This is a genomic window from Stutzerimonas sp. C6.4V (genome assembly GCF_058536345.1).
This window is the reverse complement of record NZ_JBZUBM010000001.1, coordinates 762,970-820,088: the sequence shown is the minus strand read 5'-3', so window position 1 is coordinate 820,088 and position 57,119 is coordinate 762,970. Positions and strand designations below refer to the sequence as shown.

The 57,119-nt window shown below is 58.9% G+C and carries 51 protein-coding genes, 2 tRNA genes and 5 pseudogenes (1 of these 58 running past the window's edge); 26 read left to right on the top strand and 32 right to left on the bottom strand.

All coding sequences use genetic code 11. From position 1 onward, the window contains the following. Positions 1-388 precede the first annotated feature (388 nt). The 7 genes and pseudogenes from AC4LFW_RS03925 (at position 389) to AC4LFW_RS03895 (ending at position 3,308) form a co-directional block, all read left to right on the top strand. A complete protein-coding gene (locus tag AC4LFW_RS03925; RefSeq protein WP_491817920.1) occupies positions 389-1,066 on the top strand; it encodes an ankyrin repeat domain-containing protein in 678 nt (225 codons plus the stop codon). A gap of 189 nt (positions 1,067-1,255) precedes the next feature. Beyond that, a pseudogene (locus AC4LFW_RS03920) lies at positions 1,256-1,414 on the top strand (Ig-like domain-containing protein); the annotation flags it as partial. Then, the gene (locus AC4LFW_RS03915) at positions 1,407-1,916 is read left to right on the top strand and encodes a calcium-binding protein (protein ID WP_491817919.1); all 510 of its coding nucleotides are present in this window, start codon (positions 1,407-1,409) and stop codon (positions 1,914-1,916) included. The pseudogene AC4LFW_RS03920 and the gene AC4LFW_RS03915, both read left to right, overlap by 8 nt. Then, positions 1,897-2,124, top strand: a pseudogene (locus AC4LFW_RS03910) (integrase); the annotation flags it as partial. The gene AC4LFW_RS03915 and the pseudogene AC4LFW_RS03910, both read left to right, overlap by 20 nt. A 104-nt stretch (positions 2,125-2,228) precedes the next feature. Then, positions 2,229-2,822, top strand: coding sequence for a hypothetical protein (locus tag AC4LFW_RS03905; RefSeq protein WP_491817918.1), 594 nt, complete (start codon positions 2,229-2,231; stop codon positions 2,820-2,822). 58 nt (positions 2,823-2,880) lie between these two features. After that, positions 2,881-3,108, top strand: a complete 228-nt coding sequence (locus AC4LFW_RS03900) for an AlpA family phage regulatory protein (RefSeq protein WP_491817917.1) — start codon at positions 2,881-2,883, stop codon at positions 3,106-3,108. 2 nt (positions 3,109-3,110) lie between these two features. After that, complete coding sequence (locus AC4LFW_RS03895) at positions 3,111-3,308, top strand: hypothetical protein (protein WP_491817916.1); 198 nt, start codon at positions 3,111-3,113, stop codon at positions 3,306-3,308. A 607-nt stretch (positions 3,309-3,915) separates the two neighbouring features. Here the strand turns inward: AC4LFW_RS03895 and AC4LFW_RS03890 are convergent. The 7 genes and pseudogenes from AC4LFW_RS03890 to AC4LFW_RS03860 all read right to left on the bottom strand — a co-directional run. Beyond that, a pseudogene (locus tag AC4LFW_RS03890) lies at positions 3,916-4,416 on the bottom strand (M48 family metallopeptidase); the annotation flags it as partial. 215 nt (positions 4,417-4,631) lie between these two features. Further along, a complete protein-coding gene (locus tag AC4LFW_RS03885; protein WP_491817915.1) occupies positions 4,632-5,999 on the bottom strand; it encodes a type I restriction enzyme subunit R domain-containing protein in 1,368 nt (455 codons plus the stop codon). A gap of 85 nt (positions 6,000-6,084) precedes the next feature. Then, positions 6,085-7,785 (bottom strand): annotated as a pseudogene (locus AC4LFW_RS03880) (type I restriction endonuclease subunit R); the annotation flags it as partial. A 19-nt stretch (positions 7,786-7,804) separates the two neighbouring features. Continuing rightward, positions 7,805-9,778, bottom strand: coding sequence for a DUF262 domain-containing protein (locus tag AC4LFW_RS03875; RefSeq protein WP_491817914.1), 1,974 nt, complete (start codon positions 9,776-9,778; stop codon positions 7,805-7,807). After that, complete coding sequence (locus AC4LFW_RS03870; RefSeq protein WP_491817913.1) at positions 9,771-11,186, bottom strand: DUF262 domain-containing protein; 1,416 nt, start codon at positions 11,184-11,186, stop codon at positions 9,771-9,773. Before AC4LFW_RS03870 ends, AC4LFW_RS03875 begins: the two co-directional genes overlap by 8 nt. Then, complete coding sequence (locus tag AC4LFW_RS03865; RefSeq protein ID WP_491817912.1) at positions 11,183-12,424, bottom strand: restriction endonuclease subunit S; 1,242 nt, start codon at positions 12,422-12,424, stop codon at positions 11,183-11,185. Before AC4LFW_RS03865 ends, AC4LFW_RS03870 begins: the two co-directional genes overlap by 4 nt. Continuing rightward, positions 12,415-14,898, bottom strand: coding sequence for a type I restriction-modification system subunit M (locus AC4LFW_RS03860; RefSeq protein ID WP_491817911.1), 2,484 nt, complete (start codon positions 14,896-14,898; stop codon positions 12,415-12,417). The genes AC4LFW_RS03865 and AC4LFW_RS03860 overlap by 10 nt, the downstream gene beginning before the upstream one ends. A gap of 256 nt (positions 14,899-15,154) precedes the next feature. Between AC4LFW_RS03860 and AC4LFW_RS03855 the strand changes: the two genes are divergently transcribed. The 11 genes and pseudogenes from AC4LFW_RS03855 to AC4LFW_RS03805 all read left to right on the top strand — a co-directional run. Beyond that, complete coding sequence (locus AC4LFW_RS03855; RefSeq protein WP_491817910.1) at positions 15,155-16,057, top strand: ADP-ribosylglycohydrolase family protein; 903 nt, start codon at positions 15,155-15,157, stop codon at positions 16,055-16,057. Between the two features lie 301 nt (positions 16,058-16,358). Beyond that, positions 16,359-18,074, top strand: a complete 1,716-nt coding sequence (locus AC4LFW_RS03850) for a sensor histidine kinase (RefSeq protein WP_491817909.1) — start codon at positions 16,359-16,361, stop codon at positions 18,072-18,074. A gap of 11 nt (positions 18,075-18,085) precedes the next feature. Beyond that, complete coding sequence (locus AC4LFW_RS03845; protein WP_491817908.1) at positions 18,086-19,456, top strand: sigma-54-dependent transcriptional regulator; 1,371 nt, start codon at positions 18,086-18,088, stop codon at positions 19,454-19,456. A gap of 222 nt (positions 19,457-19,678) precedes the next feature. Next, positions 19,679-21,022 (top strand): ABC transporter substrate-binding protein, encoded by a 1,344-nt coding sequence (locus tag AC4LFW_RS03840; RefSeq protein WP_491817907.1) that lies wholly within the window; start codon positions 19,679-19,681, stop codon positions 21,020-21,022. Positions 21,023-21,039: 17 nt separating this feature from the next. After that, positions 21,040-22,362, top strand: a complete 1,323-nt coding sequence (locus AC4LFW_RS03835; protein ID WP_491817906.1) for an ABC transporter substrate-binding protein — start codon at positions 21,040-21,042, stop codon at positions 22,360-22,362. A gap of 72 nt (positions 22,363-22,434) precedes the next feature. Further along, on the top strand, positions 22,435-23,334 hold the full coding sequence (locus AC4LFW_RS03830; RefSeq protein ID WP_491817905.1) for a branched-chain amino acid ABC transporter permease: 900 nt from the start codon (positions 22,435-22,437) through the stop codon (positions 23,332-23,334). Next, a complete protein-coding gene (locus AC4LFW_RS03825) occupies positions 23,334-24,278 on the top strand; it encodes a branched-chain amino acid ABC transporter permease (protein WP_491817904.1) in 945 nt (314 codons plus the stop codon). Before AC4LFW_RS03830 ends, AC4LFW_RS03825 begins: the two co-directional genes overlap by 1 nt. After that, on the top strand, positions 24,275-25,045 hold the full coding sequence (locus AC4LFW_RS03820) for an ABC transporter ATP-binding protein (protein WP_491817903.1): 771 nt from the start codon (positions 24,275-24,277) through the stop codon (positions 25,043-25,045). The genes AC4LFW_RS03825 and AC4LFW_RS03820 overlap by 4 nt, the downstream gene beginning before the upstream one ends. Further along, on the top strand, positions 25,042-25,689 hold the full coding sequence (locus AC4LFW_RS03815) for an ABC transporter ATP-binding protein (protein WP_256055930.1): 648 nt from the start codon (positions 25,042-25,044) through the stop codon (positions 25,687-25,689). Before AC4LFW_RS03820 ends, AC4LFW_RS03815 begins: the two co-directional genes overlap by 4 nt. A 9-nt stretch (positions 25,690-25,698) precedes the next feature. Then, entirely contained in the window at positions 25,699-26,868 is a 1,170-nt protein-coding gene (locus tag AC4LFW_RS03810) for an iron-containing alcohol dehydrogenase (protein WP_491817902.1), read from the top strand. Between the two features lie 798 nt (positions 26,869-27,666). After that, positions 27,667-28,107, top strand: a pseudogene (locus AC4LFW_RS03805) (IS3 family transposase); the annotation flags it as partial. 212 nt (positions 28,108-28,319) lie between these two features. Here AC4LFW_RS03805 and AC4LFW_RS03800 read toward each other — a convergent pair. From AC4LFW_RS03800 to dapA, 4 genes are all read right to left on the bottom strand, one after another. Beyond that, positions 28,320-28,409: transfer RNA gene (locus AC4LFW_RS03800), tRNA-Ser, on the bottom strand. 128 nt (positions 28,410-28,537) lie between these two features. Next, positions 28,538-29,407: a phosphoribosylaminoimidazolesuccinocarboxamide synthase gene (locus AC4LFW_RS03795; RefSeq protein ID WP_491817901.1), complete on the bottom strand. Its 870-nt coding sequence runs from the start codon at positions 29,405-29,407 to the stop codon at positions 28,538-28,540. Positions 29,408-29,539: 132 nt separating this feature from the next. Beyond that, the gene (bamC, locus tag AC4LFW_RS03790) at positions 29,540-30,640 is read right to left on the bottom strand and encodes an NlpB/DapX family lipoprotein (RefSeq protein WP_491817900.1); all 1,101 of its coding nucleotides are present in this window, start codon (positions 30,638-30,640) and stop codon (positions 29,540-29,542) included. A gap of 44 nt (positions 30,641-30,684) precedes the next feature. Then, positions 30,685-31,563, bottom strand: coding sequence for a 4-hydroxy-tetrahydrodipicolinate synthase (gene dapA, locus AC4LFW_RS03785; protein ID WP_491817899.1), 879 nt, complete (start codon positions 31,561-31,563; stop codon positions 30,685-30,687). Between the two features lie 221 nt (positions 31,564-31,784). Here dapA and AC4LFW_RS03780 point away from each other — a divergent pair, with 221 nt between their 5' ends. Together AC4LFW_RS03780 and AC4LFW_RS03775 are read left to right on the top strand one after the other, a co-directional pair. Beyond that, a complete protein-coding gene (locus AC4LFW_RS03780) occupies positions 31,785-32,345 on the top strand; it encodes a glycine cleavage system transcriptional repressor (RefSeq protein ID WP_491817898.1) in 561 nt (186 codons plus the stop codon). Between the two features lie 15 nt (positions 32,346-32,360). Continuing rightward, positions 32,361-32,831, top strand: a complete 471-nt coding sequence (locus AC4LFW_RS03775) for a peroxiredoxin (RefSeq protein ID WP_491817897.1) — start codon at positions 32,361-32,363, stop codon at positions 32,829-32,831. 75 nt (positions 32,832-32,906) lie between these two features. On the opposite strand, the gene AC4LFW_RS03770 is transcribed toward AC4LFW_RS03775, so the two are convergent. Next, on the bottom strand, positions 32,907-33,986 hold the full coding sequence (locus AC4LFW_RS03770) for an AI-2E family transporter (RefSeq protein WP_491817896.1): 1,080 nt from the start codon (positions 33,984-33,986) through the stop codon (positions 32,907-32,909). A 19-nt stretch (positions 33,987-34,005) separates the two neighbouring features. Continuing rightward, positions 34,006-34,263, bottom strand: coding sequence for a sulfurtransferase TusA family protein (locus tag AC4LFW_RS03765; protein ID WP_491817895.1), 258 nt, complete (start codon positions 34,261-34,263; stop codon positions 34,006-34,008). 107 nt (positions 34,264-34,370) lie between these two features. On the opposite strand from AC4LFW_RS03765, the gene AC4LFW_RS03760 reads away from it, so the two are divergent. Further along, positions 34,371-35,801 (top strand): M48 family metalloprotease, encoded by a 1,431-nt coding sequence (locus tag AC4LFW_RS03760; protein WP_491817894.1) that lies wholly within the window; start codon positions 34,371-34,373, stop codon positions 35,799-35,801. 63 nt (positions 35,802-35,864) lie between these two features. On the opposite strand, the gene nadA is transcribed toward AC4LFW_RS03760, so the two are convergent. From nadA to aspS, 17 genes are all read right to left on the bottom strand, one after another. Then, entirely contained in the window at positions 35,865-36,923 is a 1,059-nt protein-coding gene (gene nadA, locus AC4LFW_RS03755; protein WP_491817893.1) for a quinolinate synthase NadA, read from the bottom strand. A 232-nt stretch (positions 36,924-37,155) separates the two neighbouring features. Continuing rightward, the gene (scpC, locus tag AC4LFW_RS03750; RefSeq protein WP_491817892.1) at positions 37,156-38,652 is read right to left on the bottom strand and encodes a succinyl-CoA:acetate CoA-transferase ScpC; all 1,497 of its coding nucleotides are present in this window, start codon (positions 38,650-38,652) and stop codon (positions 37,156-37,158) included. Between the two features lie 196 nt (positions 38,653-38,848). Continuing rightward, positions 38,849-38,924 (bottom strand) — tRNA-Lys (locus tag AC4LFW_RS03745). Positions 38,925-38,978: 54 nt separating this feature from the next. Continuing rightward, positions 38,979-39,653: a 7-cyano-7-deazaguanine synthase QueC gene (queC, locus tag AC4LFW_RS03740; RefSeq protein WP_491817891.1), complete on the bottom strand. Its 675-nt coding sequence runs from the start codon at positions 39,651-39,653 to the stop codon at positions 38,979-38,981. 53 nt (positions 39,654-39,706) lie between these two features. Beyond that, on the bottom strand, positions 39,707-40,354 hold the full coding sequence (gene queE, locus AC4LFW_RS03735; protein WP_491817890.1) for a 7-carboxy-7-deazaguanine synthase QueE: 648 nt from the start codon (positions 40,352-40,354) through the stop codon (positions 39,707-39,709). Positions 40,355-40,472: 118 nt separating this feature from the next. Beyond that, positions 40,473-41,297 (bottom strand): tol-pal system protein YbgF, encoded by an 825-nt coding sequence (gene ybgF / locus AC4LFW_RS03730; protein ID WP_491817889.1) that lies wholly within the window; start codon positions 41,295-41,297, stop codon positions 40,473-40,475. 6 nt (positions 41,298-41,303) lie between these two features. Then, a complete protein-coding gene (pal, locus tag AC4LFW_RS03725) occupies positions 41,304-41,810 on the bottom strand; it encodes a peptidoglycan-associated lipoprotein Pal (RefSeq protein WP_491817888.1) in 507 nt (168 codons plus the stop codon). Between the two features lie 48 nt (positions 41,811-41,858). Further along, positions 41,859-43,160 carry a Tol-Pal system beta propeller repeat protein TolB gene (tolB, locus tag AC4LFW_RS03720; protein WP_491817887.1) on the bottom strand — a complete coding sequence of 434 codons (1,302 nt, stop codon included), beginning with the start codon at positions 43,158-43,160 and terminating at the stop codon, positions 41,859-41,861. After that, positions 43,157-44,209 carry a cell envelope integrity protein TolA gene (tolA, locus tag AC4LFW_RS03715; protein WP_491817886.1) on the bottom strand — a complete coding sequence of 351 codons (1,053 nt, stop codon included), beginning with the start codon at positions 44,207-44,209 and terminating at the stop codon, positions 43,157-43,159. The genes tolB and tolA overlap by 4 nt, the downstream gene beginning before the upstream one ends. After that, a complete protein-coding gene (tolR, locus tag AC4LFW_RS03710) occupies positions 44,209-44,661 on the bottom strand; it encodes a protein TolR (RefSeq protein WP_491817885.1) in 453 nt (150 codons plus the stop codon). Before tolR ends, tolA begins: the two co-directional genes overlap by 1 nt. Before the next feature lie 12 nt (positions 44,662-44,673). Next, on the bottom strand, positions 44,674-45,366 hold the full coding sequence (gene tolQ, locus AC4LFW_RS03705; protein ID WP_491817884.1) for a protein TolQ: 693 nt from the start codon (positions 45,364-45,366) through the stop codon (positions 44,674-44,676). Between the two features lie 2 nt (positions 45,367-45,368). Continuing rightward, the gene (gene ybgC, locus AC4LFW_RS03700) at positions 45,369-45,812 is read right to left on the bottom strand and encodes a tol-pal system-associated acyl-CoA thioesterase (protein WP_491817883.1); all 444 of its coding nucleotides are present in this window, start codon (positions 45,810-45,812) and stop codon (positions 45,369-45,371) included. 51 nt (positions 45,813-45,863) lie between these two features. Continuing rightward, entirely contained in the window at positions 45,864-46,916 is a 1,053-nt protein-coding gene (gene ruvB, locus AC4LFW_RS03695; RefSeq protein ID WP_491817882.1) for a Holliday junction branch migration DNA helicase RuvB, read from the bottom strand. Then, positions 46,913-47,521: a Holliday junction branch migration protein RuvA gene (gene ruvA / locus AC4LFW_RS03690; RefSeq protein ID WP_491820119.1), complete on the bottom strand. Its 609-nt coding sequence runs from the start codon at positions 47,519-47,521 to the stop codon at positions 46,913-46,915. Before ruvA ends, ruvB begins: the two co-directional genes overlap by 4 nt. Positions 47,522-47,607: 86 nt before the next feature. After that, positions 47,608-48,132 (bottom strand): crossover junction endodeoxyribonuclease RuvC, encoded by a 525-nt coding sequence (gene ruvC, locus AC4LFW_RS03685; protein WP_491817881.1) that lies wholly within the window; start codon positions 48,130-48,132, stop codon positions 47,608-47,610. A gap of 149 nt (positions 48,133-48,281) precedes the next feature. Then, the gene (locus tag AC4LFW_RS03680) at positions 48,282-49,028 is read right to left on the bottom strand and encodes a YebC/PmpR family DNA-binding transcriptional regulator (RefSeq protein ID WP_491817880.1); all 747 of its coding nucleotides are present in this window, start codon (positions 49,026-49,028) and stop codon (positions 48,282-48,284) included. A gap of 75 nt (positions 49,029-49,103) precedes the next feature. Continuing rightward, positions 49,104-50,879 (bottom strand): aspartate--tRNA ligase, encoded by a 1,776-nt coding sequence (gene aspS, locus AC4LFW_RS03675; RefSeq protein ID WP_491817879.1) that lies wholly within the window; start codon positions 50,877-50,879, stop codon positions 49,104-49,106. 360 nt (positions 50,880-51,239) lie between these two features. On the opposite strand from aspS, the gene AC4LFW_RS03670 reads away from it, so the two are divergent. Both AC4LFW_RS03670 and AC4LFW_RS03665 read left to right on the top strand, forming a co-directional pair. Then, positions 51,240-51,710 (top strand): Dps family protein, encoded by a 471-nt coding sequence (locus AC4LFW_RS03670; RefSeq protein WP_491817878.1) that lies wholly within the window; start codon positions 51,240-51,242, stop codon positions 51,708-51,710. Between the two features lie 243 nt (positions 51,711-51,953). Further along, on the top strand, positions 51,954-52,589 hold the full coding sequence (locus AC4LFW_RS03665) for a cold-shock protein (RefSeq protein WP_491817877.1): 636 nt from the start codon (positions 51,954-51,956) through the stop codon (positions 52,587-52,589). Positions 52,590-52,639: 50 nt separating this feature from the next. Here the strand turns inward: AC4LFW_RS03665 and AC4LFW_RS03660 are convergent, their stop codons facing one another. After that, positions 52,640-52,849, bottom strand: coding sequence for a SlyX family protein (locus AC4LFW_RS03660; RefSeq protein ID WP_491817876.1), 210 nt, complete (start codon positions 52,847-52,849; stop codon positions 52,640-52,642). 4 nt (positions 52,850-52,853) lie between these two features. Then, on the bottom strand, positions 52,854-53,276 hold the full coding sequence (locus AC4LFW_RS03655) for an HIT family protein (protein WP_491817875.1): 423 nt from the start codon (positions 53,274-53,276) through the stop codon (positions 52,854-52,856). Positions 53,277-53,724: 448 nt separating this feature from the next. Between AC4LFW_RS03655 and AC4LFW_RS03650 the strand changes: the two genes are divergently transcribed. The 3 genes from AC4LFW_RS03650 to AC4LFW_RS03640 form a co-directional block, all read left to right on the top strand. Further along, entirely contained in the window at positions 53,725-54,981 is a 1,257-nt protein-coding gene (locus tag AC4LFW_RS03650) for an OprD family porin (RefSeq protein ID WP_491817874.1), read from the top strand. A gap of 160 nt (positions 54,982-55,141) precedes the next feature. Next, complete coding sequence (locus AC4LFW_RS03645; RefSeq protein ID WP_491817873.1) at positions 55,142-56,857, top strand: proline--tRNA ligase; 1,716 nt, start codon at positions 55,142-55,144, stop codon at positions 56,855-56,857. 8 nt (positions 56,858-56,865) lie between these two features. Continuing rightward, positions 56,866-57,119: the beginning of a hypothetical protein gene (locus AC4LFW_RS03640; RefSeq protein ID WP_491817872.1), read on the top strand. It continues 694 nt past the right edge of the window; the window shows 254 of its 948 coding nt (coding positions 1-254); its start codon is at positions 56,866-56,868; its stop codon lies off the right edge, out of view.

Here is a 57,119-nt window from a genome sequence, read left to right as displayed (position 1 = left end):
TATACATGGGGCTTTTGCGTCCGAGGTGAGTCCTCCGCGATGATTAAGGGCAGCCTTCGCAACAGTGCCAGCCCTGCGCTGAGGTTGAGGAATGGCACTCTACTCTGGCCAGACGCTGCCCAGGAGGCGTAAAAGCACGCCCCAATGACCGGTCGGAGGTACAACAACTCCTGACCTGAACCTCAAGGTGTCGAGCATATGACCGCTGCGAGCGACGCAAACGGAAACCTTTAGAAAACGCATCATAAATTGACGGAAAAGGTCATCCAGGCTATTAGTGGCCACCTGCCAGCAGCGACGCCTTATTGGTGCGTCTCAAGCAGATCAAGCAACGTTTTGAACATATGCGGTCGTGTATGGCCCGCTTTGACTAGGGAGAAACATCCGATTGATCGATCATCCCGCTTTACAAGATCTGCTCAAGGTCGTCTTGGCGCCTACTATGTACTGCATGGAAGACATGCAGGTTCATGGCATGGGAAATTGGCATGCATCTGTCCTACTAGATATACCTGACCACCTCAGCGAATTGGCGATCGAGACGCTGAATGACAGGGATTTTGGGCATCACACCGCTTTAGAAGTTGCTTATCGACTGAATCGCCCAATATTGATTGATCGATTAAAAGCATTAGGGGCGCAAGGAGACGCCGGAATTGCAAATGATCGTGGTGTAGGCTGCCTGATCGGGAACGAAAAATACGTACATCTGCCCGCAAAGCAGGGCAAGATCAAGACTCTGGAAAAGCGTTATCTCGAAGGCGCGTGCCTTAATTCCCGCGACTTACAGGGGAACACACCCATCCATTGGATAGCAGCAAATGGACATTTAAAGGCGGCCAAGAACTTCACAGAAAAACATTTCAGGCTTTCCGTTGACCTCGACGCCAAAAATCACGATGGCAACACCCCCCGTAATTTAGCAGTGCTTGCAGGCCATGAAGAAATAGCTAACCAGTTCCTTATCTGGGAGATCGAAGATTATATAACGGGGGCAAGGATACGCCACAAAATTAGCGCTGGACTAAAAGATATTTTACCCCTGCAGAAGCAAAGTAAAGACTGAATAGGAGGACCCCATGCCGGCCAACAAACACAAGCATATCAAGACCATCATCTCCTGAACCCACCAAATCGGTCTGCACCGGATAACTCATTGACTAGCAAGCTTAAAGCTCAGTACTGCTTTTCCTTACTGCCACACGGACCAGCGTAGTGTCAGTTCGGACAAGGGGCGTCTGTAGTCACGGAAGTTGATACCGAGACCGGAGAGGAGGTGGTGGTTTACACTGCAAGCGGCGCTGTATTCGACCTGCTCTCAGACGATGGAACAACCACCGACAGTTTCAGCTATACCGCTCGCGACTCGGCTGGGGCTACCTCCACGGCGACCGTCACCATGACCCATGTCTGAAATCAAGGACAGCAACACGATTGTCGGCACCGTCCGTCCGGACGCAGGGTATACGGCGCTGCGTGGTACAGCTGGGGACGAAGCGCTTGAGGGACTCAATGGCGATGAAGTTTTATACGGAGAAGGTGGCGCAGACAGGCTTATCGGCGGCAACGGCAACGACCTTCTTTTTGAGAGAGATAGCATTGACCACCTATTTGGAGATCGAGGCAACGACACCCCCCATGGCGAAGCGGGTAACGACTTGTTGAGGGGAGGTCTAGGCGAAGACATCTTCGTGTTCGGTAGTGGAAGTGGCACCGACCAGACACTCGACTTTCAGATGGGCTCGGACTTGATCAGACTCACAGATGGAGTCACGGGCAGCGCTGGCGGCACCATTGACCTCGACGGCGATGGCGATGGCGATGGCGAGGTGGATACCGCGGTGCTCTCATTCGGTGGCTGGGACAGTGTCCAGTTAGTCGGCGTCACCCAAGCTCCGCCATGGTTTCCGGTCTAGTTTCCGCGAGTGGGCAAACGAGCGGACGCATTACCCGCGGGAAGTCTGCGAGTTGGCGCTAGCGCACTACGAGCGTGACCAGACCGAAGCCGCTTATTCCCGATCCGACTTTCTAGAAAAGCGCCGAGCTTTGATGGCCGAATGGGCGCTTTTCATCGCCAACCCTTCAGCCACGAGCATTATCCAAGCTGATTTCAAGCGCGCCTGATTTTGTTGAATGATCGGATCCGGCGAAAGCGACTCGTAGCACCTCAATTTTTAAATTCTTACACCATAGATAACGAGATCGTTGAGCGAGCCAAGGAGAAAATTATGGGAGAACTAGGGGCGATTCAGGAAGCTGGCTCCGGAGCCCTAGATCAAGAAACGGAGCGACTGGCGAAGCAGCTGTTAAATGTGCACACGCCTGAACAGCTTGCAGTCAAAGTCGCACAACACCTGATTTCTCTGAAAGTACTCAAGGACTACCACCCTGCAGGGAAGCAGCTCGGAGAGCCTCGCTTAGGCTTTAAGCGAACACGGAGCAATACGTATCGGCTGACCGAGGCTGACCTACAGCGAATCATTGAGTCGGCGCTGACAGACTTCGGGATTAAAGTCGTCAACATTGCGTTAGGCGATAAAGGGAAATTTTTGTCAAAGAAAGCTAACGACGTTCGACACGAAGACAACCGAGTCGTAACCGCGAGAGCGATGGTCGATTGGGATGCTTGGCAAGGATCCCAAAACGGTAGAAAGATAGCCTCTCGCTTCGCCGCAGATAGATGCGATGAATATGGAGTTGATGAAGCCGTAGTACGTCGGTGGATACGGAAGCACGAAGCGAAAAAGAAAGCCAAACACCCCGACGCTCCTAAAAATAGTTTTGGACCCTCCGCGGACGAATCTAGGAACACGCTATCCTGATGTATTGAATGCGTAGCGACATCCACTACGCGCCATTGAGCGCAAAGGAGGTATGGCTATGCCTGCCGTCGCTACTACTGTTCAAACTAGTCGTTTCACGCGCGCTGAGCGCCGCATCTATCGCCTGCGCCAAGTTATGGACGCCACGGGCTTTGGTCGCGCCTGGATCTATCAATTGATGGCCGAGGGGAAATTCCCTAAAGCCATTCGCATTGGGAAACGTGCTGTCGGCTGGGACGGGACCCTCGTGGATCAATGGGTCGTAGATCGTCTGGAAGGTCGTTAACCATGACCACACCGAGTCGCTCCGAAACGCTAGGCAAGGATCTTCGTACTTTCAGCCACCGTCCGGATGACATCAAACTGAACCTTCCGGAAGCGGAGGTACTGAGCGACCACTGCTATCCACTAGGGGAGGCTGAAAAGCAGCAGACTGATCGCGCTGTAGCACAATTGCTGGGACGCAACCCCCCAAGTCAGCTGTAAATGCCACTATGGCCAAGAAGCAGAGACTGCCATTTGATAGTCAGGGCGGCGTTGTAGCCATTCAGCGCCGCCTTCTTAGCTCCAGAAACTACCTAGCCCTGACTCCGCAAGCCAAAGTCTTGATTACGCTGCTTCAACGGCATTGGTCGCCGAATGGACCAGTCGCCTTTGGAGTCAGGCAAGCAGAGCAAGAGATACCTTGCTCAAGGGCATTGGCAATGCGCTCGTTTAACGAACTAGTCGAAGCGGGGTTTATCGAGATGATCGACGAGTCGTTATTTTGCAGTCGGACGCAGTCCAAATCGCGCACGTGGCGGCTGACGTGGATGCCTTGTTGGAGAAACAGGGCACCTAGCAATGATTGGGAAAAGAAGTCGCCTTAACATTTCCACCGGTTTAAAAACGATACTTCCATCGTTGCCACAAGTATCGAATATGAACCATAGACGGGATTGGCGGGTGCTACAGGTAGCGTTTTTGATACCTGTGGGAGGCTTTTTTTGGCCCTCACAGGTATCGTTTTTAAACCACTCCTACATTTACCACCCACAAGCGCTACTTTGGACTGATCCGCTCTTGTGCTAGCCATGATTCTGAAGCAGCACACTCACTCCTTCCAGACCTCCGCCGACAGCGGCAAGTCATTCAACTCTGCGCGGGCCTCCCGCCAAGTTGGGTAATGATGGCTAAGGATAGAGACGAAGCGTTCCCCGTGGTTTGGCTCGATCAAGTGCACCATCTCGTGGACGATAACGTACTCAACTAGATCTTTTGGCTTCTTCACCAATTCAGTATTCAGTCGGATGTTGCCCGCCTGGTAATTACAACTTCCCCATTTGGTTTTCATCCGCTGGAGGAAGTATCGGGCAACCGTTACTCCTAGCTTGCGTTCCCATTTCTCAATTAGGGCCGGAACCACCTGATGCATCTGGCGCTTCTGCCATTCGTGCATAACCTCCGCACGCGTTTGTGCATCGCTGCCAGGGCGTACTATCAGCTTGATGCGCTTGTGGTCCTGGACTACTGAAGGCTTGGCATCATGATAAGAAACTTCCAACAAATAGCGCCGCCCCCACACACAATGGCTTTCTCGCCCCACGAACTGGCGCGGCGTCTCACGGGCTTAGTCCTCTAGCTTTCGCTGCTGGTCGCGAATCCATCCGAGCTTAGAGATAGCGTAGGCACGAGCAACCTCCAACCGCGTGCTGGTAGGTGCTGCTAGCGTCACCCGCCCCTCCGGTGGGTGAACGCTTAGATGGACGTTCTTGATGTTCTTACGCGACACCGATATGGAGATGTCACCTAGCTCGATAGTCTCGATCATCAGTAACCCGGCTGATTCTTGATAATTTCGAAGATTGCGACAGTCGCATCCCGATCACGACTGAGGAGAGGGAACAACGCGTTCAAAACTTGCTTTTCACGAGCATCATCGCCCCTCCAAGATGCAGGTGCGTTATGTCGTATGGCCTCATCAATCTCTAACGCTAGCCGTACTTTCTCATCTTCGTCCTGCGGACACTCGAAGCTAGTGGTAGCAATGCTGTCGAGGTTGTTGAACAGGACTATAGCTTCTGGGTGGCCGACGAGCGCCTCGGGCGAGCTTTTCGATCCGTTCTGCGCAAGTTGCTTAACAAGCGCCTCAGCTTTGCGCAGGAACTCCTCATAGGCCGCCGCATCATCACGGCTCTGCCTGATCAGATCCTCCAGCAGCTTCGACATTCCTTCGTAGAACCGTGGATCCGTAAGCTGATCGCGAATGATAGTCTTGCGAACGTTGTTGATAATGCCTTCAGCGATTGCATCCTTAGAGAGCTTGCCCTTGGAGTTCAGCTTCTTGGCAATCGCATCGTGAACGCCGGTTTGAATGATCAGTTCAACCAACGAGAAATTATCGACCGTACTCATCGAGTCAGCGTAATCGGCCTGGATATAAGTATTGAGCAGATGCCGCATATCCGCTTCGAATGGCTTGATATCAAGCTCTTCACCAGAATGCTTTTTGATAGCCTCACGCAAGTCCGCATAAAACTGCATTTCTGCCTGCAACCGTTCTGCTTCTGCCGCAGAGTAACCCGCCTCAGCCAGGTTCTGCGCCAACTCGGCAAACGCTCGCACAAATGAAGCCACTGCTTTGTAGAAGGAGATCCGCAGCGCTTCAGTCTCGTCCAGCCCATTGGCATCAGCAGCCATGCCACAGAAGTAGTGGATAAACTGCTCAACCTCGCGCGGCGGTACCACTGGAGCACACAGATAACTCAATGCTTCACGGGCCGCATCCAGTTGCTTCTTGCCCTCAACCAGCCAGTCCTTCAACTCAACGTTATTGCTGCCACCGTTGCCCGCATCGATGTCCAGCTCGTCGGAGGTGTAGACCGAAATGGCATCCTGCACGTCACCGAACAGCTCTTTGAAGTCGACGATGTAACCAAAATCCTTGTCATCACCGTCGAGTCGGTTGGTCCGGCAAATGGCCTGGAACAGGTTGTGATCATGCAGTTCGTTGTCCAGGTAGATATATGAACAACTCGGCGCATCGAAACCGGTAAGCAGCTTGCTCACCACGATGAGCAGTTTCAGGTTGGCAGGTTCCTCGATGAAGCGACGCTTGGTTTCTTCTTCGTAAGCCGTAGTGGTCTGGCCTTGCTTCAGCACGTACTGCGTGTAGGTATCGAATTTTGTAACGCTCATCACTCTGCGCCGGCGCACGGGAGATGGCGTTATGGTTTGGCTCATACGATGTCACGATGCCGCAGTAAGGGCCGAACGAGGTGGTTTGAAACAAGCGGAAGTAATGGCAGGCATCGTAAATGCTCGCCGCCACCAGAATGGCCGTACGTCGGTCGTTGTTTAGCCGTGGCTTTAGGCTGAAGTCCTCAATGATGCTGGCGATGATGCGCTGCTTGCGCTCGCCTGCACTCATCAATGCTTCCATCGTGGCCCAGCGCTTACGCAAAATCGACTTCTGGTAGTTGTTCAACCCCTTAGTTTTCTGCTCGAACCAAGCGTCGATAGCCTTTTGCGACGTCAAACGCTGCGGCACATCACGCGCCTCATACTTCAGATCCAGCACCACCTTGTCCGCCACAGCCTCATGGAATTTGTAGGTGTGGATATAGGTGCCGAACACATCGCGCGTGGTCTGCTTGTCTTTGCGCAGCAAGGGTGTGCCGGTAAAGCCAATGAACAGGGCATTAGCCAGCCACTGCTTCATTTGCCGGTTCATGTCACCACCCTGGGTGCGGTGACATTCATCCACGAACACATAAAAGCTACCGCGCATTGGCGGCGGCGGCACGCTTAGATCGGGCTCGAACTTGTGGAGCAGCGCGCACAGCAACCGTGGCGTAGTAGCAGACAACTTCTGCACGAGATCAGCACGAGAGGTGATTCGTGGCGAAGGTGAGTCGTTGCCGATGACTCCCGCGTTGCGCATAACCCCGGAAATTTGTTTATCCAACTCATCACGATCCGTGATCACCAGGATGCGCGCATCCGGGTCATGCTCCAGCAACCATTTGGCGATCAACACCATCAAGATGCTCTTGCCACTGCCCTGGGTGTGCCAAATCACCCCACCTTCTTTCCTACGAACCCTCTCTTGCGCGGCCTTCACTGCGGCGTACTGATGAGGGCGCGGGACCTTCTTGATACCCGCGTCAAAGATGATGAAATTGCGGATCAGATCGAGCAGACGGGACTTCTCGCACATTTGCGCCAGCGGGCCATCGAACAGATACCCCGACTTAACGGCCTCTGCACCGGCCAATGCTTGATAGTGAGCAGGCATCTCACGCTGAGTATTCAACTCAACAGGCTCAAGTTTAAACGCGGCAGCCTTCCACTCGACAAAAAACTCGGCGCGAGTGGTGGCAGTGCCATAGCGCAGGCCCTGTGAGTCGCTCCCAGCAAACACCATCTGCACCGTACTGAAGAAACCCAGGTTAAAGATTTCCTCCTGGTTGGTGATCAGTTGGTTGATGCCGTCGGCTACGTCAACCGAGCTACGCTTCAGCTCAATCACGCCGATAGCGATACCATTCAGGTAAATGACCAAGTCAGGACGGCGCTCATGACCGCCGCGCAAGGTCACTTCCTCGGCGATGGCGAAATCATTAGCGTCAGGGTTTTCCCAATCAACCAAATGCACTGTCTCGTGGGCTTGGCCAACAGCCACCTGCACCGGCACGCCGTATCGCAGCAACTGATAGGTACGCAAGTTGGCCTGATACAGCGTGATGCCCGTGGCATCCGCTGCAGCCATTAACCGTTGCAGTGCCGCCGATATTTGCGCATCGGAGTAGCCGCGCTGTTTCAGGTTGGCCTGCAGCAGCTCAGTTTCAATGTTGCGGTTTTGCCCGCGCTTGCTCCACTCGCCTAGGTAGTCGTAGCCGAGGCAATCAGGCCGTGTTTTGTCCGTAAACAGGGCCACAACACGATTCTGGGTGCGGCGTTCGGAGCGAGGTTGTTGAGTCATCAGGTGCATCCTGCAGGGTTTACTCGGTCTCGTGTTTGCCGGCGAGGCTCTTCAGCAGCACGTCCATCATTTGCTGGTAATGCTCACGTATGGCCTGAGCATCCCAGGGTTCGGCCTTCATCATCAGGTGCTGCTTAATACTGTCGATGCTGTTGCTCTGATAAAACTCTTTCTTTGCCGTCGGCATGAAATTGCTGAGACGAGAGTTCTTGTCATGGCTGATCAGGCATAGGTTGCCAAACGAGTTCAGAACCTCGGCATCGAGCGGAGCATGCCCCGGCAATGGATGCTGCGGGTAGTAGTGCTCCACCGAACTACGGAAGGTGAACTCGTAAAGCTTCACCTTTTCATCACCCTGATGCTCAAGCCACAGCAGGTAATCCAGGAAGTTGAACACCAGGTTGTTTTCGATATTGCCGAAGCTCAAGCGCGGTTCCAGCGTCTCTGCCGTTACGCCTTCGCGACGGGCCTGACAGATACACTTGTTCCCGTAAACCATCGCAAAGTATTCCAAGCCGGCCTCGGGAGCCAGAAAACGGTCAAAAACAAAGGCCTTCGCGACTGACTCCATATGCTGCAGATAGGCCCGAGCCTCAACCTGCTCAGCGTGAAAGAGGTAATACAGCGCCGCATTCAGCCAATGCTTGTAAACCAACGTTGGCGTGGATACATGGAACGCTGAAAGCAGCATCAAAATGCGACGGTTGATGCCTTCGCTGCCCTCTTCTTCGCCGAAGCTATTCACATAGCTGCCGCGACCTACTCGGCTGCGCTCACCGCCCTCGTTCCATTTGAAGCGTTTAAGGCTCCAACCATCGGCACCCTTGATGGACTCGCGCTTGATCACGTACTGGTCAAACAGGTACTTACAGCGCAGCAGGCTGAAGATAAAACGCTTCACCGCAGCAGCCGGGTCTGACTGTTTCAGAACATGGGTGTCAAACGTATCAAGCAGCCGTTTGTCATCCAGTGGGATATCCGCTTGCGTATCCACACGCAGCACATGCAGCAAAAAGTTGGGGAAGTTAATCACCGTGTTAAACCGCTCGGGCGCATCTTCACCACTATCGGGCTTTTCCGCGCTAACCGGGGGTCCGTCAATGATGTCCATGAGGGACAACGAAGCACCCTCCTTGTAGGCCACCTCTTGCGTACGGTGCAGCGCAGCGGTCAGCTCATTAAAGTCCGCTGGCTCGAACCGCCCCCAATCCTTTTCACCAAAAATGCTGCCGCGCTGGCCGGGCGTGAAGCCCATCTGCACATAGCGCTCCATATTCGCGCAGGCTTCCCATACGGTGTGCAAGCAGTTCTGGCTCTGATGGCAACCCTGCAGCTTCTCCATCATCCGCGCCTTGAGCACCTCGTGCTTTTCCAGCTGCTCACCGCGGTTGTTCATGATTTCAAAGTAATGGTTCAAGTCCGTATCCGCCGGCACCTTCACCCGCATGATCTGCACATAACGAAACAGGAAATCCGCAAACTGCTGCGCTGAAACCCCATTCTCTTTGAGCTTCTGCGGCAAGACCTTCTGGATCAGCCGATAGCCATTGAGGATGCCGGTATTGATCTGCTTTTCAGCCAGCATCTCGGCAGGGTCATCTTTGAAGCGACCCTCGAAGATGGCCGCAAAGGTGGCGCGCGAATGCTCGCGGCTATCGAAGTGGATACTCAGATTTGAATACCAGTCGAGGTCGGCAGCCTGGGTGTTCTTCAGATAGGACGTCAGCAACGACAGCGTTGTCAGTCGCTGCTGACCATCAATTGTCTCAAATACCGGCGTTTTAGTGTCTGGTCGCTCATACACCACCAGACTGCCAATGTAGTAGTTACGCGCTTTATCGCCGGACTTCGGCAGGTAGTCGATAACGTCCTGAATCAGCTGGGTGATCTCACCCTCTTCCCAGGCGTAATTGCGCTGATACATCGGGATAACGTACTCAACATTCCCGCTGAGCAGCCGCTGGATGGAAAGCTGGATGATCGCCTCACTCATAGTATTTCATCTCCCTGAATAGCGCCTCGATCTCCCCAGTCTTGGTGGACTTCTTACCACTGGCGACCGGCAGGCTGCAGTTGATAAAGTCCGCTGGGCGAGTGGCATCCTTGATCAGCCTGAACAGATTGTTCGCCAGCACGTGGTTATCCATGCTGGCCAGCTGCACGACCTGCATTTGCAGGCGCAGGCTGTAGGCCCAGATGAAAGTCTTCTCAATGGCCCGGGACAGCTCCGCTTGGCCAAACTTGTCGATGTAGTAGATCAACAGGCAATCGAACATCGCCCGTACGTAGGAATCGCCCGTGCGGGTTCTAGCCGGATAGTTGTTGAGAACATCCATGATTTTTTTCGCATAGCCATCCAGGCCTGCGGCCCCCACCAGTTCATGCCCATTCCAGGACTCTGCGCTGATCCGCGCCACCTTGCCCTGGTAATGGCTTACCAGCTCGAAAAAGCGCCGGCCATTGATGATTATCTGGTCCAGGTGGAAGGGAAAACCCATCTCACGCGAGTCGATCTTACGCTCGTATTGCCCGTTATATTGGTCAACAAAATGGTGGGCGATGCGCAGCTGCTCCACATAGGGGTAGCTGGCCACCGTATCGATATTCACGCCTTTGAATAGGTCGCTGTCGTCCTTGCTGAAGTAACGGGCCGACACCCCTTTTGACCAATTGCGGATGCGGTACAGGTACTGCGAGAACAGCGTGGCCAGCTCCTTGGTATCACTGCTCTCCCAACGGGCCACCGTAGCCGCCTTCAACGGCTCATCACACGGGCTGAACTCACGCAGGTGGTAGGCCTTGAGCAGATCATGGGGCTCCAGATCGCGGCCCCGCGCATTCTGCGAGTCGAAGAACTGGAAGGCCTCGGACACATCCGTCAACGCCACCGCTACGACCTGGCACTTGTTCAGGAAGAAGTCGATATGCGCCTCGGTAAAGTCCGCACGGGAGACGATGCGGGCCACCTCAAGGTAATTGCTGTGGATGTTCTTTTGCGAGATCTCGCTGGTAAAGCTGGGGTTGACCATCACCCGCCCAAGCTCGTCTAACTGGTCTTGCAAGTCTTTACGCTTAAGCTTGTCTTCCTTCTTGCTCGTACGCTCAATGAGTGCACGGGCCGCCAGCAGCAGGCTGATGGTGCGCTGCTGCCCATCGACGATGTTCTTTTTCTCACCCTCCCGGTGAAACACGATGGTGCCCAGGCGGTAAGCCGACTTGTCCTTGTGGATGGCGATATCAGAGAACAACTGGTTGATATGCTTGCCGGCCCATTTGTACGGGCGCTGGTACTGGGGAATTTCCAGCGCCGGGTCCATGAGCAAGTCATACACGCTGATAATCGTGCTGGAGAGTTCGGTGGCCTGCTGCGCTTGTTTTGCATCCATGCCCAAGTCGGTCATACCAAGCGCGTCCTTCCGGTGAGCAGTTCTTGCATCATGCCTTGCTTAAGGGCGCGGGTTTTGGCTAGACGCTTTTCAAGCACTGCCAGTTCGGCGGCCATATCGGACAACACAGCAGTTATGGCGACTTGTTCTGTTAGGGGAGGCAACGAAAAACTAAACTTCTTCATCTCCGAACCATAAAGGTGATAAACCGTAGAACCGGTAACAAGTCGAAGAACCTGGCTCTCCTCTCGGCGAATGATGTAACTCAAGAAGGGCCCGAATACTCGCTGCTTATCAGAGCGAATCACAAGAATGTCTCCGCCAAGGATGACGCCATCAATTGTGACGCAGCTTGCTTTTGCCAAACCTCTGGGTGTGACATCCGAAGTGGGCATTAACACGTCGTTTGCAACAGACCGGAAAGAATCACCCACACCATTGGTACGGCTAAATATTTCGCCAATAGTCTCTGGATACCTAGTGAACAGCTCACCGTAGTGAACGCAAAGATCTCTACCGTCAGGAACAAGCGCGCTCTTCGGTAGACCTGTTCCCTTAAGAAAGGTCGCCACTTCTCCCAATTGCATCACTTCCCACTCGCCATCGAAACCGGGTAGACGGTTTTGGCCGGTGAGGAGTTGTTGCATAGCGGCATGCTTGAGGTCGCGCTTCTTGGCGAGAAGCCGCTCCAACGCATCCAGTAGAGCATCCACATCACTCAATACCGTCGCGATGGCGCGCTGCTCGGGGAGAGGAGGAACTGGATAAAGGAACTCGACGGCATCGCTGATATTGAACTGCTTCTGCGCCGTACCGTACTGCACATGCTCAACTTGTTTACGCCCGTGTCGCGAGTTCATCATGCTGCACAGCCAGCGCGAGTCGAATGACGGATGCCTCCGAACGATCATCATTGATGCACAATTGCATCCATCTAGCTCAGGAGGAATCACTGCAGTGATGCCTGGCTCACCAACTCGCACGGTTACAAGATCACCAGCTACCAAACGCGACACAGACAGCAACTCATTGCTTGCTTTCGTGATGCGGTTCGATTTCGTTGAGTCGATGGCATTTTCCGAAATATTTGACCCAACGAGGAGCGGCACGGAGCCAGCTTTATCAAAGTACGTGGAGGGGTTGATAACTAAGCCCACACTTTGGCTCGGCGATATGCGCTTGAGAGGTTTCACCTCCCACTCTTCAGGAAAAACCCCCACCTCCGTCAGCTTATAGCCCGGCTTCACTGCCATACCGCCCCCATCTTTTTCAGATGTTCGTCCACGCGACTGGCCAGGGTGGCGACGTCATCAGCAAGCTGCGGCAATGGCGTGGCATAACGCTCGCTCAGCTCACGAATACGCCCGGTCAGGGTTTGCGATACACGATCCAGCTCGCCCTGTACAGCAATGGCCAGAGTGGCCAGCCACTTATCGTCCACCACCAGGGTTTTGATTTCGGCTTCGCTCAGCTGCGGGTATTTCGTGTGAATCTTGTTATCGAGGTCTTCCTCGGCTTTTTTCAGTTTGGCTTTAAGCGTGCTTTGCTGGTCGAGCAGCTTTGCGTATTCAGCCAGTACCCTGAGTTCTTCTTCATAGTCTGGGTCGTTATCAATCTCACGTTGGCGAGCCTTGATGGCTTTGGTGGTGACTTTCTGCTTGTCGCCCTCGCCTTCGATCACTTCGCTGAGGGAGCCATCCTCACCGCTGTGCTCTTCGAGCAGCTCGCTCAGGCTTTGCTCAATGCTGGCCAACTCCGTTTCCAGCTCTTCAATGGCGCTGCGCTCAGCGCTGAAGTAGCGGGCAACCAGCAGCTCGACCGGGATCAGGTCAGATTTAAAGCGGCGCTTGCCCTGGCTGTAGTCGTGTTTTTCCGCCCAGACCAGCTTGTTGTTCTTGTCCTTCACCTTGTGGATCTCACGCACAGTAGCGCCTGCCTTCCAACCATCGGAGCTGATCAGATAGCAGTCGTCCTGCATGGTCTCGGCCCAGTAGTCCATCAGGTGCTGGTAGATGTCGTAATGGTCGAGCAAGGGTGCTTTGGCAAAGGCGCTGAGCAGTTCCTCGGAGAGCTTGAGGATCAACTCCTTGGGATGGCTGCTGGGCGCATCCGCAGCAAAGCCTTTGAGTTGCGGCGTGCTGCTGGCCAGCCACTGGTTGAACAGCGTATCCACACCCGCCTTAAACGCAGTGAACTGCGGGTGGCCGAAAATCACCGGCTTCACGTCGCGGCTGACCAGCTCGAAATAACCGGAATGGCTGGCGGGTTTGAACAAGGCCGCACGCAGGGCAGGCATCACCTGCCAGTAGCTATCAAAAGCGTCGATGTCACGCTCGGGGATGCCGCCGCGCAAGTGGCCGTCGATATCCTGAATATCCTCCGGCTCGGTGCTATCGATATAGCGCGGCAGGTTGAGATTGAAGTCGTTCTTCGGGTCGCTGATTTCGTCAAACGAGACCATACGGGCGTAGCGTGGAACCTCGGCCATTCGCTTAAAAGTATCGACGATTCTGTGGACATCCTGGTCGCGCAGGCGATTCTTCGGGCCGTCCTTCAGGAATCCTTTGGATGCATCGATCATGAATATGCCTTTGCGAGCGCTGGCATTTTCCTTATCGAGCACCAGAATGCAGGCGGGGATTCCTGTTCCGAAAAACAGGTTAGCCGGCAGCCCGATGATCGCTTTGAGGTAGCCCGAGCGCACCAGCTTTTCACGTATAGCCGCCTCGGCATTGCCGCGAAACAACACGCCGTGCGGCAGGATGCAGGCCCCCTTGCCGGTGCTTTTAAGCGAACGGATGATATGCAGCAGAAACGCGTAGTCACCCTGTTTGGCTGGTGGGGCGCCCCAGGCAAAGCGCTGATAGGGATCATTAGCTGGCGATAGGCCGACGCTCCACGTTTTAACCGAGAATGGCGGATTCGCCACCACGTAGTCGTATGTACGCAGCTGCTCGTCATCCTTGAACTTGGGATTGGACAACGTGTTGCCCTGCAGGATGTTGGCGGTAGGAAAGTCGTGCAGGATCATGTTCATGCGGGCGAGACCGGCAGTGGTCACGTCCATCTCCTGCCCTTCCAGGGTGATGTGCTTGCCAGCCTGGTCGGCCACTTTCAGCAGAAGCGATCCCGACCCGCAAGTCGGGTCATAAACGGTAGTCGACGCTAAGGCATTGGCCGGGCTGATGCCTATGACCTGCGCGATGATCCGGCTGACCTCGGATGGCGTGTAGAACTGACCCTTACTCTTACCACTCTGCGTAGCGAAGTGGCGCATGAGGTATTCGTAGGCGTCACCGAGTATGTCGTCGTTGTCAGCGCGGTTCTTTGAGAAATCCAGTTCTGGCTTCTCGAAGATCGCCACAAGGTTGGTCAGCCTTTCCACCATATCCTTCCCCTCACCCAACTTGTTGGGGTCGTTGAAGTCAGGAAAGTCGCTGCGAGCAAGCCGAGCGTTCGCGTCGATCAAAGGCTGGATGATCTGAGTATTTATCTTCTCGCCAATGTTGGGCTTACCCTTGAGGACGACCATGTCCTTGAAGCTGGCACCAAATGGGATGGTCACAGGCGGAGCGAAATCGTTCGAGTTTCCGTATTTGTCGGAAATGTACTTAATGAACAGCATGAACAGGACGTAGTCCTTGTACTGGCTGGCATCCATCCCCCCGCGTAGCTCGTCACACGAGGCCCAGAGGGAGGAATATAGGTCGGATTTCTTGATAGCCACGAACAACCCCAAAACATGACGCGAATAAGTGAGTACGCAGGCGCTGCCTTTCGCTCTGCCATTATGGAGAGTGCTTGAGCGCCTGCAGGGATGAGTGATTGCAGCATTTCGCGAACATCAGCTTGCTTCACCTGCCGCTTAACCCGCGAACATTATCCACTTCGGCCTCATTGAGCCAGCATGTCAGACGCCCCCAGACGCTTTGACCAAACGATGCGAGTGGCGAAATGAGCACAACCCTAGGAGAACGCAGCATATGGATCTAGACATCGACCGTTTTGAGGGTTGCCTGCTAGGACTCGCCTGCGGTGATGCGGTGGGCGCCACAGTGGAATTCATGCCGCGGGGAAGATTTGAACCTGTCACCGGAATGACCGGGGGTGGGAAATTCCGGCTTAACAAAGGGGAGTGGACAGACGACACGGCTATGGCGCTGTGCCTAGCTGACAGCCTGATCGAATGCGATGGTTTCGATGCGCTTGACCAAATGCAACACTATTGGCGCTGGGCTAATGAAGGCCACAACTCGTGCCGTACTCACGCATTCGGTATCGGCAAGACAATTGCCGCCGCCCTTGTTCGGTTTCAAAGAACAGGCGAACCCCACAGCGGCGCGACCGACTCGGCGTCCTCCGGCAACGGATCGCTGATGCGCCTAGCACCTATCCCGATGTATTTCGCCCGCCGGCCCAAAGACGCTATTGATTTCGCAACGCTGAGCTCAAGCACTACGCATGCCTCCGCAGAGTGCTTGGCGTGCTGCCGGTACTTCGCCCTGGTATTACTCAGGGCGCTCGCTGGTGAGCAGGACAAGACAAGCCTATTCCCAGACGAAGTCGACTTCGAGATGCCCGACTCCACGGCGCGGATCATAGACCAGCGATTCAAAAACTTAACCGCAGACGAAATCGTTGGATCGGGCTATGTGGTGGAAAGTCTGGAAGCTGCCCTGTGGTGCTTTTGGCACACCGATTCATTCGAAGCGGCAATCCTGGCCGCAGCCAACCTAGGCGATGACGCAGACACTACCGCAGCGATCTGCGGTCAACTGGCGGGCGCCTATTACGGTAGTAGCGAAATTCCCGAAGACTGGACTGGCAGCCTGTACCGCCAAGAGGACATCCGCAAAATAGCGAGGCAGCTAGCAGGCCAAGCATAAGAGCGGTTAGTACAGGTTGGTGCGCAACGATAAAAACTTCGATTTCCGTGCGTACCAGCTTGCGTACCGTGCATTTGCGCACCAGCGGCGGGTTAACTCGCGCGAGTTCCTAGCGTTAGCGACCCTCAGGTGGTTCGTATATCCAAGGCCGAACCGATAGCACTAGGAGCGGGAGCTTAGAGTGTCCGATTTAGCACCGAAATGTTTATCGAACAGTGTCCCGGCGAAAAACGGGCAATGGACACTGTCCCAGTTTGCTCCCTATGCTGGCGTGTCTTAATCGTGACAACGCAAACAGGCAATGCCCATCGTCATGCACTTAATAAGGCTGTCCGGGCCGCAGCTGAGTCTGGTTGCGCGCTACATGTTGCTGTCGATCGTAGTGACGATCTTCGGGCTGATCGCCTTGGGCGTTCTCTACGAGCGCTTCGCCAACACTCTGCTCGACCGCCTCACTGGCGAGCGCCTGAATGCTCAGGTCACCGCGACGGCCAGCCGGTTGTCCTCGTTTCTCGACAACCGCTTCTATCAGCTGTCGGCCCTATCCAATCACCCGGCCATGCCGGAATTTGTTCGCCAGGACTGGTATGGCGCGGCGGACGCCGATGCGCTGCTGCGCCTGGAGGCCGACCTGCCCGATCTCTACGGCGTGCTGTTCTTCGACCAGCAGGATCGCCTGATTCGCGTGGTAGCCGGCCAGGCGGCATCCGGGCCGCCCTACTGGTCTGGCGAGGACTGGTCGCTCGACGGCCTACCCGTCACCCAAGTCGACAACGTGGAAATCATCGGCCCCGCCTTGCCCCGCGACGGTCGTTCTGGTTGGCTGATCGCTCGTCAGCGTATCCGCGATGCCGGCCAGGGCGGCGATGCCAGCATTGCCCTGCACCTGCGCCTGGCGTCGCTCACCGAACTGCTCGGTGGCGCCGGAGTCGCCGGTGTGATCGAGCCGCTGTTGCGGGTGCCGGGTGGCGTTTTGCTGGATGCCACCGCGCGGCCGGCCATCGCCTCGGGTCGACTGATCGAGGGGCCGGAGATCCTGCCGGGTTGGAACATCGTGCTGAGCGTTCAGCCCGGCGCGCTGCTCGAGCCGCTGGTGACTGCACGTATCTGGCTGTACGTGGCCGCGGCGGCCATCCTCGGCTTCATTCTGATCGCCTTTTTCACCCTGTCGCGGCGCCTGCGCCATCGCATCGACACGCTGCTGCACGGCGCCAACAGCCTGGCCGGTGGCGATCTGCACTATCGCCTGCCCGAAGAGCAGCACAACGACGAGATCAGCCGCGTGGCGCATGCATTCAACATCATGGCCGAGCGTCTGAACGACCTGATCAGCCGCACGGTGCGGGCGGAGAAGCTAGCGGTGCTGGGCGGCTTCGCCACCGGCGTCGCCCATGAGGTGCGCAACCCGCTGGCGACCATGAAAACCACCGTGCAAGCGCTCAGCCGGCAGGAACGCGATCCCGAGCGCCACCTTCTGCTGACCGACATGGAGCGAGAAATTGATCGACTGTCCCGCGTCACCACCGACCTGCTCGCCTACGGCCGCCCGCATCCGCCATCGCCGAAACCCACACCGGTCCGCGAGCTGTTCCGCCAGACGCTCAGCCTGCTTCGGCCCATGGCCGAAGATCGCGACGTTGCGCTGTCCTCGGTGGGCGACTCGCGCCTGCTTGTCTTCGCCGACCCCGACCAGGCGCTGCAGATTCTCGCCAACCTGGGCCTCAACGCCCTGGAGGCCTGCTCGGCCGGCGGTACCATCAGCCTGCGCGCCGAGTCGCAAGGCGAGCAGATATTAATCACCATCAACGATGACGGCTGCGGCATCCCGCCCGAGCACCTGGCGAACGTGAGAACGCCGTTCTTCACACTCAAGCCCTCCGGCACCGGGCTGGGCCTTAGCATCTGTCAGCAGATGGCCGAGGCGAACCTGGTGACCATGACCATCGCCAGCGAGCCAGGCAAGGGCACTTGCGTCAGCCTGCTGTTCCCCGGCCCGCCGAAACCCTCACGCCAATGAGCCAGCCCGCCATGCCCAAGGTCCATGTCCTGATCATCGACGACGAAGAGAGCTACGTACGCTCGTTAAGCTTCGCCCTGCGCAACGAAAACATGCGCGTCAGCACGGCGCACACCGGCGAAGCGGGCATCAGCGAAGCCGAACGGGAGCGACCCGATGTTGTGCTGCTCGACCTGCGCCTGCCGGGTATGGACGGCATGGCGACCCTCGCCACGCTGCTCGAGCGCTATCCGAACCTGCCGGTGATCATGATTTCCGCGCATGGCGATACTCGCGCGGCCGTCCAGGCTGTCAAGAGCGGCGCGGCCGACTACCTGACCAAGCCGTTCGAGCTGGACGAACTGCTGCACGACATCGTCGCCACGCTCGATCACAACCGCGTGGTCCAGGAGCTGGATTACCATCGGCGCCGCGACATTCCGGCCAACGGCCTGCTCGGCGAAAGCCCGGTGATAGGCCAGCTGCAGGCCACCCTCATGCGGATCGCCGGCAGCACCGCGACGCGCATCCTGCTGCTCGGCGAGTCCGGCACGGGCAAGGCTCTGGTGGCCAGGGCGATCCATGCCAGCAGCCAGCGCGCCGAGCGGGCGTTCGTCGAAGTTAATTGCGCAGCACTGCCTGAGCAGCTAATCGAAGCCGAGCTGTTCGGCGCCGAGAAGGGCGCCTACACCGGCGCGCATCAGAAACGCACCGGGCTTGTCGCCCTCGCCGACGGCGGCACGCTGTTCCTCGACGAAATCGGCGAGCTGCCGCTGCCCCTGCAGGCCAAGCTGCTGCATTTTCTGGAAGACGGTAGCTATCGGCCTGTGGGCTCGGACCAAGCCGCCAGCGCCGATGCGCGCGTGGTGGCTGCCACCAACCGTGACCTGGCCGATGCGGTACGCCAGGGCACCTTCCGCGAGGACCTGTTCTACCGCCTCAACGTAATTACCGTGGAGGTGCCGGCGCTGCGCGAGCGGGGCGAGGACATCGTCAACCTGGCGGGCCACTTCGCCGAGCGCCAGGCGCGCGAAGAGGGCTGCCAGCCGATCCAGCTGACCGCCGACGCCTGCCAAGCCTTGCGGCGGCACCGCTGGCCGGGCAACGTCCGCGAATTGAAGAACCTGATCGAGCGCCTGACCATCCTGTTCCCGGGCCAGCGCATCGAAGCCGGCGACCTGCCGGTAGAATTCCAGCAGACCTTCGCGCCGGACCCGGCGGCACGCATCGAAGTCGGCAACCTAGAAAACCACCTGCAGATCACCGAGCGCGACCTGGTACTCGATGCCCTCAAGCGTGCCAGCGGCCACAAGGGCCGTGCCGCCGATCTACTGGGTATCTCGCGACACGCGCTCAAGCGGCGCCTGCAGCGACTGGGCGCCAGCCACGAGAGCGAGCGCTAACCGCTCAAGCACTCTTCGTCTGAGCGGATTCCGCTCAGCCCAGCGCGCAACACCGCTCGAGCACACCTCGTCGCACCACCTGTCGTAACCTTTCATCGAGCACCGCAAGCGCCGGGCCAGAGCCCTCGCGCGACTTTCCCACGCCTCGTCTCTGGCTTATGGCACATCGCTTGCTCTAGTCGAGACGAACAAGAGGCGAAACAAACGCCCAGAGGAACACCCATGTCACAGCCCTGCCTCGTGCACCCGGCCCTGAACGCCGCTGCCCTCCTCGCCGGCCTGGTGCTGACGATCGGCGACGCCAACGCCGCACGCGTCGTACTTGGCGCCCCCGCCGGCGAGGCCGACCTGACCATGGGCTGCCTCTACCCGATGGCCGGCCGCGCCGCGATGTACGGCCAGGACAGCATTGCCGGCATCGACATCGCTCTGCGCGACCTCGAGGCCGAACGCGCCGCGGGGCGCGAAACCCCACGGCTGCGGGTGATCATTGACGACGACCTATCCAAGGCTTCCTACGGCGTACGCCTGGCCGAGGACTTCCTGCGCAACGACGAGGTCGACGTGCTCTGCGGGATGGTTTCCTCCGGCGTTGCCCAGGCCGTCAGCCGTGTGGCCCAGCGCGAGCGCGTGGTGCTGATCGGCACCGATCATGCCTCCTCGCGCATGACCATCGAGGCGGGCCATCGCTACTATTTCCGCGTCACCAACGACAGCTGGATCTCGATGGCCGCCGGCGCCCGCTACCTGCGCGACCTGCAGGCCGGCACCGGCTGGAAGCGCCTGGCCTTCATCGGCCCCGATTACGACTACGGGCACGTGTCCTGGACCGACCTGCAGCAATCGCTGGACGAGCTTGGCGTACAGTACGAAACCGTCACCGAACTGTGGCCAAAGCTGTACGAGCCGGACTACTCCCTGCACACCGCCGCGCTGCTGCAGGCCAAGCCAGACATAGTGGTCACTTCGCTGTGGGGCGGAGATTTCATCGCCTTCGTCAAGCAGGCGGCCGGCTCGGGGCTGTTCGAAAGTACTCGGCTGGCCAACTTCGATACCGGCGCCAACTACGACGCGCTTATCTCGCTCGGCGAAGTACCGCCGCCCGGGCTGATCCTCTCGGCGCGGCATCACAACAACTGGCCCGACACCGAGCGCAACCGGCGCTTCGTGGCCACCTTTGAGCAGCTCAACGGCCGCTATCCGACCTACGCCGCGCAGGGCGCCTATTCCGGGGTGATGACCGCCGCGCGCGCGGTACAGGCCGCCGGCGGCAAGACCGACAGCGAGTCGTTGGTCGAGGCACTCGAAGGGCTGAGATTGGACCTGCCCGAAGACCCGCCGGGCTTCGCCTCTTGGATCGACCCGGACACCCACCAGATCCTCCAGGCGCAGGCCGTAGGCACGCTGGAACGCAACGACCGGTTCCCGCCCGCGAAGGTGATGGTGGGCAATTGGTCGGTCTATCCGGCCGCCGAGCTGCAGCCGTCCCCGCAATTGATCGAACGCCGTCGCGCCCAGGCGCGCAGCGGCTCGGAGATACCCGCTTCGCAACCGCAACACCCATGACCTCAACGGAGAACCGCATGAACAAGTACAAGAAAACCGCGTTCACGAACCGTTTGGCTTTGGCCATTGCAGGCGCCAGCCTCGCCCTGGTAGCCAGCGGGCCAGCAAGCGCCGCAGACAATGGAAAGTTTCGCGTTGGCATCGTGACGTTCTTATCGGGGCCGGCGGCCGGGCCGTTCGGCGAACCCTCGGCCAATGCGGCGAAGCTGCTAGTTGAGGCTCTGAATAAGGGCACGATGCCGGCCCCCTATAACACGGTAGGGATCAACGGCGCCGAAATCGAGGCGGTAATCATCGACGAGGCCGGCGGCGCAACCAAGCAGGTGGAAGAGTTCCGCAACCTGGTGCAGCGGCAGAAGGTCGACGCAGTGGTCGGATACGTGTCTTCGGGCGACTGCTTGGCGATCGCCCCGCTGGCCGAGGAGCTCGGCGCGCTGACGGTCTTTTACGATTGCGGTACATCGCGCCTGTTCAGCAACGATAAGCCCTCGCAGTTCGTCTTCCGCACTGGCCTTGATGCCGCGGTGGATAACGTCGGCGCGGCTCGCTACCTCGCCCAAACCCGGCCGGATGTAACGAGGGTCGCGGGCATACAACAGAACTACTCTTGGGGGCAGGACAGTTGGGGGGATTTCGCTGCCTCGATGGAGCAACTGATGCCCAAGACCAAGTTGGTCGAGTCGCAGATGCCGAAGATGTTCCAGGGTCAGTACGGTGCTGAAATTTCGGCCTTATCGGTCAAGCGGCCGGAAATCGTGCATAGCAGCTTCTGGGGCGGCGATATGGAAGCCTTTGTGCTGCAGGCCAATGCGCGCGGCCTGCTCGAAGACGCCACCGCGCTGCTGACTTGTGGCGAAGCGGCTATCGATCGATACGAAGGGCAAGCGCCCAACGGCATGATCATCGGCGGGCGCGGGCCGTTCGGTGCATTCGCCCCGGAAAACACGCTAAACAGTTGGTTCAAGGATGCCTACAACAAGGCGTACGGCACCAACCCCACCTACCCGGCAACTAAGATGGCCCAGGCCATTCTCGGCCTGAAGCACGCCGCGGAAAAGGCAGCCAAGGCCGAGGGTGAGATACCTGCTCCAGCGGCTATCGCCTCTAGCTTCAAGGGTGCCACGTTCGAGTCGGTCTCAGGCACGGTAAACATGGCGCGCGCGGGTGGTCACCAGGCCATGCAGGGCATTGCCTACGGTGAGTACCACTACGACGAAGCCAGTGGCAAGGGTTCGGTGAAGGACGTCGTGTCCTTCAGCGGCGAATGCGTTACCCCGCCGGATGGCACCGAAGCGCAGGACTGGATCAAGGCCGGCTTCCCGGGAGCTCAGTGCCAGTGACCCCACCACGCCGGTGAACCATGGGCCGCGGGTGCTAGCACCCGGGCCCTTTCCCAAGCTTGGAATCCCGACATGATTAGTTTCTATGCGGTGCTGATCGACGGCACCATTTACGCCTCGTGGCTGTTCCTCGTCGCCGCAGGGCTGACGGTGATCTACGGGGTCATGCGCATCCTCAACATGGCCCACGGCAGCTTCTACGCGATCGGTGCCTACTGCGCCGCATCGCTGGTCGGCTGGTATTTCAACAATGGCGACGGCCCTGTCTGGGTCAGCTACCTGCTGCTACTCGGCTGCGCCCTGGTCGCCGGGGTGGTGGTGGGGCTGATCGTCGAGCGCGGCCTGCTGCGGCTGATGTACGGCCGCGATGAAGTGCTGATGGTGATCATCACCTATGCCCTTCTGCTGATCCTCGAAGACGCGATGAAACTCGTATGGGGAGTCAACCCCTATTTCGCCTACCAGCCCTACGCCGAGATGGATCGTAGCGCGTTGGGCGGCCTGAAGGTCTCCAATTACGACCTGGCGCTGGTCGGCGTCTCCCTCGTACTCGGCGGGGGCCTCTGGGCCTGGCTCGAGCGCACCAACATGGGCACGCTGCTGCGCGCCGTGATTCATGACCGGGAAATCGCCGAAGCCATGGGCGTGAACGTGCGGCGCATGTTCACTATCACCTTCGTCATTGGCACTACCCTTGGCGCGCTGGCCGGGGCGCTGACCGCGCCGGCGATCTCGGTGGTGCCAGGCATCGGCATCGAGGTGATCGTGCTGGCCTTCGCCGTGGTAGTGATCGGCGGCCTGGGTAGCATCGAGGGCGCCGCGGTGGGCGCACTGCTGGTCGGCCTGAGCCGTGCGGCGGCGGTGCACTACGCGCCCGAGTTCGAGTTGTTCGTCATCTATGGCGTGATGTCGCTGGTGCTGGCGGTCCGTCCACAAGGCCTGTTCGGCCGCACGCTCGCGAGGAAAATCTGATGCGATTGGACAAGACTGAGTGGATTCTCCTTGCGGTGGCCGTCGCGCTGATGCTCGGCGGGTTTATCGCCCCGCAATGGTTGGTGTTCCTACTGACCATCGCGTTGGCGAAGGGGCTGGTGGTGCAGGGCGTGGTGATGCAGATGCGCGCCGGCCTGGTCACATTCGGCCAGGGGCTGTTCTATTGCATCGGCGGTTATGCCGTGGGTATGGGAGGGCAGTTCCTGCAGATCACCGAATTGCCGGTGCTGCTGTTACTCGGCGTCGGTTGCTCGGTGCTGGTAGCGATGGTGCTCGGCCTGCTGCTCACCCGCTACCGCGACATCTTCTTCGCCATGCTTACGCTGGCTTTCTCAATGATTCTTTTCGGCGTGCTGGTCAAGAGCCACGGTCTGGGCAGCACAGACGGCTTCAATGTCACCAGCTGGTCGCTGTTCGGCTGGGTTCCGGAGGGCAGCCAGTCGGCCCAGGGCGTGTTCCTGCTGACTTGTGTCTGTGCGTTGGTGCTGGCCATCCTCCTACACCGCTACATGCGCAGCGGCGCCGGGGCGGTCTGCGAGGCCATTCGCGAGAATGAGGTCCGCGTGGAGTACCTGGGGCTGTCGCCACGCTGGATCCTTTACATGAACTACGTCGCCGCGGCAGCGGTGTCCGCCCTCGGTGGAGGGTTAACGGCGCTGGCCGCCGGCCATGTCGACCCCGAGATGGCCTATTGGACCACTTCGGGCGAGTTCATATTCATCGCCCTACTGGGCGGTACCGCGCATGTCGCCGCGCCATTCATCGCCGCGGTGCTATTCGCCGTGGTGCGTACCTATGCCATCGAGCTGGTACCGCATTTCTGGCAGATGATTCTCGGCTTCACCCTGCTGGCCATCATCGTGTTCCTGCCGAAGGGATTGTGGAGCCTGTTCGCCCGTCGCAACGGAGGTAGCGCAGCATGACCTGCATCTTGGAAACCCGCTCGCTGTGCAAGGAGTTCGGTGCGGTGACCGCGGCCAAGGATCTCTCGGTCCGTATCGACAAGGGCGAGGTGGTCGGCGTGATCGGGTCCAACGGCGCCGGCAAAACCACCTTCATCAACATGGTCACCGGCTACCTGCCGCCCTCACGCGGGGAGATCCTGTTCAACGGCAAATCTATTCTCGGCCACACGCCACGCGCCATCACCCGGGCAGGCATGGCCCGCTCGTTCCAAGTGGCGCAGCTGTTCCCGGCTCTGTCGGTGCTGGACAACCTGCTGATCGCCCTGACCGCCGCCGAGAGCCCGCGTCCGTCGGTGCTGCGGCCGGTGCGCAGTGCCGTGCGGATTGCCCGTGCCGTGGCGATTCTCAATGAGTTTTCTATAAGCGACTGGCGCGACACGCAAGTGACAGCCGTTCCGCAGGGTGTGCGCAAGCTGATCGACATCGCCATGGCGCTGATCGGCGAGCCGCAGATGCTGCTCCTCGACGAACCCACAAGTGGCGTCAGCTCCGAAGAGAAGACCTCGCTGATGGATACGGTGATGGCGGTGGTTAAACACTATGGCGTGACGGTGCTGTTCGTCGAGCACGACATGGATGTGGTGCGTCGCTACGTGACGCGCATCCTCGCTTTCTACAGCGGCGAGATCATCGCCGACGGCACGCCAGATGCCGTCCTCGACAACGACAAGGTCCGTGAACTAGTGACTGGCCAGGATCATGCAAAGCGGGGGGCAAGCGTATGAGCCTGAGCATTACAGGACTAAATGTCTCGATCGAGTCCGTGCCGATCCTGCGCGACGTGTCGCTATCGGTGGAGACCGGCCAGATGGTTGGCCTGATCGGCCACAACGGCGCAGGCAAGACCACGCTGATCCGGAGCATCATGGGCCTGATCGAGGCCGACGCCGGCTCCATCCGTTTCGGCGACAGCGAGTTGCTGCCCCGACCGGCACATACCCGTGCCGCCAGCGGCATCAGCTACATGCCGGAGGACCGCCGGCTGATTCCGTCGCTGACTGTCGAAGAGAACATCCTGATGCCGGTCTGGGCCAACCGCCTGCCTGGCAGTCGCGAGCGCCTGGAGTGGGTTTACAGCCTGTTGCCCGAGATCGCTCAGTACCGTGATCGCCGCGCCATGCAGCTGTCCGGCGGGCAGCAGAAGCTGGTGGCCCTGGCGCGTGCGCTGATGCCCGGGCAGAAGCTCCTGCTGCTGGACGAGCCCTTCGAGGGGGTCGCGCCGGTGCTTTCACGGCGACTCGGCGAGGTGATCGCGCAGCTCGGCGAACAGGGTCTATGCGTGCTCATCTCCGAATCGGACCAGACCCACACTGCAGACCTCGTCGATGCCGCTTACCGCATCGAACGTGGCGCCATCACTCCCCACTGAGGTACCTCCATGTCTCCGTCAGATACCGCTAGCTACCAATTTCGCAGCGTTCCACGCATTATCTGCGAGGCCGGTGCGTTGGCCCGCGCCGGCGAGCTCATGGCCGAGCTCGACGCACGCCGGGTGCTCATCGTGTGCGACCCGGGTATCGTGCGCCTGGGCTTCGCCGACCAGGCTCGCAAGGCCCTGGAAGGAGTCGGCTGCACCGTCGAGCTATTCAGCGACGTGAGTGCCGACCCGCCCGCCGAGGTCATCCGGCAAGCCGCCACACAAGCACGCGCGTTTAAGGCCGATGGTGTGCTGGGCCTCGGAGGTGGCAGCTCACTGGACACCGCCAAACTGGTCGCACTGATGATCAACAGCGAACAACCGCTGGAGGCGATGTACGGCACCGACCAGGCGACCGGCCAGCGGGTGCCACTGATCCTGCTACCCACCACCGCCGGTACCGGCTCTGAAGTGACCTGGGTTTCGGTGGTTACTGACGATGCGGGCCAGAAGAAGGCCGTCTACGCCCCGCAACTGCTGCCTGACATCGCGCTGCTTGATCCGCGCCTGACCCTCGGCCTGCCGCCACCGGTCACCGCCGCCACCGGTCTCGACGCCATGGTGCACGCGATCGAGGCCTATACCAGCCGCACCCGCAAAAACCCGCTCTCAGACGGGCTCGCCACCACAGCGATTCGCCTGCTGGGACAGAACCTGGAGCGGGTCATCGCCGATGGCAACGACCTTGCCGCCCGTTCGGCAATGCTGCAGGGCTCTTTGATGGCAGGCATCGCCTTCGTCAACGCCTCGGTCGCGGCTATCCATGGGCTGGCCTACCCGTTGGGCGCGCGCTTTCACATTCCCCACGGGCATTCCAACGCGCTGGTGATGTTACCTGTGATTCGCTTCAATCTGCCCGCTGCGCAGCCGCTCTACGCCGAACTGGCCGGCCACCTGCTCGGCGGCCGGTTCGATGACGAACACGCGGCCGCCTCTGCCTTTGTCAGCGAGATCGAGCGCCTGGTGGCCTGCTCCGGACTGGAAACGCGGCTGTCGCAGCTGGACATCCCCGAGTCGGCGATTGCGTCCATGGCCGACGAAGTGGTGACTAGTATTCGCCGCCTGATCGACAGCAACCCTGCAGATATGTCCCGGGCGGACGTCGAGGCGATCTATCGCAGCATCCTCTAAGGCTGATCACAGCGAACCGCTATCCGATGAGCAAGTCCAGCGCTGCCGAGCGGCGTTGGCTACTAGATGGCCTTCATAGGGTTTTAAGGGGCGCTTACAAACAAGGAGACGCCCGGCGTAAGCCAGCTCGAATAGCGTGGTACGCAACGTTGAACCATCATGCGCACTAGCTTGCACACCGTGCATTTTCGCACCAGCGGCGGGTTAGCTCTCCCTGCGCTTAGCGTTAGTAGGTCCAGTGGTATCCACAGGGCGGTATCCAAGTTGGTATCCACTCAAACCAGTCAATGAAAAACGTTTCTGCGGGTACGACTAGCACCGATCTGGGCAACCGGGGCGCAGGTAGGGGATCAGTTCATCTACAGCATGAACGGTGAGCTCTCACACCTGCGTTTTGACAAACATCCGAAGACGACGATGTGATGGTGAGCGCGGCCTAACCACCCTACACAACCGGGACGGCCACATCGTGGCGCCGGAGCATGCCGGTTTGAGCTAATGGCTACAATTGCTGGACTGGAAGCATGGCCCCGCCACCCTGATTCAGGGCCAACTCCCTGACCCCGAACCTGACGACGAACCAGACGAGGGTGAGGGCATCTGGTACGTCCACTGAGCTGTCCCCAACAGGGACACCGAGGATCGAACAGGGACAGTACCAGTACCACTTACGCAGCGGTGCCGGTACTCGCTCCACACGCTCAAAGCAGCACTCGGCGGCAGGTCCAGCATCTTGCCGGGCAGGCCTTGTCCCTGTTCGATCGCTACACCCCCCTCTCAGCAGTCCAGTCTTCAGGTGTCCAACGCCCGAACCAAGTGTGGTGCGGCGACATCACCTACGTCTGGGCGGAAGGTCGTTGGCATTACTTGGCCGCGGTGCTGGATCTACACACGCGTCGGGTGGCTGGCTGGGCGTTCTCCGCAACACCGGATGCCGAGCTGGTAAGCAAAGCCCTCGATATGGCCTACGAGCAGCGCGGCAAGCCACAGCAGGTGCTGTTCCATTCGGATCAGGGCAGCCAGTACGCCAGCCGCTTGTTCCGGCAGCGGCTGTGGCGCTACCGAATGCAGCAGAGCATGAGCCGCCGGGGTAATTGTTGGGACAATTCGCCGATGGAACGCCTGTTCCGCAGCCTGAAGTCGGAGTGGATACCGCAGACCGGTTACCTTACAGCTCAGCAAGCACAGCGAGACATCAGCTATTACCTAATGCACCGCTACAGCTGGGTCAGGCCGCATGGTGGAAAGCACTTACGAGCGACGCTCAACTGGCCCCGCGCAGAAGCGACCGCCCGCAGATCCCAAGAACCTCAAAAAAGAAGGCAGCGGCAGAGGCAACGACCAACCGAGACAAGCCGACGCCGCAGTGTAGGTCAGAGTGTAGGTCCAAGCGCTTAGGAAAACCCTAAAAACGAGAAAGCCCCGGAATCCGGGGCTTTCAGGTTATGTAGTGGCGGAGAGATAGGGATTTGAACCCTAGGAACTGTTGCCAGTTCAACGGATTTCGAATCCGTCCCGTTCGGCCACTCCGGCATCTCTCCAGCGGCGCGCATCATATCAGCTCAGGATCGAATGTCGAACCCCAGTGGGCTGCTTTTTTGTCGTCATTTCAGGCTGTTGCATCAGGCTGGCCGTGCGGCTTGGCGGCCCCACCGATCCGTCACCGTCCTCATCCCGTCAAACGAGTCAGGGCTTCGCGGTATTTGTCGGCTGTCTTCTGCGCGACCTCGGCAGGTACCGGTGGGGCGGGCGGCTCCTTGTTCCAACCGGTGGATTCGAGCCAGTCACGCACGAACTGCTTGTCGAAGCTTGGCGGGTTATGGCCTTCGGCATAACTGTCAGCCGGCCAGAAACGGCTGGAGTCGGGCGTGAGCACTTCATCCATCAGGGTCAGCGTGCCGTTCTCGTCGAGGCCGAACTCGAACTTGGTGTCGGCGATGATGATGCCGCGGGTCGCCGCGTATTCAACGGCCGCACTATAAAGCGCAATGGAGACGTCACGTACCTGCGCCGCCAGCTCCTTGCCAATGATCGCTTCGCATTGTTCGAACGAAATATTCTCGTCGTGATCGCCTACGGCTGCCTTGGTCGAGGGAGTAAAGATCGGCTGGGGCAGCTTGCCTGCTTCCTTCAACCCGGCTGGAAGCTGGATGCCACATACGGTTCCGCTCTTCTGATACTCCTTCCAGCCCGAACCCACGATATACCCGCGGACGATCGCTTCCACGGCCACCGGCTTGAGCCGCTTGGCAACCACGGCACGGCCTTCTACCAGGGGCAGCTCTTCGGCAGGCACGACGTCCTCAACCTTGTCGCCGGTAAAGTGGTTGGGCACCAGATCGCCAAGCTTGTCGAACCAGAAGTTGGAGATGGCGGTCAGGATCTTGCCCTTGTCCGGAATAGGCTCGGCAAGAATCACATCGAATGCCGAAAGCCGGTCTGTAGCGACCATCAGCATGCGTGTGTCATCGATTTCATACAGGTCCCGGACCTTGCCGGAATAAATTTTCTTCAGGCTGAGAGCGTTTGCAGTGGTCATGGCTGTTCTCATGGTGACCAAGCTTAGACAAAGCGCGGCATTCACAACGCCTTGGCGGGGGCTTCGTTCAAACGAAACAGGCGAAACCATTGGTTTCGCCTGGTTGGGTCGGGATATGGACGTTTCGCCAGTTCAGCCCAGGTTGTCTTTGAGCATGTTCAGCACACGACGCGCCACGTCAGCGGGCGCAACGGTGTCGAGATCCTTGTCGAGGGTAACCTGGATATCACCCGCCACGTCGGTAACACGAAGCTGATATCGCTCGGCTCGGGCATCGATTTCCTCACGATCCGGAGCACCGCCGAACAGCCGTGAAAAGAAGCCAGGCTTGTCAGAGGGGTTCGCCGCGCCTTCGGCAAGGTTTATGTAGTAAATCCCCAAGCTGCGATCCAGATCCTCGACCAGGATGTCACTCGCTTGCAGCGCGCGGCCTACACTTGACCAGGCACGGTTGAAGTCCGTGTCGAGCTGCAGGACCGGACTGCCACTGCCTGCCTCGGTTATCGTGACACGGCTTGGCGCATCGTATTCACGCTCGGCCAGCAGCGAAGCCGAACCGCCCTGCTCTGCCCCTTTGGTCAGGCCCACCTGGAGCTCATCGAGCAGAACCCGGTCGAGTTCGGCATTCTCGGTAGAATCCGGCCAGGCGACGTCCGCACTACTACCAGCCGGGCGCTTCACGCTGAGCACATGGATCTCGCTGGTGTCGCGCTGGACGCCCGGCTCGATGCGCACACGGACACGTGTTTCGCCTTGCCCCAGACCCAGATCGCGCACCAATGACGGTGCCAGCTGATCGCGGGTCTGCCAGGCGGTGATGAACTCGCCTGTTTGCGGACGCTCTTCAGCAATCTGGAAACCGTTGTCGGTAAAGAACTGCCGCGTCGCCGCCCAAACCTGGGTCGCCGGACGCAGAGCCACCAACCAGCGCTCGTCTTCGGATGTCTGCAGACTGAATTCGCTGGCTTCTTCGGCCACCATCAGGCGCTGCGGACGGGGCACTTCATAGTCGCCGGTCGAGCGGCTGTCTGCTACCTGTTGCGGAATCGGCAGCAGCGGCTCGATTGGACGCAGTTCGGCTCCGGCTGGAACCTGCATCGGAGCGACCTGGTGCGCTTGCAGATAGTCGCTGCCACGGTCACGGAAATATCCGTCTTCGCCCCACAACCAGCCACAACCGCTGGTTCCAGAGATAATCAGGGCTAGGGTCGAGAGTCCGGCCAGTCGCTTCATGCGTGTTCCTTCATAGATAAAACCAGTACACCGGAATGTGCATTTCAGGCCAGCACGCCAGACTGACGCATCGCCTGGCGCAGCGGTTCCTGACAATGCTGGCTGAGCCAGGTCAGGGGCAGGCGGATGCCGTTGGGCATCAGGCCCATTTCATGCAGTGCCCATTTCACCGGAATCGGATTGGCTTCGATGAAGAGCATCTGGTGCAACGGCATCAGCAGCGCGTTGATGGCACGCGCCTTCTCCGCATCACCGGCAATGGCAGCGGCACAGAGCTCACTCATGGCGCGGGGCGCAACGTTCGCGGTGACGGAGATGTTGCCCTTGCCACCCATGAGCATGAGCTCGACGGCGGTGGCATCGTCACCGGAATAGACGAGAAAATCACTGCTGACACGGTCGAGCACATCCCGGCCGCGATTCAGGTCGCCAGTGGCCTCCTTGATACCGACGATGTTGGGCACCCTGGACAGGCGCTCGACAGTCTCGGGCAGCATGTCGCAGGCGGTCCGGCCAGGTACGTTATAGAGGATCTGCGGGATGGCCACCGCTTCGGCAATGTGGCGGAAGTGCAGATACATGCCTTCCTGGGTCGGCTTGTTGTAGTAAGGCGTGACCAGGAGACAGGCATCGGCACCGGCAGCCTTGGCATTCTCGGTCAGTTCGACCGCTTCACGGGTGGAGTTGGCGCCGGTACCTGCAATGACCGGAATGCGGCCGTTCACCTGGTCGACGACGCGCCGGATCACTTCGATATGCTCGGCAACCTCGAGCGTTGCCGACTCACCGGTGGTACCGACCGCAACGATTGCGTTGGTGCCTTCCTGCAGATGGAAATCCACCAGCTTGCTCAGGCCATCCCAATCAAGACCGCCTTGCGCATCCATGGGAGTGACCAGCGCCACCATACTGCCCGCAATCATGCAACCACTCCTGCCGGAAAAAGAGAGGCGTAATGGTACAAGGCTCCTTGACGCTTTGCGAGTGCACGAGAGGCCATCTGCCTGCGGATATTGCAGGTTCACTTCGGCAGATGCCTTGAGGCTGTACTCAGCGTCCGCATTCCATACAGACGCGCTTTTCGCTACCCTTAACCGTTTTCGGCTTGGCTGGCCGTCCGACCCATCACTGCCAGGAACGCTGCATGTCCACCCCTCCCGTACCCCGCGAACAGTTTCTCGTCATCAGCGCCATGGGCCGTAGCCCGATGGAGCTCACCAACGTGCTCTGCCGAGCCAGCAACGAGAACCGCTGCGCTGTTGTGACTACCCGCCTGACGCGGCATGGTGAGTGCTGCGCCCTCGTACTGGAGGTCAGCGGTAGCTGGGATGCCCTGGCCCGCATGGAAACCGCGCTTCCAGGGCTGGCGAAGAAGCACGAGTTCACCACCAATGTGGTGCGCAGTGAAGCGCTGGAAACCCGTCCGCAAGCGCTGCCTTATGTGGCTTATGTCAGCTCGGCCTATCGCCCTGACATTCTCAATGAGCTGTGCCAGTTCTTCATTGACCACCGTGTCGAACTCGAAGCCCTGACATGCGATACCTATCAGGCGCCGCAGACCGGAGGCACGATGCTCAACGCGACCCTGACCGTCACGCTGCCTGCCGGTACGCAGATCAGCTGGCTGCGGGACCAGTTTCTGGATTTCGCTGACGCGCTGAATCTGGACGCACTGATCGAACCCTGGCGCCCCCAGAACCCCTGATAGAGGAAGCAACCGATGACCGTTGAACTCGACCAGCCCGTACCGCATTTCCAGGCTCAGGCCACCAGCGATACGCAGGTCAGCCCCGGGGCGTTGAAAGGCAAGCAGGTGGTGCTGTACTTCTATCCAAAGGACAACACGCCCGGCTGTACTACCCAGGGCCAGGGATTCCGTGACCAGCACGACGCCTTCACTGCGGCCAACACCCTGGTCTATGGAGTCTCCCGGGACAGCCTGAAGACGCACGAAAACTTCAAGGCCAAGCAGGGCTTTCCCTTCGAGCTGATCTGCGACAAGGATGAGCAGCTCTGCCAGCTGTTCGATGTGATCAAGCTGAAGAAGCTCTACGGCAAGGAATACATGGGCATCGATCGCAGCACTTTTCTTATCGATGCCGATGGTGTCCTTCGACAGGAATGGCGCGGCGTAAAGGTACCGGGCCATGTGGACGCAGTGCTGCAGGCAGCCCAGGCGCTGAACAAATAGCAGACCCAGCGAGAGAAGGCCGGCGAAACGAACGGCTGCGCTACATTCACGCAGTCCGAGCAGCCGGCCAGGCCGTTACCCCGCGCGATCCACCACCGGTACAGTAGCCGAGCGGCGAGGCCATGCGTAAAGCACAGCCTTGAACAGCGTGGCCAGGGGAATCGCAAAGAACACGCCCCAGAAACCCCACAAGCCACCAAACAGCAGCACCGAAACGATGATCGCCACCGGGTGCAGGTTTACCGCCTCGGAGAACAGCAGCGGCACCAGCACATTGCCGTCCAGTGCCTGGATGATCCCGTACGCCACCATCAGGTAGATGAACTGGTCGCTCACCCCCCACTGAAACAAGCCGATCAAGGCCACGGGAATGGTCACGACCGTGGCACCGATATACGGCACGACCACCGATATGCCGACGAGCATCGCCAACAGCGCTGCGTAGTTGAGCTCCAGAGCGGCGAAGACTGCATAGGAAACGACGCCACAGATCAGGATCTCGATGGCCTTGCCCCGGATGTAGTTGGCAATCTGTACGTTCATCTCCTGGGCCACCTGCGTGATCAGTCCGCGCTCGCGTGGCAGGTGCCCGGCCAGCCAGTCGCCTATCTGCTGACGATCCTTGAGGAAGAAAAACACCAGGATCGGGACCAGGATCAGGTAGATCATCAGGCTCAGCAACAGCGGCAGGCTCGAAAGTGACGAGGTCAGCACAATCTGCCCGTAGCGACCGATCTCGCCACGAATGAAATCGATTCCGCGCAACACCTGCTCTTCAGTGAGCAGCTGGGGGTAACGCTCAGGCAGGAGCAGCAGCAGCGATTGCCATTCGACCAGCATCCGCGGCAGCTCGTTGAACAGCGTCAGCACCTGCTGCCACATGAGAGGCGCGAGAATGAAGATGCAGACGGTGAGCAAGCCGACAAACATCAGGAAGACCAGCCAGACTGCAACCAGATGAGGCAGTTTGATGCGCTCCAGCGCACCGACCAGCCCTTGCATCAGGAAGGCCAACACCAGACCTGCGATGACCGGCGCCAACATATGGCCAAGCGTCAGCACCGTCGCAAAGGAGACGACCAGCAGCACACCAAGGACGAGCGCTTCCTCGTCCGAAAAATAACGATGAATCCAGCCCCGCAACACGTTGAGCATAAGCCTTCCTTAACAGCCGTCAGGCCTTGCGAAGCCAGTATCGATAGAGCCCATCGTCCGCTTCCTCATGCAATAGGGCATGACCAGCCAGCCTGGCAAAACTGCGAAAATCTCGCTGAGAGCCCGGGTCTGTCGCCGTGACCTTCAATATCTGACCGCTCAGCAGGCGGTTGAGCTCCAACTTGGCCTTGAGCAGCGGCATTGGACAATCAAGCCCAGTCGCGTCCAGCTCGGCATCGGCATCGCAGGCCATGCCAGGGCCACCCTGTTGAGTCATGTCGATCTCCTGTAAAAGTGCTGCAGGATACCGAGCCGAGCCAGGCTCTGGCCAGCAACCCGAGCACAAGGCTACAGTAGCGCTCCTGCATAGAAGAGCTGGTCTGGATGAAATTGCTGCGCCCCACCCTGCTGACCCTGGCCTGCCTGATCGCGCAACCGGTGATGGCAAACGACCTTCCCTCGCTTGGCGATTCGAGCTCCGGCATCGTCTCGCCTGAGCAGGAGCATCAGCTAGGCCGAGCCTGGCTCAGCCTGCTACGTGGACAGGTCCCCCAACTGTCCGACCCCCTGCTCAAGGACTATCTGGAGCAGAGCGTCTACCGTCTGGCGGAGACCAGCCAGCTTCAGGATCGGCGCCTGGAGTTCGTACTGCTCGACAGCCCTCAACTGAATGCCTTCGCTGCACCTGGCGGCATTATCGGCGTCAACGGCGGGCTGTTTCTGCATGCACAGACTGAAGCCGAGTATGCTTCGGTCCTGGCACACGAACTGGCGCACCTGTCCCAGCGCCACTTCGCGCGCGGCCTGGAAGCCCAGAAGCGCATGCAGCTACCGTTGATGGCGGCGATGCTCGCCGGCGTAGTGGCGGCCGCAGCAGGCGCCGGCGATGCCGGTATCGCCGCGATAGTTTCGACCCAGGCAGCCGCGATACAGTCCCAGCGCCGATTCTCCCGACAGAACGAACAGGAAGCCGATCGTATCGGTATCGTAAATCTGGAGAGAGCCGGCTATGACCCCCGCGCCATGCCGGAAATGTTCGGCCGCCTCATGCGCCAGTATCGATACGACCAGAAGCCTCCGGAATTCCTGCTGACCCACCCGGTCACCGCGTCACGCATCGCCGACACCAAAAACCGGGCCGAGCAATACGCCGATGCCGGCGTTGAAGACAGCCTTCGCTACCAACTGATGCGGGCCCGCGTGGATCTGAAGTTCGAGAACACCCCAGGCGTCAGCGCCAAGCGCTTCCGCGCCATGCTAAGCGAGGATCCGAACCTGGACGCGGCCCGCTATGGCCTGGCGCTGGCGCAGATCAAGAGCGGGCAGCTCGAGGAGGCAGCCAGCGAGCTGCAGCCGCTGCTGGCAGAAGAACCAGACGATGCGATCTACAATCTGGCGCAGGTCGAGCTCGATATCACCGCGAACCGGCTCGCTGCAGCACGCCAGCGCATTCAGCGCCTGCTTCAGCTATACCCGGGCAGTTATCCAGTACGTCAATCGCATATCGATCTGCTGATCAAGGAAAACAAGTTGCAGGAGGCCGAGCGCGAGCTGGACCAACTGGTCATCGCCCGCCCCAAGGATCCGGACATCTGGTATCAGGTCTCGGAAATACGCGGGCTCACCGACAATATCGTTGGCCTGCATCAGGGCCGAGCAGAGTATTTTGCCTTGGTCGGCGACTATGACCAGGCCATCGAACAGCTCGATTTTGCCAAACGCCGCTCGGACAGCTTCCAGACGGCAGCACGAATCGATGCAAGGCAGAAGGCATTGATCGAAGAGAAGCGAATGGTCGAGGAAATGTTGCGCTAAGCCTCCCGATCCGGAGGGAGGCATAAGCCACAACGCAGCCAAATGGCTCCGTTGTGGCATCTATCATGCGTTTCCGGCCTGCCTTATCCGCGCCGCCTGCGTAAAGTCGAGCATGCGCTTGAGCGGCTTGACCGCCCGGGGCACCAACGCCGGATCCACGAATATCTCGTCCCTGCCTAAACGCAGGCATTCCAGCGTTCGCTCCAGTGTGTTCATCGCCATCCAAGGACAATGGGCACAACTGCGGCACGCAGCTCCACTGCCTGCAGTTGGCGCCTCGATGAACTGCTTGTCCGGGCAAAGTTGTTGCATCTTGTAGAAAATGCCGCGGTCGGTGGCGACGATGAAGACCGGATTCGACAAGGTCTGCGCGGCCTTGATCAGCTGACTGGTCGAGCCGACCGCGTCGGCCAGCTCAATCACCGCCTCTGGCGACTCGGGATGAACCAGCACAGCGGCGTCGGGATACAACGCTTTCATATCTGCCAGCTGCTTGGCCTTGAATTCCTCATGGACGATGCAGGCACCTTCCCACAACAGCATGTCAGCGCCAGTTTCCCGTTGCACATAGCTGCCCAAGTGCTTGTCCGGGGCCCAGATGATTTTCTCGCCGTTATCCATCAGGCTTTCAACGATTTCCAGGGCGCAGCTGGACGTGACGACCCAATCGGCACGGGCCTTCACCGCGGCCGAGGTATTCGCATAAACCACCACGGTGCGCTCTGGATGCTGATCACAGAACGCGGAGAAGTCCTCAACCGGGCAGCCCAGATCCAGCGAGCAGGTTGCCTCAAGAGTTGGCATCAGAATCCGCTTTTCAGGATTCAGTATCTTCGCTGTTTCGCCCATGAACCTGACGCCCGCGACCACCACCGTATCAGCCGAATGCTCGTTGCCAAACCTGGCCATTTCCAGCGAATCAGAAACACAGCCACCGGTTTCTTCCGCCAAAGCCTGGATGACTGGATCGGTGTAGTAATGGGCGACCAGTACCGCATTCTGCCTTTTCAACTCAGCCGCGATTTCGCCTCGCAGACGCAGCTCATCAGCCGCTGTCAGCGGGTGCGGCTGCTTGGCCGCCAGATGGGCCTGGACGAGGATGCGTTCGGGTATGTGCGTCATGTTCGCGGTTCCTGCAAGCACGGCAAAGCGTAGATCGCCGGGTCTAATCAACGAGGCGGGAATACTGACCTGGCGAACGGATGGCGCTGCAAGGAAGGACCAAGCATTCACCCTCACGTTTGCAAGGGGGCGGAATACTAGCCGAAGCTTTCAGAAAAATGAAAGCGGAAGGATGTCTACTGAAGCGAGCCTGAAACGAAAAGCCCGCCGACTGACGCCGGCGGGCTCATTATCACTTGCCCTTGAGCATGTGTCCGCGCTCTTCGAGATTGGTATGCCAATCCATTGCTTCATGCAGCAGGTGCGGCGTCTGGCCGCCCTTCTTGCAGGCCGCTTCGAAGTAGGCGTTCAATGCGTCGCGGTAGGACGGATGCACGCAGTTGTCGATGATGACGCGGGCGCGTTCACGGGGTGCCAGGCCACGGAGGTCTGCCAGGCCCTGCTCGGTTACCAGGATGCTGACGTCATGCTCGGTGTGGTCGACGTGCGCAACCATCGGAACCACGCTGGAGATGTTGCCTCCCTTGGCGATCGACTTGGTGACGAAGATGGCCATATGGGCGTTACGGGCGAAGTCACCTGAGCCGCCGATGCCGTTCATCATCTTGGTGCCGCCAACATGGGTGGAGTTGACGTTACCGTAGATGTCGAACTCAAGTGCTGTGTTGATGCCGATGATACCGATACGACGCACCAGCTCCGGATGGTTGGAGATCTCCTGGGGACGCAGAATCAGCTTGTCCTTGTACTTCTCCAGGTTGCCGAAAACACGGTCGTTGCAGCGCTCGGACAGGGTGATGGAGCAGCCGGAAGCGAAGACCATCTTGCCCGCGTCGATCAGATCGAAGGTCGAGTCCTGAAGGACTTCAGAGTACATCACCAGATTTTCGAACGGCGAATCGATCAGACCGCACATGACGGCGTTGGCAATGTTGCCGATACCGGCCTGCAGCGGGCCGAGGCTGTTGCTCAGACGACCCGCGTCCACTTCTTTCTTGAAGAAGTGGATCAGGTGGTTGGCGATAGCCTGGGTCTCATCATCCGGCGGGGTAACCGTAGAGTAGGAATCCGGCTGGTCTGTGATGACGATGGCAGCGATTTTAGCCGGATCGATCGGGATGGCACCTACACCGATGCGGTCATCGACCTTGAGCAAGGGGATCGGCTGACGGTTAGGACGCTCGCCTGGAATGTAGATGTCATGCAGACCTTCCAGGTTGGGGTTGTGGGCCATGTTCAGCTCGATGATCACCTTGTCGGCGAACAGGGCCAGGTTGGCTGAGTTGCCAACCGACGTGGTCGGCACGATATGGCCTTGCTCGGTGATTGCGACCGCTTCGATGATCGCCAGGTCCGGCTTCTTGATCTGGTGGTTGCGCATCTGCTCGACGGTGTGGGACAGATGCTGGTCGATGAACATGACCTCGCCCTGGTTGATCGCCTTGCGCAGCGTTGCGTCAGCCTGGAACGGCATACGGCGAGCCAGCAGACCGGCTTCCGCCATCAGCCCGTCCAGATCATTGCCGAGGCTGGCACCGGTGATCAGGCTGATTTTCAGCGGGCTCTCCTTGGCGCGCTTGACCAGCGCCAGGGGGACTGCCTTGGCTTCACCGGCACGGGTAAAGCCGCTCATGCCAACAGTCATACCGTCGAGGACATGAGTGGCTGCCTCGTCGGCGCTCATGACCTTGCTATGCAGGGAGGACAAGCGGATGCGATCAGAATACATTTGAGCCTCGAACCACTGTGAAATCGGAAGGTCGCAGTCTAGTACGTTTAAAGACGCTCGGGTCACCTACCAAGGTCGTAGAGGATTCGACCTTGATAACCGCCCCGTACGTGCTTTCTTATAGAGCTTGAACTGCGGATATAAAAAAGCCGGATGACCCATGAGGCCTCCGGCTTTGCTTCTCCGTGAGGAGATCTGGTGGGTCGTGTAGGATTCGAACCTACGACCAATTGGTTAAAAGCCAACTGCTCTACCAACTGAGCTAACGACCCGATGCGGTGCGCATGATACTGATTTGATTGATTAAATCAACGCTTTTTTTGCCGTCATGCATAGCGGGTCGGATCAGCCTGGCCAGCTTGCTGGAAGCCGACGGCACGCAGGCGGCAGCTGTCGCACTTGCCGCAAGCCCGCCCATCCTCGTCCGCCTGATAACAGGATACGGTCATGCTGTAGTCCACTCCCAGCTGCACTCCAGCCCGCACAATATCGGCTTTGCTCATGTCTTGTAGCGGAGCACGGATCGAAAAACCCTGCCCTTCCACACCAGCTCTGGTAGCCAGATTAGCCAGGCGCTCGAACGCTTCGATGAATGCTGGACGACAATCCGGATAGCCTGAATAGTCGATGGCGTTCACGCCAATGAAGATGTCTCGCGCACCCAGCACCTCGGCCCAACCCAGCGCCAAAGAAAGAAACAAGGTATTGCGTGCCGGCACATAGGTGACCGGTATCCCTTCGCCAGGCTGCTCGGGCACCGCGATATTGCTGTCGGTAAGCGCAGATCCGCCGATGCCAGCGAGATCCATGCCGATCACCTTGTGCTCGACCACGCCCAGTTGTTGGGCCACCCGTTCGGCCGCCTGCAACTCGGCGCGGTGACGCTGGCCATAGTCGAAGCTCATTGTGTAACAGGCATAGCCTTCAGCCTTGGCCATAGCGACCACGGTTGCCGAATCCAACCCGCCGGAAAGAAGAATCACCGCTTTCTTGTCTGTCATGGAATACCTGTCTGAAAACCGAAGCGGCCTGAATCGGCCGCCCATGCAAGAGGTCAGTGGCCGGGCGCATCGTTCCATAGAATCTTGTGCAGCTGCAGCTGCAGACGCACTGGCAGATTGTCGCTGACGATCCAGTCGGCCAGTGCTCGCGCATCCACCTGGCCGTGGCTTGGAGAGAACAGCACTTCGCCTGCCCGTGCGTCGAGCCGGTACTCGATCAGCTTGGATACGGCCCAGTCGTAGTCTTCGCGCGAACAGATCACGAATTTCACCTGGTCGTTGTGCGTAAGGTGAGCGATGTTTTCGTAACGGTTGCGCCCCATCTCGGCCGAACCCGGCGTCTTGAGATCTACGACCCGACTGACACGCGTGTCGGTTGACGAGATATCCAGCGCCCCGCTGGTTTCCAGCGACACTTCGTAACCGGCGTCGCACAGTTGCCGCAGCAAGGGAATACAGTTGGGCTGGGCCAGCGGCTCGCCCCCGGTGACGCAGACATAGCGGGGACGAAATGCCGCAATGCGCTCGACTATGGTGTCGAGCGACATCAGTTCGCCGCCGGTGAAGGCATAGGCGGTATCGCAATATTGACAACGCAGGGGACAGCCGGTCAGGCGAACGAACACTGTGGGCAATCCACTGGTGCGCGTTTCCCCCTGCAGCGAGTAGAAAATCTCGGAAATTCGCAGGGTATGGTGCATATCAGCCACGGGCGTGACGGCTAAACAGGCCATCCGCCTCCGGTGCGGGAAAGGGGGCGAGATTCTAACGAAAAAACCCGCCGGTGGGCGGGTTTTGTTCATCTGTCGGCGAGAGACTTCAGCGATTCAGTTGACGCTTGGCCAGTTGCGCTGCCGAACTGCTGGGGTAGTCCGCCATGACCTGACGGAGAATACCATCGGCCTTGTCGCGATTACCCATTCTGAGTTCGACATCCGCAAGCTTGTAGAGCGAATCGGGCACCTTGTTGTGCTGCGGATACAGCTGGCTAACCCTGGCGAACGCCTGCCCTGCGCCTTGCAGGTCGCCCTTGGCGAGATTCACCTCGCCGAGCCAGTACTGAGCGTTGCCAGCGTACGGGCTGCCCGGATACTTGCGCAGGAATGCTGCAAACGCCTGACTGGCCTTATCGAAGTCCTTTGCCTTGATCAGGTCGAAAGCCGCATCGTAGTACAGCTTTTCCTTTTCGGGATCAGCCGACTGTGCGCTGGCTGCATCCACGCCCCCGATAGAAGACTCTTGTGAGGCTCCACCAGCAGCATTGCCACCGGCGGCTGATGAATTCTGACTGTTTGCCCCGCCTGCCGAAAGCCCGGCCAGACGACCATCCAGATCCTTGTAACGCTCCAGCCCCTCCTGTTGAAGCCGCTGGATCTCGTTCTGCTGCACTTCGAGCATGCCGCGCAACTGCGCGATCTCTTCCTGCATCTGTTGCAGCTGAATGAACAACATGCCTTGCGCTGAAGACGGAGCAGTCGCCCCGCCTCCAGCGTAAGCACCGCCGTTGTCTGTCCCGGAGGAATACCCTGCCCCGGACGAGCCGCCCTGGGTCTGCGAATCGTATTCCACAACGGGAACCTGAGCCGCCGCAAAAAACGGCAGACCAAGCACAAGAAGCGTCAGAACGTAACGGTGCTTGAGCATGGCTGATTACTTACGCAGTTCAACGCGACGGTTCTGAGCCCAGGACTGCTCGTCGTTACCCATGGCAACCGGACGCTCTTCACCGTAGGACACCAGTTCCAGCTGAGCCGGGGATACGCCCTGCAGTACCAGATAGCGCTGTACAGCCTTGGAACGACGCTCACCCAGCGCCATGTTGTACTCACGAGTACCACGCTCGTCGGTGTGGCCTTCCAGAACGACACGGTTGCCAGCGGACTTCAGATCCTTGGCATGAACGTCGAGCGCGCGCATGGCTTCCGGCTTCAGATCAGAACTGTCGTATTCGAAGTAGAAAGTAGTGATGGCGCGCAGAGCGGCTTCTTCGCCGTTCATGCTGCCGTCAACAGCACCGCTGTTGGCGCCGTAACCAGCGTTCGGATCAATGACGGAGGAACCTTCGCCAGAGTCTTCGCCGCCCTTGGAAGAACAACCGACGGCTACAGCCATAGCCAGCGCCAGCGCAGCGAACTTACCGAATTTCAGCATTTCCATGTGTAACAACCCCAGTGTGTTTTAGTTAGGTACAGCATTGATACCGCATCAGTTCAGGTAAGGGGACCACGATGGCTCACGGACTTCGCCTTGAGCAGTAGGAAGCGGGAGCCTAACTCGACCATTGATTGATACGAGCATCAAGACTCCCCGGCCCTGCTGGCGGGTCGCGTAGATTAGCATGGTGCCGTTGGGCGCAACAGTGGGTGACTCATCCAAACTTGTCTCGGAAAGAATGCGCAGATTGCCGCGCTGCAGATCCTGTGCCGCAACCTTGAAGTTGGTGTAGCCCTCCTGGCGATGAATCATCACCAGCGTCTTCTCATCTGCCGACAGCTTAGGGTTGGCGTTGTAGTTTCCTACAAAGGTGACTCGCTCGGCATTGTTGGTTCCCAGGCGCTGCTTGTAGATCTGCGGCTTGCCAGCGCGATCCGAGGTGAAGTAGATCGTCTGCCCATCAGCGCCCCAGAACGGCTCGGTATCGATTGCGTAATGGTCTGTCAGTCGCTGCAATTGCCGCGAACCGAGATCCATGACATAGACCTCCGGGTTACCGTCCTTTGAAAGCACGAACGCAAGGCGATTACCGTCCGGCGAGAAGGCCGGAGCACCATTGAGCCCTTCGAAATTGGTGATCTGCTCACGACGACCGGTATCGATGTGCTGGATGAATATGCGCGGGCGCTTCTGCTCGAACGACACGTAGGCGATACGACGACCATCGGGCGAGTAGCGAGGCGAAAGTATCGGCTCTCGCGACTGTAACAACGTAACAGCACGCGCACCGTCGTAGTCGGAACGCTGCAGCGTGTATCGCGTATTGGCACTGCCCAGATGCTCAACCGTGACGTATAGAAGACGGGTAGAGAATGCACCCTTGATACCCGTGAGCTTTTCGAACGCCTGATCAGAGGCATAGTGCGCCATATCACGCAACTGGTCCTGACCGCCGCCGATAGTGCCATTCATGACCTGTTGCTCAGTGTTCACATTGAACACTTCGTAGCGAACCTGCAACTTGCCGGCACCCGGCTCGATGTTGCCGACCATCACATACTGGACGCCCAGCGCTTTCCAGTCTCGAAAAATGATTTCGCTGCCGCGGGTAGGCAGGCTGATCATGTTCTGCCTTGGGATGGGCTGAAAAATCCCCGAATTGCGAAGGTCATTGCCGATAATTTCGGCCATGTTTTCTGGCAGCACGGTTCCGCCTTGCCAGCCGAAGGGCACTACTGCAACTGGAATGGCGCGATCGGTGCCGCTGGTGACCACGATATTCTTCTCTTGAGCCACGGCATTGCCCAGCACGAACAGCAGAAGAACGATGAAACCTCTAAGGGAATTGATCACAACGCAAGATCCTCTGGCGTGAATGTCATCATGAACGAGCGATACGGCTGGAAATCCTGGGCTGACAGCCCCTGCATCTCGGTCAGCCGACCAATATTCTTGACCGCGGCGACCGCGGAACTGTCGAACGGTGTATCGCCGCTTGACCGCGAGACGTTTACCGCCGATATGGTGCCATCCGGAAGCATGTTGACCCTGAGCGTAACCGACATGTTGTTTCGTGCAGAGGGTGGGCGGGTCCAGTTCTCCGCAGCACGCAGACGAATCAGGTCGTCGAAATTACCCGAAGTCTGGTCACCCTGGGTATCGGCCATGGCCTGTTGCCGCTGGGTGTCTTCAGAGAGCAATTCGGCGAGCGCCTGAGCCTTCTTGTCTTCAGTCGCCTTGCGGGCGGCTTCAGCGGCGGCTTTGTTCCGGGCGGCTTCGGCGGCTGCCTTTTTCTTGGCTTCCTCCGCGGCTTTCTTTTTCGCAGCCTCGGCGGCGGCTTTCTTCTTCGCTTGCTCCGCAGCTGCCTTTTTCTTCGCCTCCTCGGCGGCCGCTTTTTTCTTGGCCTCCTCAGCCGCCTTCTGCTTGGCCGCCTCGTCCGCCGCTTTCTTCTTCGCGATATCCGCTAACTTCTTCTGCTCTGCGGCTTTCTTCGCTTCCTCAGCCTGTTTGGCCTCAGCCTTCTTTGCCGCCTCGGCTTTCTTTACCGCCTCAGCTCTCTCCGCTTCGGCCTTTCGAACCTCCTGCGCCTGCTTTTGTTCCGCCGCCTTGGCTGCAGCCTGCTTCTGCTGTTCGACCTTGCGCTGCTCCAGCTGCTCGGCTTCATATTGCTTGGCAGCGGTCTTTTGCGCCTCGCCAGCAATTTTCTGGTTGGTTTGTGTCTTCGCCTGGCTCTGGGACTTGAGCTGATACAGGGTCGCCTGCACGATTGGTTTCGAAGGCGGCAGGTCGGGGGTCATGGCAAAGCTGACAAACAGCATGCCAAAGATGATGACATGCAGGCCCACCGCAAAAATGGTGGGCCAGTAGAGGCTTTCTGAGCGTGAACGATCCGGCTGCTGCATCAAGGCGCCTCGGTAATCAGACCGACATTGCCCACACCCGCTTCCTGAAGCCCGCCCATGGCGGACATGACCGAACCATAGTCCACCGCCTTGTCGCCGCGGACAAACACCTGAACCTGCTTACCCTGGCTCCGGTTCTGGTTCATGATCGCGGTTACCGCCGTGGTCATCTCTTCCAGCGTCAGCGCTCTGTCCTGCACGGTATCGGTGTCGACTTCGCTGCCGATGTTCCAGTAGTAGGTCTTGTCCGCCTTGATGGAGATTGTCAGCACCTGGGCATCGTTATCCTGAGGCAATACCTCGCTACTGACCTTGGGCAGGTCGACCTTCACGCCCTGGTTGAGCATGGGCGCAGTCACCATGAAGATCACCAGCAGCACCAGCATCACGTCGATGTACGGCACCACGTTCATCTCGGCAACGGGTTTGCGTCTGTTGCGAATTCTTGCCATGGCCAGCGGGCCTCACTCTTCCGAGGTGTGAACTTTGCGATGGAGGATCGCCTGGAACTCATCGGCAAAGGTGTAGTAGCGACCGATGAGCATCTCGCCACGGGCCGCGAACCGGTTGTAAGCAATGACCGCCGGAATCGCTGCGAACAGACCAATCGCGGTGGCGATCAACGCTTCGGCGATGCCCGGCGCGACGGTGGCCAGCGTCGCCTGCTGTACCTGGGCCAGCCCGCGGAAAGAGTTCATGATGCCCCAGACGGTGCCGAACAAGCCGATATAGGGGCTGGTGGAACCCACGGTGGCAAGGAACGGCAGGCCCTGCTCGAGCTTTTCTTCCTCACGGGAGATGGCCACTCGCATGGCGCGGTTCACCCCGTCCATCACCGCATCCGGGTCGACTCCCTGCTGCTGGCGAAGGCGAGAGAATTCCTTGAAGCCGGCACGAAAGATCTGCTCGACCCCAGAGTCCGGGTCAGGATTGCTTCCCGCCTGGCGGTAGAGCTTGGAGAGATCGATGCCTGACCAGAAGCGCTCTTCGAACGCATCCAGGGACCGCTTTGCGGCACGGATCATATTGCCGCGCTGGAAAATCAGAATCCATGATGTCACCGAAGCGCCTACCAGAATCAGCATTACCAGCTGAACCACGAAGCTGGCGTTGCTGATCAGGCTCCACATGGACATATGATCGACGTTGGGTTCCACGCTTACTCTCCTGCTGGGGGTAGACCCGACCCGGTAAAGGCCGCGCGCAGCGGCTCGGGAATGGGACGGGGTTTCAAACTCTCGGTGCGCACGCAGGCCACCACGAACTGCCCTTCACAGAGCAGCGCATCATCCTCAACTCGGCGTACCTGCTGCCTGAAACGCAGGCTTGCACGCTTGACCTCCACCACCTCTGCCGTAACCCGCAGCTCGTCATCCAGACGGGCCGGCGCGATATAGCGCGCCTGGCTCGAATGCACGACGAAAAGCAGGTCTTCCCCGGCCAGCTGCGACTGGGCAAAACCCAGACTGCGCAGCCGCTCGGTACGGGCCCGCTCCATGAATTTGAGGTAGTTGACGTAGTAAACGATGCCACCCGCATCGGTGTCCTCGTAATAGACACGGCAGCGATGGGAGAACGGTTGAGCATGTGATTCCGCGCGCATACTAGTGCCAGGCCCTGCAATTGCCAATCGGGTACGAGAAAGAAATTCTTGTCACTCTGTGTCGCCACCGAAGAGGTCAGCGGTAGGTGAGTTTTCCATGCGTTTCGGCAGGTTCAAGCCGAAGTGCAAATAGGCGTGACGGGTGACGACTCGCCCGCGCGGGGTGCGCATGATGTAACCCTGCTGGATCAGATACGGCTCGAGGACATCTTCGATGGTATGACGCTCCTCACTGATGGCTGCCGCCAGGCTATCGACACCCACGGGACCACCATCGAATTTCTCGATCAACGTCAGCAGTAGGCGACGATCCTGGTGGTCCAGGCCTCGCTCGTCGACATCGAGCATGTTCAGCGCCAGGTCAGCAGTGCTGCGGCTGATTTCGCCGTTCCCCCGAACTTCGGCGAAGTCACGCACACGACGCAGCAGGCGATTGGCGATACGCGGCGTGCCGCGTGCACGCCGGGCGATCTCGACGGCACCTTCGGTTTCGGTTGGCAAGCCGAGAATGCCGGCAGAGCGGCTGACGATGGTCGCCAGATCGGCCGTCGAATAGAACTCGAGACGCTGCACGATACCGAAGCGATCACGAAGCGGATTGGTCAGCATGCCAGCACGCGTGGTGGCCCCAACCAGGGTGAAGGGCGGCAGATCGAGCTTGATCGAGCGGGCCGCAGGACCTTCGCCGATCATGATGTCGAGCTGGAAATCCTCCATCGCGGGGTAGAGCACTTCTTCGACAATAGGCGAAAGACGATGGATCTCGTCGACAAACAGCACGTCGCCCTCTTCCAGATTCGTCAACAGTGCGGCCAGATCGCCTGGCCGTTCAAGGACAGGGCCAGACGTGCTCTTGATCGAGACGCCCATTTCCTGGGCGATGATATGCGCCAGCGTGGTCTTGCCCAGACCTGGCGGACCAAAGATCAGCGTGTGGTCCAGCGGTTCCTTGCGAGCCCGTGCAGCTCGAATGAACAGGTCCATTTGTTCGCGTACAACCGGCTGGCCTATATAGTCGGCAAGACTCAGCGGGCGAATGGCGCGGTCGAACTGTTCTTCGCGATCACGACCCGTAGCGGTGATGAGACGATCAGCTTCGATCACGAGGCCATTCCCTTCAGTGCACGGCGAATCAGGTCTTCACTGCTCAAATCGTCTTCCTGTACGGCGGCTACGGCACGGCTCGCCTCTTGAGGCTTGAAACCTAGGGAAATCAAGGCGCTGACGGCATCGTTCTCGGCGCTTGAGACCGCTGCAGCGCTGCGGGGTTCCACCACCAGGGTAGCGATGGACGGCATGGTTTCCCACGCCTTGAAGCGATCCTTCAGTTCGATCAGCAGCCGCTCCGCGGTCTTCTTGCCGACGCCGGGGACTTTCACCAATACGGAGGTGTCCTGCGCCTGGACGCAGCGCACAAGCTCATCCACTTCGAGTCCGGACATCAACGCCAGGGCAAGCTTCGGCCCCACGCCATTGAGCCTGATGAGTTCCCGGAAGAGTTCACGGTCGCGCTTTGCAGCAAAACCATACAAGAGATGCGCATCTTCTCGCACCACGAGATGAGTATGAAGCGTAACCGGCTCGCCTACCGCCGGCAGCCGATACAAGGTCGTCATTGGCACTTCCAGCTCATAGCCGATGCCATTTACGTCCAGAATCAGGTGAGGGGGCTGCTTTTCCGCCAGGGTACCGCGCAAGCGTCCGATCACTGTCATGCGTCCTCTTGCAGCCCGCAACACAGCTACGGGCCGGATTGTTCTACCAGTACCTCGACGGATGGGTCGAGGCGGTGTGATTACAGTCGCAGCCGTCCGCCTCGTCGCTTGGCGGTCGCCAGCCCATGCGGAATCAGGCTCTGGCGATGATGCGCGTGACACAGCGCGATCGCCAGGGCATCCGACGCATCGATCTGGGGCTTCTGGGTGAGTTTCAACAGATGCATGACCATCATCAGCACCTGCTGCTTGTCGGCCCCACCAGTGCCTGCGATGGCCTGCTTTACCTGTGTGGCGGTGTATTCGGCGATCTCCAGCCCCTGCTCCGCAGCAGCGACGATGGCTGCGCCTCGAGCCTGACCCAACTTGAGCGCAGAATCCGCATTGCGGGCCATGAACACCTGCTCGATGCCCATGGTCACAGGTCCATGCTGACGAATCACTTCGCTGACGCCGACAAACACCGCCTGCAGGCGGGCGGACAGTTCGCCGCTGCCGGTGCGAATGCAGCCAGACGCCACATACTCGCAATGGCGGCCGGTATCGCGCACCACACCATAGCCGGTAATTCGTGAACCAGGGTCGATGCCCAGGATAAGCGTCATGCAGCCGCCGTACTGTCTATTTATCCAGGCGCAAGTATAAGGAGGCTATGCCGCGGCGACCAGCGACATAACGAGAAGCGGCGCCAAGTCCAAAATGAAAAGCCGGAAGCACCCTGGGGTGGCTTCCGGCTCGTGATCGCCACAGCGGGTCAGTCCAGCTGCTCCATGATTTCATCCGGGACTTCGGCGTTGTGGTAGACATTCTGCACGTCGTCCAGGTCTTCCAGCGCATCGATCAGGCGCAGCACTTTCTGCGCGGTTTCAAGATCGGCCAAAGGTGCGGCGATTGAGGGAATCATGGCGATGTCCGCCTCTTCGGCTTTGAATCCAGCTTCGCTCAGGGCTTCGTTGACGGCGTGGAATTCGGCAAAGCTGGTCGAGACCAGGGCCGAGCCGTCCTCGCCCATTTCCACATCGTCAGCGCCGGCTTCCAGCGCCGCCTCCATTAGTGCGTCCTCATCCACCCCCGGCGCAAAGCTGATCTGCCCTTTGCGATCGAACATGTAGGCAACCGAGCCGTCGGTGCCCAGGTTTCCGCCGTGCTTGCTGAACGCATGACGGACTTCGGCCGCCGTGCGGTTGCGGTTGTCGGTCATGGCCTCGACGATGATGGCCACGCCGCTGGGGGCATAACCTTCATAGGTCAGCTCAACGACATTGTCCGACTCGTTATTGCCGGCGCCACGCGCAATGGCGCGGTCAATCACGTCGCGCGACATATTTGCAACCAGTGCCTTATCGACTGCCAGGCGCAGGCGTGGATTGTCTGCAGGAATAGGACCGCTCTTCGCGGCGACGGTCAGCTCGCGAATAATCTTGGTGAAAATCTTGCCGCGCTTGGCGTCCTGGCGCCCTTTGCGATGCTTGATGTTGGCCCATTTGGAATGACCAGCCATTAACTGCCTCCCTTTCTGATCAACTGTTCATCGTGCTGAAACCAAGAGCCCAGGTTTCCCTGGGCTCTTGCGCCTTCACTCGGCTTTGGGTTGTTCGCGAAGCCGGATGTGCAGCTCTCGCAATGCCTTGGCATCCACCGCACCCGGTGCCTGCGTCATGACATCGGCGGCACTCTGGGTTTTCGGGAATGCGATAACTTCGCGGATCGACTGAGCACCAGTCATCAGCATCACCAGACGGTCGAGGCCGAAGGCCAGGCCGCCGTGGGGCGGCGCACCAAACTTGAGCGCGTCGAGCAGGAAGCCGAATTTCTCGTCTTGCTCGGCCTCATCGATGCCCAGGATGCGGAACACGGTCTGCTGCATCTCTTTGCGGTGAATACGGATCGAACCGCCACCCAACTCGGTGCCATTAAGAACCATGTCATAGGCACGCGACAGCGCACCTGCAGGGTTGGCCTCGAGTTCTTTCGGCGTGCATTTCGGCGCAGTGAACGGGTGATGCAGCGCGCTGAGCGAGCCGTCATCGTTCTCCTCGAACATCGGGAAGTCGACCACCCACATCGGCGCCCACTCGCAGGTCAGCAGCTTCAGGTCATGGCCGAGCTTGATGCGCAGCGCGCCCAGCGCCTCGGATACGATCTTGGCTTTGTCCGCGCCAAAGAAGACGATGTCGCCGTCGACAGCACCAACCCGATCAAGGATCACGTTGAGTTTGTCTTCCGGGATGTTCTTCACGATCGGAGACTGCAGGCCTTCCACGCCCTTGGCGCGCTCGTTGACCTTGATGTAGGCCAGGCCCTTGGCGCCATAGATGCCGACGAATTTGGTGTAGTCGTCGATCTGTTTACGCGGCATGCTCGCACCGCCCGGGACGCGCAGCGCGGCGACGCGGCACTTGGGATCATTCGCCGGACCGCTGAAAACCTTGAATTCGACCTGCTGCAGCTGATCGGCAACATCGACCAGTTCGAGCGGAATACGCAGATCCGGCTTGTCGGAGCCATAGCGACGCATGGCTTCTTCGAACGGCATGTGCGGGAACTCGCCGAACTCGACGCCCAGCACTTCCTTGAACAGCTTGCGCACCATGCCTTCCGTGATGCCGATAATGTCGGACTCTTCGAGGAAGCTGGTTTCGATGTCGATCTGGGTGAATTCCGGCTGACGGTCCGCCCGCAGGTCTTCATCGCGGAAGCACTTGGCGATCTGGTAATAGCGGTCGAAACCCGCAACCATCAGTAGCTGCTTAAACAGCTGCGGCGATTGCGGCAACGCGAAAAAGTTACCGGCATGGGTCCGGCTAGGCACCAGATAATCACGCGCACCCTCAGGGGTGGGGCGACCGAGAATCGGCGTTTCTACGTCGAGAAAGCCATTCTCGTCGAGATAGCGGCGAATGCTGGCAGTGATTTTCGAGCGCAGCTTGAGCTTCTCGGCCATTTCCGGGCGACGCAGATCAATGAAGCGATAACGCAGACGCGTCTCCTCGCCAACATCGCTGTACTCATTGAGGGGAAACGGCGGGGTTTCGGCCTCGTTGAGGACTTCGAGCTCGTAACCCAGCACTTCGATAGCGCCAGACGCCATGTTCGGGTTAACCGCACCGGCCGGCCTCAGGCGCACCTTGCCGGTAATCCTTATTACGTACTCGCTGCGCACCTTGTCTGCGGCGGCGAAGGTTTCGGCACGATCGGGATCGAACACGACCTGAGCCAGTCCCTCACGGTCACGCACATCGAGGAAGATGACCCCGCCGTGGTCACGGCGACGGTGAACCCAGCCGCAAAGAGTGATTTCCTGGCCGTCCAGGCTTTCGTTCAACTGGCCGCAATAGTGGCTGCGCATCATGGTGGGGGTTCGCTTCTCGTAACTTGAAAGTTCGTTTGGGTGGCTCGGCTCGCGATGAGCAGCCAGCACGACTGGCGTGCCCGCGAGACAGACCGGGCTGCAGTCATCTCAGATACAGGACACAGCGCACTGGGCAATGTTCGGATTGGAGCTGCCTGGCACAAGCGCGGGATTATATCTGCTAAATCGCACTGGCGCAGCCGCGCGGATAGGCATGCTCAATCAGTAGCATAGCCACCAGATTTTGAACCCGGCGCAACTAAACCCTTCAAAGCAATACCATACGCTATGCAAACATCCCTCACGCCAGGGCTGTTTTTCTGGCATAACTGGCATTAAGTTCACCAACGGGAGAAAACCATGGAAATTGACATCGGTATTGCCGAACAGGACCGCGCTGCCATCGCAGAAGGCTTGTCCCGCCTGCTGGCCGACACCTATACGCTTTACCTGAAAACCCACAACTTCCACTGGAATGTGACGGGGCCAATGTTCAACACCCTGCACACCATGTTCGAAACCCAGTACACCGAGCTCGCTGTTGCCGTCGACGATATCGCAGAGCGTATTCGCGCCCTGGGTTTCCCTGCACCGGGCACCTATGCCGCCTATGCCAAGCTTTCCTCCATCAAGGAGCAGGAAGGCATTCCTTCGGCTGACGAAATGATCAAGCTGCTGGTCGAAGGCCAGGAAGCAGTAGTGCGAACTGCACGCGGTATTTTTCCGCTGCTGGACAAGGTCAGTGACGAGCCTACGGCCGATCTGTTGACCCAACGCATGCAGGTCCACGAAAAGACCGCCTGGATGCTACGCAGCCTGCTTGCCCGCTAAATACGTTTTATCCATCAGCCAGGGCGGGCAGGACTGCCTTGGCTGGTGCGTCCCCAATAGCCGCGCAACACCCGCACCGCACCTCTGGACAAGCCATTTGAGCGGCGCCCCTCTTTACTGTTAAATACGCCCGCGTCGTCGCCTGGGCTCGTCACCGAGCAGCCGCCTTCTTCCGCTCGAGCCTTCATATTGCCCAGCGCACGCCGTGCTATCTATCGTGCTGTTTAACTGTGAGTCATTAAAATGCTTAAGATCGTCCACGTGTTGACGGGCGCTGTTGCCCTTGTACTGTCATTTGTTCCCAGCTTTTCTGGAGGCCTGCCGCCTCTGACCCAACCTGAAGCCTTGTGCCTGCTGCTGCTTGGTCTGCTGAACGTGCAGTTCGCAGCGACTCAGGGCCGCACCCAGGACCGCGTTAATCCGCTGATCGTAGGCGCGTCTGCACTTCTGATAGCCGCTGCAGTGGTTCAGGCAGCCGCCCTGCTCATCCCGCTTGCAGCCCTTGCCGGGCAGCCAGTGACAGTCGCCAGCCTGTTATTCGCCATGATCGCCGTGCTGCTCAATCTGGCCGCCAGCACACAATCACGCCCCGAACGCTCAGCACGCAGCCGCTCCTCCCAGTCGACGGGCCGGACAGCAAAGCCGCGTACGGCCGCAACACCGTCCGCATCAGCGGAGCGCGAAGCCGGCACCGTTAAATGGTTCAACACATCGAAAGGGTTTGGCTTCATTTCGCGCGATAGCGGTGACGATGTATTCGTACACTTCCGTGCCATTCGCGGCGAGGGTCACCGCGTTCTGGTCGAAGGCCAGCGCGTCGAATTCACGATCATGATGCGCGACAAGGGTCTGCAGGCCGAAGACGTCGTTCCTACCTAAGCAGACCGGTGCAACAGAGCCGCACCAGCCGAGGGAAAACCCCGCTGTCGTCAGTAGTGCGGCGGGGGCGCTTCATCTTCCTCGGACGCACCGATCCGGCCCTGCATTTCCTCCTGCCGCCTGGCAAGCGCACCAAGCTGCGCCCGCAGTTGATCAACGACGCGCTGCTGGGCAACAAGCACGTCGTTCAGCGCCTGTATCGTATCGTCCTGGAAAGCCAGACGGGTTTCGAGGTCGGTGATGCGTCTTTCCATATCCATTGCGCTACCCCACAAAACTGAAGTCGTCGGTCAGCACCAGTTCGAGCTTCGAACGGATGGCCGCGACCTGGTCGTCACTATATGACGTGGCAGGCTGATAACCCCAGACGGGAGCAGGCCAAGCAGGATCATCCTTACGACGCGCGATGACATGGACATGAAGCTGGCTGACAACATTGCCAAGCGCGGCAATGTTCATCTTGTCTGCCGCAAAGGTGTCCTTGAGCGTCTCCGCCAGTTTGGCAGCCTCTACCCAGAGTCTCTGCTGGTCCGCCGCATCGAGCTGAAACAACTCGCTGACCACCTCACGGCGAGGCACCAGTATGAACCAGGGATAGGTTGCATCGTTCATCAGCAGCAAACGACACAAGGGGTAATCGCCAATGACGAAGGTGTCTTGCGCCAGTCGCGCATCGAGAACGAACATACCTGCACTCCAGTAAAAGGTGTCGAGATAGCCAAGGGATTCTACCAGCCAGAATTGCAACCTTAGTTGATGCACAACCAGACCCCGTCGCACCAACCGAGTGCATCGACCGCTGACACCTCGCGCAACCTCCACGCGGCATAGTGACGCAAACCTTCCACGCCCGCCCTATCGGAACGGCTTTGCGACTTTGTGCATGCTTATTGCTTAAAGCTGACAGCGCCCAAAATAGGGGGGAGAAAATCCGAAATAGCTGAGTTAAGCTTGCCCTCGCTAGTTTACCCAGCTAAACAGTAATGCTCGGAGATACTTCCAAGGCTTGCTGCAGGCCAAGACTGGCTAAGCAAACATGGATTGATTTGAGCTTGTATACCGATAAATAAAGATGCCTCTTTCCGGCGCACGCGGGAAAGCAAGCACCAAGTTGAAACCAAAGGAGCAATCACGAATGAAAGTGATGAAGTGGAGCGTTATCGCCATGGCCGTTGCGGCCGGCACGTCGCAAATGGCCCTGGCTTCCAGCCAGTCCGAGTCCGAAGGCTTTGTCGAAGGCAGCAGCCTGACCATTCTGAACCGCAACCTGTATATGAACCGCGATTTCCGCGGAGACGCGTCTCAAAGCTATCGCGAAGCTTGGGGCCACGGCTTCATCGGTACTTTCGAATCCGGATTTACTCAAGGCACCGTTGGCGTCGGTGTCGATGCGATTGGCTTGCTAGGCGTTAAGCTTGACAGCGGTACTGACCGCGCTTGGCCAGATATATTTCCTCGCGACAGCGAAGGCCGCCCACAAGACGACTATTCTCAGGCCGGCGCTGCAGTCAAGTTTCGCGTATCTGACACCGTACTGAAATACGGTACCCAGTTCGTTGCACTGCCTGTATTTTCCACAGATGATGCTCGCTTGCTGCCGGAAACCGCACGCGGCGGCCTCATCACCAGCAGCGAGATTGATGGGCTTGAATTGAACGTCGGTCGCTTTACTGCACTGAGTGCTAAATCCGAAAGCGACCATGACTCCGTTGGCCTTAAAGAGATCAACCTCGTCGGCGGCACCTATGCGCTCAGCGACAGCCTGAGCACCTCGCTGTACTACTCGGATGTAAAGGACGCCTTCGAGAAGATATACGGCAACGTTAATTACAACATGGCGCTCGACGCAGACCAGTCGCTGGCTTTTGACTTCAATATCTACCAGACCGACTACGAGTCAGAATTCACGAACACCGGCAGCGACGAAGACAACACAATCTGGAGCCTGGCCGCCTCCTACGGCGTTGGCGCTCATAAGTTCACTGTCGCGTATCAGAAGTCGCATGGCGGCTACGACACCAATGGCTATCTCTACGGCATAGACGGTGGCGGCACTGTTTGGCTGAGCAACTCGGTCCAGTACTCCGACTTCTATTACGAAGACGAGCAATCCTGGCAGGTCCGCTATGACCTCGACATGGCCGCCTACGGCGTTTCGGGCCTGAGCTTCATGACCCGCTATGTGGATGGCAGCAACATCAACATGGGCGCCGGCAACTCGGACGCGGAAGAACGCGAATGGGATATGGAAGCCAAGTACGTGTTCCAGGAAGGTCCCGCCAAGGATCTGTCCCTGCGCGTTCGCCAGGCGTTCTATAACGCCACCAACGGTCTGGATAATGACCTGAGCGATACCCGCCTGATCGTCGAGTACCCGCTGAGCATCCTGTAACCCAGGCTCATCAGCTGTAGCTCGAGCAACACGATAAGCCCGGCCCACGCCGGGCTTATTCGTTGTAGCTGACAACCAGCCGATCGATTCTGTACGCCATCGTGCCGCCACCGTACAATGCCGAGCCAAATTCTCCGCTCTGCAAGGACACAACGGCCACATGCGCACCAGTCAGTTCCTGCTCTCGACCCTCAAAGAAACGCCTTCCGATGCCGTGGTAATCAGCCACCAGCTGATGCTGCGTGCCGGGATGATTCGCAAGTTGGCTTCAGGGCTCTACACCTGGATGCCAATGGGTCTGCGCGCACTGCGCAAGGCTGAGGCGATTGTACGTGAAGAAATGAACAAGGCCGGAGCGCTGGAAGTGTTGATGCCGGCAATTCAGCCTGCCGAGCTCTGGCAGGAATCGGGGCGCTGGGTGCAATACGGCCCCGAACTGCTGCGCGTGAAGGATCGCCATGACCGTGAATTCTGCGTAGGCCCGACGCACGAAGAAGTCATCACCGATCTGGCGCGCAACGAGCTGAACAGCTACAAGCAGCTGCCGATCAATTTCTACCAGATCCAGACCAAGTTCCGTGATGAAATCCGCCCGCGCTTCGGCCTGATGCGTGGCCGAGAATTTCTCATGAAGGACGCCTACTCTTTCCATGCTGATCAGCAGTCACTGCAGCAGACCTACGATCGCATGCACCAGGCATACTGCAACATCTTCACCCGCCTGGGACTGAACTTCCGTCCGGTGCAGGCCGATACCGGGTCGATTGGCGGCACCGGCTCCCATGAATTCCATGTACTTGCCGAATCCGGCGAGGACGACATCGCCTTCAGTGACACCTCCGATTACGCAGCGAATATCGAGAAAGCCGAGGCCATTCCGCGCGAAACCGAGCGGGCTGTGGCGACTGAAGAATTGCGCCTGGTCGATACACCCAACTGCAAGACAATCGCTGCGCTGGTCGAGCAGTTCCAGTTACCCATCGAGAAAACCATCAAGACACTGGTTGTCCATGGTGCCGAGAAAGGGCAACTGGTTGCGTTGGTGGTACGCGGGGACCATGAACTGAACGAGATCAAGGCGGCGAACCTGCCGCAGGTCCAGAGTCCACTGTTATTCGCGTCTGAAGCAGAGATCCGCGCTACGATGGGTGCCGGCCCTGGCTCGCTGGGCCCGATGAACCTGCCTATCGGTTGCGTCGTTGACCGCTCGGTCGCATTGATGAGCGACTTCGCGGCGGGAGCGAATCAGGAAGACAAGCATTATTTTGGCGTCAATTGGGAGCGCGACCTGCCGCTGCCTGAAGTAGCCGATCTGCGGAACGTCGTAGCTGGCGATCCAAGCCCGGACGGAGTCGGCACGCTAGTCATCAAGCGCGGCATCGAAGTGGGTCACATTTTCCAGCTGGGCACCAAATACAGCGAGGCAATGAATTGCAGCGTGATGGGTGAAAACGGCAAGCCTGTCGTACTCACCATGGGCTGCTATGGCATTGGTGTATCACGTGTCGTTGCCGCGGCGATCGAGCAGAATTACGACGACCGGGGCATTCTCTGGCCAGACGCGCTTGCGCCTTTCCAGATTGCACTGGTGCCCATGAAATACGAGAACGAAGCCGTCCGCGCTGCCACGGATAGCCTTTACGAACAGCTCACAGCAGCGGGCTACGACGTTCTGCTCGATGACCGTGACAAAAAGACCAGTCCTGGCGTCAAATTCGCTGACATGGAGCTGGTCGGCATTCCTCATCGAATCGTCATCGGCGATCGCGGGCTTGCCGAAGGCACGCTGGAATACAAGCATCGTCGCGATGCCCAGAGCCAGGCAGTTCCCGCTGCAGATATCCTCGAGTTCATAACATCACGCGCCAGTCGCTGACGGAAAACATGCTCAACCGAAGTGCTTCAGCCTGCGCCACGCTTTGCGTGGCGCTCTTGGTCAGTGGCTGCGCCAATCAGCTACCGCAACGCAGCGAACACGAAGCTCGTACCGAGCGCAAGCTGCTTGACCACAGCCTGCGTATCGAAGTGGGCGAACCGCTGCTTGAGCTCCCTCAGCGGCGCATCCGCGTGCTTGATCAGAAAACCTTCGAGGTCACCGACTTCGAAGTGACCCGCCGCTATGACCGCTATACGCCCTA

Bases quoted from the DNA above. Each gene is read 5' to 3' on its own strand.
- AC4LFW_RS03915 (WP_491817919.1), top strand. From the start codon at position 1,407: ATGTCTGAAATCAAGGACAGCAACACGATTGTCGGCACCGTCCGTCCG.
- AC4LFW_RS03905 (WP_491817918.1), top strand. From the start codon at position 2,229: ATGGGAGAACTAGGGGCGATTCAGGAAGCTGGCTCCGGAGCCCTAGAT.
- AC4LFW_RS03900 (WP_491817917.1), top strand. From the start codon at position 2,881: ATGCCTGCCGTCGCTACTACTGTTCAAACTAGTCGTTTCACGCGCGCT.
- AC4LFW_RS03895 (WP_491817916.1), top strand. From the start codon at position 3,111: ATGACCACACCGAGTCGCTCCGAAACGCTAGGCAAGGATCTTCGTACT.
- AC4LFW_RS03885 (WP_491817915.1), bottom strand. From the start codon at position 5,999: ATGAGCGTTACAAAATTCGATACCTACACGCAGTACGTGCTGAAGCAA.
- AC4LFW_RS03875 (WP_491817914.1), bottom strand. From the start codon at position 9,778: ATGAGTGAGGCGATCATCCAGCTTTCCATCCAGCGGCTGCTCAGCGGG.
- AC4LFW_RS03870 (WP_491817913.1), bottom strand. From the start codon at position 11,186: ATGACCGACTTGGGCATGGATGCAAAACAAGCGCAGCAGGCCACCGAA.
- AC4LFW_RS03865 (WP_491817912.1), bottom strand. From the start codon at position 12,424: ATGGCAGTGAAGCCGGGCTATAAGCTGACGGAGGTGGGGGTTTTTCCT.
- AC4LFW_RS03855 (WP_491817910.1), top strand. From the start codon at position 15,155: ATGGATCTAGACATCGACCGTTTTGAGGGTTGCCTGCTAGGACTCGCC.
- AC4LFW_RS03850 (WP_491817909.1), top strand. From the start codon at position 16,359: ATGCCCATCGTCATGCACTTAATAAGGCTGTCCGGGCCGCAGCTGAGT.
- AC4LFW_RS03845 (WP_491817908.1), top strand. From the start codon at position 18,086: ATGCCCAAGGTCCATGTCCTGATCATCGACGACGAAGAGAGCTACGTA.
- AC4LFW_RS03840 (WP_491817907.1), top strand. From the start codon at position 19,679: ATGTCACAGCCCTGCCTCGTGCACCCGGCCCTGAACGCCGCTGCCCTC.
- AC4LFW_RS03835 (WP_491817906.1), top strand. From the start codon at position 21,040: ATGAACAAGTACAAGAAAACCGCGTTCACGAACCGTTTGGCTTTGGCC.
- AC4LFW_RS03830 (WP_491817905.1), top strand. From the start codon at position 22,435: ATGATTAGTTTCTATGCGGTGCTGATCGACGGCACCATTTACGCCTCG.
- AC4LFW_RS03825 (WP_491817904.1), top strand. From the start codon at position 23,334: ATGCGATTGGACAAGACTGAGTGGATTCTCCTTGCGGTGGCCGTCGCG.
- AC4LFW_RS03820 (WP_491817903.1), top strand. From the start codon at position 24,275: ATGACCTGCATCTTGGAAACCCGCTCGCTGTGCAAGGAGTTCGGTGCG.
- AC4LFW_RS03815 (WP_256055930.1), top strand. From the start codon at position 25,042: ATGAGCCTGAGCATTACAGGACTAAATGTCTCGATCGAGTCCGTGCCG.
- AC4LFW_RS03810 (WP_491817902.1), top strand. From the start codon at position 25,699: ATGTCTCCGTCAGATACCGCTAGCTACCAATTTCGCAGCGTTCCACGC.
- AC4LFW_RS03795 (WP_491817901.1), bottom strand. From the start codon at position 29,407: ATGACCACTGCAAACGCTCTCAGCCTGAAGAAAATTTATTCCGGCAAG.
- bamC (WP_491817900.1), bottom strand. From the start codon at position 30,640: ATGAAGCGACTGGCCGGACTCTCGACCCTAGCCCTGATTATCTCTGGA.
- dapA (WP_491817899.1), bottom strand. From the start codon at position 31,563: ATGATTGCGGGCAGTATGGTGGCGCTGGTCACTCCCATGGATGCGCAA.
- AC4LFW_RS03780 (WP_491817898.1), top strand. From the start codon at position 31,785: ATGTCCACCCCTCCCGTACCCCGCGAACAGTTTCTCGTCATCAGCGCC.
- AC4LFW_RS03775 (WP_491817897.1), top strand. From the start codon at position 32,361: ATGACCGTTGAACTCGACCAGCCCGTACCGCATTTCCAGGCTCAGGCC.
- AC4LFW_RS03770 (WP_491817896.1), bottom strand. From the start codon at position 33,986: ATGCTCAACGTGTTGCGGGGCTGGATTCATCGTTATTTTTCGGACGAG.
- AC4LFW_RS03765 (WP_491817895.1), bottom strand. From the start codon at position 34,263: ATGACTCAACAGGGTGGCCCTGGCATGGCCTGCGATGCCGATGCCGAG.
- AC4LFW_RS03760 (WP_491817894.1), top strand. From the start codon at position 34,371: ATGAAATTGCTGCGCCCCACCCTGCTGACCCTGGCCTGCCTGATCGCG.
- nadA (WP_491817893.1), bottom strand. From the start codon at position 36,923: ATGACGCACATACCCGAACGCATCCTCGTCCAGGCCCATCTGGCGGCC.
- scpC (WP_491817892.1), bottom strand. From the start codon at position 38,652: ATGTATTCTGATCGCATCCGCTTGTCCTCCCTGCATAGCAAGGTCATG.
- queC (WP_491817891.1), bottom strand. From the start codon at position 39,653: ATGACAGACAAGAAAGCGGTGATTCTTCTTTCCGGCGGGTTGGATTCG.
- queE (WP_491817890.1), bottom strand. From the start codon at position 40,354: ATGCACCATACCCTGCGAATTTCCGAGATTTTCTACTCGCTGCAGGGG.
- ybgF (WP_491817889.1), bottom strand. From the start codon at position 41,297: ATGCTCAAGCACCGTTACGTTCTGACGCTTCTTGTGCTTGGTCTGCCG.
- pal (WP_491817888.1), bottom strand. From the start codon at position 41,810: ATGGAAATGCTGAAATTCGGTAAGTTCGCTGCGCTGGCGCTGGCTATG.
- tolA (WP_491817886.1), bottom strand. From the start codon at position 44,209: ATGCAGCAGCCGGATCGTTCACGCTCAGAAAGCCTCTACTGGCCCACC.
- tolR (WP_491817885.1), bottom strand. From the start codon at position 44,661: ATGGCAAGAATTCGCAACAGACGCAAACCCGTTGCCGAGATGAACGTG.
- ybgC (WP_491817883.1), bottom strand. From the start codon at position 45,812: ATGCGCGCGGAATCACATGCTCAACCGTTCTCCCATCGCTGCCGTGTC.
- ruvC (WP_491817881.1), bottom strand. From the start codon at position 48,132: ATGACGCTTATCCTGGGCATCGACCCTGGTTCACGAATTACCGGCTAT.
- AC4LFW_RS03680 (WP_491817880.1), bottom strand. From the start codon at position 49,028: ATGGCTGGTCATTCCAAATGGGCCAACATCAAGCATCGCAAAGGGCGC.
- aspS (WP_491817879.1), bottom strand. From the start codon at position 50,879: ATGATGCGCAGCCACTATTGCGGCCAGTTGAACGAAAGCCTGGACGGC.
- AC4LFW_RS03670 (WP_491817878.1), top strand. From the start codon at position 51,240: ATGGAAATTGACATCGGTATTGCCGAACAGGACCGCGCTGCCATCGCA.
- AC4LFW_RS03665 (WP_491817877.1), top strand. From the start codon at position 51,954: ATGCTTAAGATCGTCCACGTGTTGACGGGCGCTGTTGCCCTTGTACTG.
- AC4LFW_RS03660 (WP_491817876.1), bottom strand. From the start codon at position 52,849: ATGGATATGGAAAGACGCATCACCGACCTCGAAACCCGTCTGGCTTTC.
- AC4LFW_RS03655 (WP_491817875.1), bottom strand. From the start codon at position 53,276: ATGTTCGTTCTCGATGCGCGACTGGCGCAAGACACCTTCGTCATTGGC.
- AC4LFW_RS03650 (WP_491817874.1), top strand. From the start codon at position 53,725: ATGAAAGTGATGAAGTGGAGCGTTATCGCCATGGCCGTTGCGGCCGGC.
- AC4LFW_RS03645 (WP_491817873.1), top strand. From the start codon at position 55,142: ATGCGCACCAGTCAGTTCCTGCTCTCGACCCTCAAAGAAACGCCTTCC.